This window comes from Micromonospora sp. NPDC050695 (genome assembly GCF_040654415.1).
In the GTDB taxonomy this organism is placed as follows: Bacteria; Actinomycetota; Actinomycetes; order Mycobacteriales; family Micromonosporaceae; genus Micromonospora.
On sequence record NZ_JBFAHZ010000005.1, the window covers coordinates 170423 to 216755 of the forward strand.

Below are 46333 nucleotides of genomic sequence, written 5' to 3' on the forward strand. Positions count from 1 at the left end.
CACCGGTTCGACGACCGGCTCCCGGATCTGTCGGCCGGGGCGGTGGCCGGCGATCTCGCGATGCTCTCCGACGCGGCGAACGCGCTGTCCGAACTGGACCCGGACTCGCTCGACGTCGACGACCAGGTGGACCACGCGCTGCTCACCTCGTTCGTCGACCGGGAGCTGTTCGAGCTGACCGAGATCCGCTCGCACGAGTGGAACCCGCTGCGGCACAATCCCGGCCCGCTGCTGCACCCGCTGCTGGCCCGCCCGTACGCCCCGGCCGAGGTGCGACTGACCCAACTGGCCGGCCGGCTCGCCGCCGTACCGGACGCCCTCGCCACCGCCCGCGCGACCCTGCGGGACATGCCGCGCATCCACGCCGAGACGGCGGTCGGGCAGTTCACCGGCACGGCCGCACTGATCCGCGACCAACTGCCGGGGCTGATCGCCCAGGCGCCGGGCAGCCTCGACCGGGTGGAGCCGGCGGCCACCGCCGCGATCGCCGCACTGGAGGAGTTCGTCGCCTGGCTGCGTGCCGGCCTCGCCGCCGACGCCGGCCCCGGCCGCGACCCACGGCTGGGCCGCCGCCGGTGGGAGGCACGCCTCTGGCACACCCTGGACACCGAGCTGGGCGCCGCCGAGATCCAGCGCCGCGCGTGGGCCAACCTGGACCGGGTCACCGCGGAGATCCGCGAGGCGGCCGTCGAGCTGGTCGGTGGCCGGGCCGACGACGAGGCGGTACGCCGGGCACTCGACGTGCTCGCCGCCGAGCACCCCGACGACGCGACCATCGTCGAGCTGGCCGGCATCACCCTGGACGAGGCGACCGACTTCGTCCGCGCCCACGACCTCGTCACCCTGGTCGACGACCGGTGCGTCATCCAGGAGATGCCGGAGTTCGCCCGTGGCGTCGCCGTCGCGTACTGCGACTCGCCCGGCCCGCTGGAGACCGCGAACGTCCCCACCTTCTACTGCATCGCGCCCACCCCGTCGGACTGGCCCGCGCAGCGGGTCGAGTCGTTCTACCGCGAGTACAACGACCACATGATCCGCAACCTGACCGTGCACGAGGCGATGCCGGGGCACTTCCTCCAGCTCGCCCACGCCCGCCGCTACGTCGGTGGCACCCGCGTGCGGGCGCTGGCCGAGTCCGGCCCGTTCGTCGAGGGCTGGGCGGTGTACGCCGAGGAGCTGATGGCCGGGCTCGGCTTCGGCGGTCTGCCGGTGCGGTTGCAGCAGCTCAAGATGCAGCTGCGGATGACCATCAACGCGCTGCTCGACCAGTTGGTGCACGCCGAGGATCTGCCCGAGGCCGAGGCGATGGCGTTGATGACCGGGCGGGGCTTCCAGGAGGAGGGCGAGGCGGCCGGCAAGTGGCGCCGGGCGCTGCTCACCTCCACGCAGCTGTCCACCTACTTCGTCGGGTACAGCGAGGTGGCCGAGATCGCCGCCGCCCGCCCCGACGGGGTGCCGGTGCGTGACTGGCACGACGCGATGCTCGCCCACGACTGCCCACCCCCGCGCCACCTGCGCACCCTGCTGGGTATCTGAGCAACCGCCGCTCACCAGCCAACGCCCGCGCCGAAACGCGCCGCGGACGCAGCGAGACGGCGCGGGCGCAGCGGGCCGCGCGGGTTACGGGCGACCGGGGCGGCGGTCCACCACGTTCGCGCCCGCCGGCGGGTCGAACGCGTCCTGCTGCACCGTCTCGGAGTAGCGGCTCAGTGCCAGTTCCATCGGCTTGCCGTCGACCGGCCCGGTGAAGCTGCCCAGCACGCCCTCCGTGGTGATGCAGGCGGTGAAGTCGCCGTCCGCGCGTTGCACCTCGACGCAGGTGGCGTGGCGGCCGGCGACGGTGGTGTCGGTCTGCTTGATGGCGGCCTGCGGGTCGAGCGCCGCGGCGGTCAGCAGCCCCACCACCACCGGTGGAGTGGCCAGGCCCTGCCGGTTGGCCTCGGTGAAGAGCGCCACGGTGGGCTTGCCGGCGGGTGTGGGCGGTGCGACGAGTGTGCACTCCGTGCGACTGCCGGTGGCGGTGCACCGGGTGACCGCCTCCGGGGTGACGGTCAGCCGCCCACCCGGGTAGGTGTACGACGAGCGGGCCGGATCCTGGGCCTGCACGATCGCGGCGGTCTGGCCACCGGGGAGTTGGTAGTCGGCCGAGTAGGTCAGCTCCAACGCCCGGTCGAGGCGGGCGGCGAGGTCGTTGACGAGGTCGGAGCGTTCCATGGCCACTCCGGCGTCCTCGAATGTCTGACAGCCGGTGACCGTGAGCGACGCGATGACCGACACGGCGAGCATGCGGAGGGTGGTCGAGGCGGCGGGCATGGCGACCAGCCTGGTGGATCTGGTCCGCGCAGCGCAAACTCGTTGCCGGTTGACGCCCGGAAATCCGGGAATGTCCGTCAGCCCGGGACGACTCGGGTGCGCGGGCGACGCCGTGTCCGTTCCCGTGGCCCGATACGCTGCGTTCAACACCTGCCTCAGCCGCACCGTCGCGGCCCACCCACGGACCGGATCACAACAACGAGGAGCGACTCAGTGGCAACCATCGAGGGAATCGTCGCCCGGGAGATTCTCGACTCGCGGGGCAACCCCACGGTCGAGGTCGAGGTCGGCCTGGACGACGGCACGGTGGCTCGCGCCGCGGTGCCCTCCGGCGCCTCCACCGGCGCTTTCGAGGCGATCGAGCTGCGCGACGGTGACGACGACCGCTACCAGGGCAAGGGCGTGGAGAAGGCGGTCTCCAACGTCGAAGACAAGATCGTCGACCAGATCATCGGGTACGAGGCCAGCGAGCAGCGCCTGATCGACCAGAAGATGCTCGACATCGACGGCACCGACAGCAAGTCGGAGCTGGGCGCGAACGCCATCCTCGGGGTGTCCCTCGCGGTGGCGAAGGCGGCCGCCGGCAGCGCCGAGCTGAGCCTCTTCCGCTACCTGGGCGGCCCGAACGCGCACCTGCTGCCGGTGCCGATGATGAACATCCTCAACGGTGGCGCGCACGCCGACTCCAACGTCGACATCCAGGAATTCATGATCGCGCCGATCGGCGCGCCCACGTTCCGTGAGGCGCTGCGCTCCGGCGCGGAGGTCTACCACGCGCTGAAGTCGGTGCTGAAGAAGAAGGGCCTGTCGACGGGTCTCGGCGACGAGGGTGGCTTCGCGCCGAACCTGCCGACCAACGCCGCCGCCCTGGACCTGATCGCCGAGGCGGTCGAGAAGGCCGGCTACCGGCTCGGCACCGACATCGTGTTCGCGCTCGACGTGGCGGCGACCGAGTTCTTCGACAACGGCACCTACACGTTCGAGGGTGCCGCGAAGTCCGCCGAGGAGATGAGCACCTACTACACCAAGCTCGCCGACGCGTACCCGATCGTGTCGATCGAGGACCCGCTGGCCGAGGACGACTGGAGTGGCTGGCAGACGCTGACCGCGTCGATCGGCGACCGGGTGCAGATCGTCGGTGACGACCTGTTCGTCACCAACCCGCAGCGCATCGCCCGTGGCATCGCGGAGAAGGCGGCGAACGCCGTCCTCGTCAAGGTCAACCAGATCGGTTCGCTGACCGAGACCCTGGACGCGGTGGACCTGGCCCACCGGGCCGGCTTCACGTGCATGATGAGCCACCGCTCCGGCGAGACCGAGGACACCACCATCGCCGACCTGGCGGTGGCCACCGGCTGCGGCCAGATCAAGACCGGCGCGCCGGCCCGCTCGGACCGGGTCGCCAAGTACAACCAGCTGCTCCGGATCGAGGAGGAGCTGGCGGACGCGGCGCGCTACGCCGGCGCCGGTGCGTTCCCGCGCTACCGTTCCGCCTGAGACGCTGCCGGGAAGCCCCGCTGCGGGGCTTCCCGACACCCTCTGTAACGCACGAAGCCTCGGGGGAGGGGTGTGACGATGCAGCAGCGCCGCACACCGGGTGGTCAGCGTCCCGCCCGCCGGCCGGGTCAGTCCGGCCGGCCGGGCGGCGGCCGGGCCACCCGTGGGTCGGTCCGGGAGGCCGGGGTACGCGCCGAGCCGCGGGGTGCCGCCGGTCGGGCGCCGGGCGCGGCCCGGGGCGCCGACGGCGTGCGCTCCGCGAACCGGCCGGCCGCCGCTCGGCGTACCGCCGCCGGCGGTGCGGTCAAACGGCTCGTCGCACCCCATCCCCGTCGCTTCACCGGCCGGGCCACCGTGCTGTTCGCGGTGCTGATCGCGCTCGCCCTGGCCTACACCTACCCGGTGCGGGTCTACCTGGACCAGCAGGCCGACATCGAACGGATGGAGGCCGCGCAGGCAGTGCAGGAGGAGGAGATCGCCAAGCTCGCCGCCGAGGCCGCGAAGTGGCAGGACAAGGCGTTCATCGAGACCAAGGCCCGGGAACGGTTCTTCATGGGTCGGCCGGGCGAGAAGATGATGGTGGTCCTACACGATCCGGAGGGCGCCGCCCGGGACGCCGGGAAGTCGGCCGGCCCGGCCGCCCCGGCGGGTCCAGTGACCTGGTACGACACGCTGTGGTCCAGCGTGCAGGCGGCGGACAGCCAGCAGCCGGGCAAGTGACCAACCGACCAGCACCAGGAGAGATGGGCACCGTGACAGTCGTACCACCGTCGGAGCCGGCGGCGGATTCCGTACCTCTGCCGCAGCGGGAACCGGCCACGGAGGCCGACCTGGCCGCGGTGGCCGCGCAGCTCGGCCGCCCGCCCCGGGGCACCCGGGCGGTGGCGCACCGCTGCCCGTGCGGCCTGCCGGACGTGGTGGAGACGACGCCGCGCCTCGCCGACGGCACCCCGTTCCCGACGCTGTACTACCTGACCTGCCCCCGGGCCACGGCGGCGTGCAGCCGCCTGGAGTCGGCGGGGTTGATGAAGGAGATGGCCGACCGGCTGACGACGGACCCCGAGCTGGCCGCGCACTACCGGGCGGCCCACGAGGACTACCTGGCGCGTCGGGAGGCGATTGGCGAGGTGCCGGAGATCGCCGGCATCTCGGCCGGCGGGATGCCGGGCCGGGTGAAGTGCCTGCACGTGCACCTGGGCCATGCGCTGGGCGCGGGGCCCGGCGTGAACCCGTTCGGCGACGAGACGCTGGAGCTGGTCGAGCCGTGGTGGACGGCCGGGCCGTGCGTGGACGTGCCCCCCACCGAATGAGAGCTCAGACCGAGGGGCAGATCCTGGTGCGGCCGGCCCGCACCGGTGATGTGCGGGGCATCCGACGGCTGGTCGACACGTACACCGACGACCGGCGGCTGCTGAGCAAGGCCACCGTGACCCTGTACGAGGACGTGCAGGAGTTCCGGGTGGCGGTCCGCGCCGAGGACGGCGTGGTGGTGGGCTGCGGCGCGCTGCACGTGATGTGGGAGGACCTGGCCGAGATCCGGACGGTGGCGGTGGATCCGTCCTGCCGGGGCCAGCGGATCGGTCACCGGCTGGTGGGTGAGCTGATCGACGCGGCCCGCGAGGTGGGCGTGGCGCGGATCTTCGTGCTCACCTTCGAGACGCGGTTCTTCCACTCGTTCGGCTTCCGCGAGATCGACGGCGCTCCGGTGCCACAGCCGGTGTACGAGCAGTTGCTGCGCTCGTACGACGAGGGTGTCGCCGAGTTTTTGAACCTGGAGCGGGTCAAACCGAACACGCTGGGCAACACCCGGATGCTGCTGCGCCTGTGAGCTGAGTCCTCGCCGGGCTGTCGTAGGGTTGCGGGGTGACGACGCGTGTGGCGGCCATCGACTGCGGGACCAACTCGATCCGACTGCTGGTCGCCGACCTGCCGGAGGCGTCGGCCGGGTCGCAGGCGCCGCTGATCGACCTGACCCGGCGGATGGAGATCGTCCGGCTGGGGCAGGGCGTGGACCGGACGGGCCGGCTGGCGCCGGAGGCGATCGAACGGACCCGGGTGGCGTTGGCGTCGTACGCCGCCGACATCGAGAAACTGGGCGCCCAGCGGGTTCGGATGTGCGCCACCTCGGCCTCCCGCGACGCGGCGAACGCCGCCGACTTCACCGAGATGGTGCAGGCCACCCTCGGGGTCGCCCCCGAGGTGGTCACCGGTGACGAGGAGGCCCGGCTGTCGTTCACCGGCGCGGTGCGCGGGTTGCCGGCCGACGCGCGGGAGCCGTTCCTGGTCGTCGACATCGGTGGCGGCTCGACCGAGTTCGTGGTCGGTGACCGGGCCGGCGGGGTGCGGGCGGCGATCTCGGTGGACATCGGCTGCGTCCGGATGACCGAGCGGCACCTGGTCGGCGATCCGCCCAGCCGGGGGCAGGTCGCCGCCGCGCAGGCCGACATCGCGGCGGCGGTGGACCGGGCGCTCGCGGTGGTGCCCGGCCGCGAGGCGGCCACGCTGGTCGGCCTCGCCGGCTCGGTCACGACCGTGGTCGCCATCGCGCAGGACCTTCAGGAGTACGACCCGGAGCGCATCCACCATGCCCGGGTGTCGTACGAGGCGGTGGCCGAGGTGACCGGGGACCTGCTGGGTCGGACCAGCGCGCAGCGGTTGGCGATTCCGGTGATGCACCCGGGCCGGGCCGACGTGATCGGTGCGGGCGCGCTGGTGCTCCGCGTGATCATGGAGCGGGCCGGCATGCCGGCCGTGGTCGCCTCGGAGCACGACATTCTCGACGGCATCGCCTGGAGCCTCCAGCCCGCCTCACGCTGACCGCGTGATCGACTCGCCTTCAGTGAAGGTGGGGTGTCCGGGCGGCGTTGATGGCCCGTTTTCCAGGAACCCGAGTGGATCATGGCGGCGCGTGGGTGTGTCGCGGCGGATTCGTTGACGGTACTTCGCAATACGCAGTAGTGTGCAATGCGTGGACACCACACAGTTGCTGAAGGGCGTGCTCGATCTCGCCGTCCTCGCCGTGCTCCGGGAGGAGGACGGCTACGGCTACGACATCCTGCGCCGGCTGCGTGAGGCCGGCCTGGAGGAGGTCGGCGACGCCTCGGTCTACGGCACGCTGCGCCGCCTCTTCGCCGCCGGCCTGCTCACCACCTACGTCGTGCCGAGCGAATCCGGGCCGCACCGTAAGTACTACGCACTCAACGCCGCCGGGCGCGACCAGTTGACCCGCTCCGGCAAGCTCTGGCGTTCGTTCGCCACCACCATGGACAGTCTGCTCGACGATCGGGGGATGGCGGTATGACCGTCACGGAGCAGGAGATCACCGACTACGTGGCGCGGGTCCGGGCCGTCCTGGCCGACCTGCCGCCCGCCCAGCGTGACGAGCTGACCGAGGATCTCGCCGACCACCTCGCCGAGTTCGCCGCCGAGACCGACGGCACGCTCGTGCAGCGGTTGGGTGAGCCCGAGACGTACGCCGCCGAGTTGCGCGCCGCGGCCGGCGCGACCGGGCCGGGTGGACGCAACCTGGACCAGCGGGTCGCGTCCGCGGTGGTCCGGGTCCGTGGCCGGCTGCGCGTGCTCGACTCCCGGCTCGGCCCGGTTCTGGGGTACGAGACGGCGAGTGATTTCCTGCGGTTGCTGCGCCCCGCCTGGTGGGTGGTGCGCGGCTACCTGGCGGCGATGCTGGTCACCGTGATCACCACGGGCGGCGAATTCGGCCTGCTGCCCCGATTCGGTGGCGAGTTGCTGGCCGGCGTGATGATGTTGGTCGGGTTCGTGCTCGCCTCGATCTGGCTCGGTCGCCGTTCCGGGCGGTTGACCCGCTGGCCACGGTGGGCGCTGCACGCCGGCAGCCTGGTGCTGGTCGTCTTCGCGCTCGCCGCACTGGTCGACGCGGAGGGCCGGCGCGACGACGGCTACTACGACCAGACCTCGGTCGACAGTCAGTACAGCCAGGTCCGTGACGTCTTCGTCTACGACAGCGAGGGCAAGCTGGTGGAGAACGCCCGGCTGTTCGACCAGAACGGCAACCCGATCCGTCTGGGCTACCACCCGGACTGCCCGATCTCGCTTGACGTCTATGGCCAGCCGTTGCAGCCGGCGTACCCGTACTGCGTCGAGCAGGCGCCGTTCGGATTCCGCGCCCCGAACGGGCGCGTCCCGACACCGACCGCCGTCCCGACACCGACCGGGCCGACCGCGACGCCCGAGCCGACCGTCACACCGTCCGGCACTCCGAGCGCCGAGCCCACTCCGACCCCGACGAGCTGAGTGTTGATGTGAACTGGATCATGCGACGGAGGCTGCGGCCTTCACCTCGTCGATGGCGCGGGCGACCGCGATGGCGTCGCGGCCCCGCGACCGCACCAGGTCCACTTTCCGCTGCGCGTCGTCGGAGATCCGGACGGCGGCCGTCGACATCGCCATCTGCGACGTCAGCTTGCCCAGCACCGGGATGACCGCGCCGATCACGGCGATCGGGACGGTGGTGGCGGCCAGGCCGTGCACGAGAACCGCGGCGACCGACACGGCCAGCAGCAGCCAGCCCAGCACGATCGGGGTGCGCGACTGCGACGCGGACCGGCGGTGCGCCCGCGTGATCAGGGCGATCGGCAGGCCCCACAGGATGGCCGTCTGCCCGGCATTGAAGATCTTTGCGCGTGCGGTCACTGAGTCAGCCCCTCGTGGCGTCCGGTGTCGTCGATCGCCACTGTCGCCACACGACTAGCCTGACGGCATGGTTACCGTGACCGTGATCGAGGTGCGATCATCCGGGGGCAGACATCAGGTGATCGGAGAACGCCTCTTGATCAGCGAGTGGATGAGCGTCGCCGAGGCGGCCGAGATCCTGGAGGTCTCCGACCGGACCGTTCAGCGCTCGCTCAAGGACGAAGCCCAACGCGCCGAATAGTGGGGCGAGGAAGGCGACGGCTGGCGATACAAGCCCCTGTCCCGCCGAGGCATCTACCAGCTGCGCCGCGACCGGGTGTTCAAGCTGGCCGGGAGAGCGCCCGACGCCTGACCCCCGAACGCGAACCGGCCCCGCTCTCGCAGGAGAGCGGGGCCGGTTGCTGTCACATCGTGGGCTGGCCGCTACCGGGGCAGCGAGCGCGACTACCCTCCGCCTGATGGGGAGGACAGGGCTGGCCAGGCCGGGGGCCTACACGAGCGCCGCAGACGGAGCACTGGGACTGAGGTGCCATGATCGGACTCCTTCAAGAGGGATTTGGTAGTCCGGGTACGGGTCGGTCTCGGGCTCGCGCACCTGGCCCGACGCCGCCAGGCCACGCAGATAGATCACCGAGCCGTCGCGGGCGGTGATCCGGAGCGCCGCGGCGATCGGCCCGTGCGTTCCCTCCTGGCGGCAGAGGTCCCACGAGGCGAAGACCTCGGGGCGGGCGGCGTCGAGGAGTTGGTGCGCCAAGACGAGGATTCGAGCTGCCCGCCACCGCATCGTTATCGGCTCGGTGGGCAGCGGCACCGGCGTGGCGTCACGCGGTGCGGGGAAGGCGGTCAGGAGGGCCCGTGTGTCCGATGACCGGTGCAGTACCGAGACTCCGGGGGGTGACTGTCCGCCGACCTCGGAGTCCCGGCCGTACCGCGCGATCGCGGCGATGTCCGGGTGGTCGGAGGCCTGCAGCAGGGCCTCCATCACGTCCAGGGCCTGGGATACCTGCACGGTGCTCTCCGATCTGGTTGGCGGGATCTGGGCAGCTCACGGGCCGGGTCAGTGTAGCGGCGCAGCTCGGCGGGCCCCGGCTCCTGGCCGTGATGGCGCTTATCGGGTCCACGCCACGAACCGCTCGTGCAGCTCGGCCGGCGGCGTCTTCGGCATCTCCACCAGGGCGGCGGTCAGCAGCGACGCGAGGTACATGGACAGGCTGATTCGGTTTTCCCCGTACGCCTCGATCAGGCGCTCACGTGCCGGCTGGCATGGCCAGGGGGTGTTCGGGTCGCAGGCCTTGCAGGTCCACGCCGGCCGGCTCGGCATGTGCTGCCCCTCCAGGCGCTGCTCCAACGCCCTGACCGAACGGGCCGCCAGCTCGGCCCGAGCGGCCCGGACCGACGTCGGCACCTCGCCCATCACCGGTTGCCGCCGGCGGAGCGACGCAGCTGCCCCGGGGTCATCAGCGGGGACAGTGTCGTGATGAGCGTAGGCCCGTCCCACGTCGGCCGGTCGGGGGCGGGGTGGGCACCGGCGCGCTGCGGGTAGCAGGTGGCCGGGCCAGTCTGGTCGAGCTGTACGGGCCGGCGGCGCCGGCGGAACGGGAGCCTCATCGCGGTGCCCTCTCGCCTCAGGGACTGAGGCGGCCGGCTCCTCTGCGCGGCCGCCCCCGCCCTTCCTGGGTGGGGCGCGGCGGCGGGCTCCGCACGGGGGTCGGTGTCCGCCGCCGCTACCCGGGGCGCGGTGCTCGCGGACGGGGGGGACCGTCGCTCATGCCGTGCCCGGCTGGTGGTTGCGACCGCAGCCGAGATGGGGTGCTGAGGTGTCCGCGCGGCCGCATCCTGTGCGTCGGCATAATTCGCTCCGGCATCCATCACACTGACATCCTGCGCTCAAGGTCACAAGGGCAACACGGGCGGCAATATAGAAGAGGGCCGACACCAACCGGTGTCGGCCCTCTGGTTGAGCTGGGGTCAGGTCAGATGTGGTCGAACGCCCCCGAACGCGCTCCAGACAGGAAGGCGGACCACGACCTCCTCGGAACCACCTGGATCGGTGCGTCGGGGCCGGCCTCGCTCTCGACCAGGGCCACGTCACCGGAGCCGTCGGCCGAGGCGGAGACGTACAAGCAGCCCTCGTTCGGCCCCGAATCCGGGCTCTTCATCCACTGCGTAAACCGAGGGTCGGATGTGTTCGTGAACTGCGGGTCGGACATGGGTTCTCCTCAGATCGTGGTGGCCAGCGAGCTGGCCACCTCGCGGATAAGCGCCGCACTGTCCTCGTCAGACAGTGCGGCACGACGTAGCCGCAGATGCAGCTGCGCATACCCCGCCACCTCGGCCGGGTCGGTAACAAGAGCAACGCGCACGGCGTTGTCCACAGCCACGATCGGCGGGTCCTCTGGATCGGGGTAGGTCACATAAACGAACGGCGCCCGGGGCGCGTATCCATCATCGAGACAGGCGTCAACCGGCACAACGCGAATGCTGACGCCCTTACCGATCAGCGAGAGCAGATGATCGAGCTGCTCCCGCATCACCGGTGCCGGGACCGGATGACGGCGGATGGCCTGCTCCTCCAGGACCAGGCTGTACTCCGTCGCCCCCTCGGTGGCGACTCGCCGCTGCCGCTCCAGGCGGCCAGCCACGATCGGTGCCGGGTCGGCAGCCGGGTCGTCACCTGTCACGGCCAGGATGCGGTGACGGGCGTATGTCGCCGTCTGCACCACGCCGGGGAGGAGCAGGCCGGCGTAGTCGCGAACCTGGGAAGCGCCCGCTTCGATCAGTGCGGAGAGGCGCTGCCCGTCGCCCATCCGCGAGTACGGTGCCGCGTCCCACCAGCGGGCGGCTGAGGCGTCCTCGGTGTAGCTCTCGATGGCGGCCCATTCCTGGCTGCCGCGTGGCACCTCCAGCGCATCGAGGAGCCGGCGGACGGTCAGGAGGTTTGCCCTGCGCAGATCGTTGACCGGGTTCTCGATGCGCGAGATGACGGAGGCGGAGACACCGCTCTTGCGGCCGAGTTCAGCGTGGTTGTAGCCGTGGCTGGTACGTAGGTCATGCAGGGCGGTGGCGAGCCGTCTCATCTTGGCCAGCGGGTTGGGGGTCAACCTGGGCTCTCCTTGCCGAGTCGAATTATGCCGGTCGGCATCGAGGGTACTCATCGTGCGTGCTCCGGTGTAGAGACCGGCGTCGGTGCGTCCCGATACTCTGGAGGTGCCCCTCGACGCGGGTCGGGCGCGGCGGCACGACCGGAGGGCTCGGCAGCGTCAGCCGGGCCCTCCGGCACGTACCGGGGGCCCCAGACCCGGGGTGCCCAGTTGGTACGCCGTACGTGGGAAATAGCTGAACGGACGAGGCGAGCGGGACGGCACCGGAAATCAATGATCGTTACGGTGTCGTCTGCTCATCAACCCCTCGGAAGGATCCACCGTGTCAGACCAGGTCGCACCGCCCTCCGCGCCCGAGGCAGCGCCGTCCCAGCCGGCCGACGAGACGCCCAAGTCGGTCGACGAGACGGCCAAGGCGGCGGTCGACACGCCGCAGCCGGCGGAGCCGGAGGCGAAGAAGTCCGGTGCCAAGAAGGCGCTCGGCATCATCGGCGCGATCGTCGTGTTCCTCGTCATCGCCGGCCTGAAGTTCGGTATCGGCTCGGCGATCGGCAACTACCTGAACAAGGACGAGACGGCCGACGCCAAGGCCGGTGACTGCATCGCGGAGCTTCCCGAGATCACCGGCACCGAGGAGGAGAAGGTCGACGGGGCGAAGGTCGTCTCCTGCACCTCCACCGACGCGGCGTACAACGTGGTCGGTCGGGTGGACGGGCAGAGCGAGGCACAGGCCAAGGCCGGCACCGCGTGCGACCAGTTCCTCAAGCAGGGCGATGATGGCTACGTCTTCTACAACATCGAGCCGGGCAAGACGGGCTACGTGCTCTGCCTGACGAAGAAGGCCTGACCGGCCTTCGCGGTACCGACGGCGGCGGGGGAGACGATCCCCGCCGCCGTCGGCGTACCCGGAGTCACCGGCGGGCGAACAGGAGGTGAATGCCACTGTTTCCGCGTCTTCCCGACGGCCGCGCGGCGTGGCAGGCTACCGGCACGTAGGACCACTGGGCGACCAGCCAACGATGACTGACCGCTAGGAGGACGGCCGATGGGCGAAATGGTGCGCTACCGCAGCAACGGGGGCACGAGCGAGGGGTATCTCGCGATACCCGCCAGCGGCACGGCCAGCCCCGCCGTCATCGTCATCCAGGAGTGGTGGGGCCTGGTCCCGCACATCCGGTCGGTGGCGGACCGGTTCGCCGAGGCCGGCTTCGTCGCCCTCGCACCCGACTTCTACCACGGTGAGGCCACCAGCGCGCCGGACGAGGCGCAGCGCCTGCTGCTGGCCATGCGGATGGACGAGGCGGCGAAGGACATCGCGGGCGCGGCCGACTACCTCGCCGAGCGGCCCGAGGTCACCGGCAAGGTCGGTGCCGTCGGCTTCTGCGCCGGCGGCAGCCTGGCCCTCTGGTCGGCCACCAGCTCCGAGCGGATCGTCGCCACCGCCGGCTTCTACCCGGTGCTGCCGTGGGAGTCGATGCGCCCCGACTGGGCCGACTACGCCGGCAAGGCCGCCGTCATCCACTGCTCCGAAGAGGACGGCACGTCGACCGACGAGCGTGTGCAGACCGCCCGCCGGGCCATCGAGGAGGCCGGCGGCACCTGCCAGCTCTACGACTACCCCGGCACCTCGCACGCGTTCTTCAACGACGACCGTCCCGAAGCGTTCGACCAGCGGTCCGCCGCCAGCGCCTTCGCCCGGACACTGGAACTCTTCCGGGCCAAGCTTGGCTGAGCCGCGTACCCCCGAGCAGGTGGTCGCCCGCGCAGCGCGGGCGACCGACCTGGCCGACCTCGACGCGGCCGTGAGCGACTGTTTCGCCTGCCCCCGGCTCGTTCAGTGGCGGGAGGAGGTGGCGCGCACCCGCCGGGCCGCCTTTCGCGACCAGGAGTACTGGGGTCGACCGGTGCCGGGCTTCGGCACCGCCGACGCGCGGATCGGCATCCTCGGGCTGGCGCCCGCCGCGCATGGCGGAAACCGCACCGGCCGGATCTTCACCGGTGACCGCTCCGGCGACGTGCTCTTCGCCGCCCTGCACCGCGCCGGGCTCGCCAACCAGCCGACCAGCGTCGCCAGCGACGACGGCCTGACCCTGCGGGACACCCGGATCTTCGCGGCCGTCCGGTGCGCGCCGCCGGACAACAAACCCACGCCCGGCGAACGGGACACCTGCGCTCCCTGGCTGCACCGCGAGGTCACCCTGATCCGGCCCACCCTGCGCGTCGTGGTGGTGCTGGGCGCGTTCGCGTGGGCCGCGTGGTGGCCGGTGCTGACCCGGGTGTACGGGCAGCGCCCGCCCAGCCCGCGACCGGCGTTCGGCCATGGGGCACACTGGTCCGCAACGGACGCACCGGAGTTGCTCGGCTGCTACCACGTCAGCCAGCAGAACACCTTCACCGGGCGGCTGACACCTGAGATGTTGGACGACGTCTTCGGCCGGGCCAAGCAGCTGGCCGGAGTGGACTGAGACACGCGTGGGGCGGTGGCGATGACAGACGGTACGCGCCCGCCCACGCCGTACCCGGCCGCCGAGGCGGGGGTGCTGCGCCCGGCGGTCGGCCTGCTTCGGCGATGGTGGCCGGTGGGCACGATCGCCGTCCTGCTCGTCGGCGCGGCGTTGGCGTCCGCGCACTCGTCGATCGGGGCCAGCCGGATCCCGCCGGCCGCGGACAACGTTCCGTGGGTGCCCGAGTATCCGACCGCCGAGCCGCCGCCGTCGATCCCGGTGGAGCCGCGCGAGGCCGGAGAGGCCACCCAGGCGCACATCCCGCAGTGGATCGCGACGGTGGCGATGGTGCTGCTCGGCGTGGCCATCCTCGCCGCTCTCAGCTACCTCGGCTGGATCCTGCTGCGTGGCCTGCGGCGTCGCCGGGCGACCCGCGCGCTGCCCGCGCAGCGGTCCCGGCGGACGGCCGAGGGCACCGCCCGCGACGTGGTCGCCGCCCTCGACGCCGGTCTGGTGGAGCTGGACGACGCCGCCACCGATCCCCGGGTGGCGGTGATCGCCTGCTGGGTACGCCTGGAGGAGGCCGCGGCCACGGCGGGCGTGCCCCGGCGTACCGGCGACACCCCCACCGACCTGGTCAGCCGGCTGCTGCGCGGTGACGCCGAGGCGGGGGTGCCGGCGATCGTCAGCACCGACGTGCTGGCCGAGTTCGCGTACGTCTACCGGGAGGCCCGGTACGCCACCCGCCCGGTCGACGAACGCACCCGCGACCAGGCCCGCGCCGCGCTGCGCCGGCTCCGCCAGGAACTGTCGACGGCGGTGGCCGGATGAGCAGCACCAGCATCGACGACCTGCTCGCCTTCGAGGAGGAGGCGGCACCGGCCGGCCCGCAGGAGCGCGGCTCCCGGGCCCGCCCGGTCCTGCGTTCACTCGCGGCGGCCGCCGCGGTGGTCGCCGTGCTGCTCGTCGGCCTCCGCGCGGTCGGGCTCCAGGTCTCGCTGCCCGTGCTGATCGCCGGGGTGCTCGCCGTGCTGGCGGTCCGCCGGGTCACCACCCTGCTCGCGCCGCCACCCCCGCCCCCGCCCGCGGGCCGGACGGCGACGGGCGAGGAGGACGGCAGCTACCGCTGGGGCTCCCGGGACGCGCTGCGCGCGGCGATCAACGGCTGGGAGCGGCCGCTGGACTGGTCGTCGGGCCACCGTGAGCGGTTCACCGAGCGGATCCTGCCGCGCCTCGGCGAGCTGGCCGACGAACGGCTGCGCCAGCGTCACGGCCTCACCCGCGAATCCGATCCGACCCGCGCCCGAGCGTTCCTCGGCGACCAGCTCTGGAGCTTCCTCGCCACCCCCTCCCGCCGCCCCCCGTCGCCCCGCGACGTCGCGGCGATCGTCGCCGAACTGGAGAAGATCTGATGAACGACGTGGACCGGAGCATTCCCCCCGCCGAGGTCGGCCACCTGGCGCGGGCGGTCCTGGACGCGGTCGGCACCGTCGTGGTCGGCAAGCGGGACGCGTTGGAGCTGGTCCTCGCCGGCATTCTGGCGGGCGGGCACGTACTCCTGGAGGACCTGCCAGGGCTGGGCAAGACGCTCACCGCACGCTCCTTCGCCCAGGCGCTCGGGCTGGACTTCCGCCGCCTCCAGTTCACCCCCGACCTGCTGCCCGCCGACGTCACCGGCTCGTTCCTGTACGACCAGCGCAACGGTGACTTCACCTTCCGGGCCGGCCCGGTGTTCACCAACCTGCTCCTCGCCGACGAGATCAACCGGACGCCGCCGAAGACGCAGTCCGCGCTGCTGGAGGCCATGCAGGAGAAGCAGGTCTCGGTGGAGGGCGTCACCTACAAGCTGGACGAGCCGTTCCACGTGCTGGCGACCGCCAACCCCATCGAGTACGAGGGCACCTACCCGCTGCCCGAGGCGCAGCTGGACCGCTTCCTGCTCCGGGTCTCCTTCGGTTATCCGGAGCACGAGGAGGAGTGGGAGGTGCTGCGCCGCCGGATGGGCCGCCGCCGCGAGGAGGCGGACATCAAGCCGGTGGTCGACGCGGCCACCCTGCGGGCGATGCAGGCCGCCCTGGAGGACGTGGTCGTGGAGGATTCCATCGGCCGCTACATCGTGTCCCTCACGGCGGCCACCCGGGAACACCCGTCGGTGCTGGTCGGCGCGTCACCCCGTGGCTCGTTGGCGCTGCTGCTGCTGGCCCGCGTGCGCGCGGTGTTCGGCGGCCGGGACTACGTCGTGCCGGAGGACGTCAAGGAGGTGGCGGCACCCGCGCTCGCCCACCGGATCACGCTGCGTCCGGAGATGTGGCTGCGCCGCGTCGACCCGGCGTTCGTGGTCGGCGAGGTGCTGGATGCCACGCCCGCGCCGGCCAGCGGTGCGTTGCCGAGCTACGCCGCCGGCGGGCCCCGGCGCTGATGACCGGATCGACCGTGCCGCACGCTGCCGAGCCGGAGCCGGCCGCCGGCTGGGCACCCACCCGGGCGCTCGGTCGGGCTGTGCTGCTCGCCGGCCTGCTGCTGGTGGCGGGGGTCCTGCTGGGCCGGGCCGACCTGATCGTGCTGGCCGCGCCGTTCGCGCTGGGCACCGCGTACGCGCTGCGCCGCCGGCCCACCGCGCTGCCGCAGGTCTGGATCAGCTCCGGTGACGAGGGGCCGCTGGTCGAGGGCGGCGACGTCACGGCGGCGGTGAGCGTCGGTAACCCGGACACGGTCGACTACGACCTGGTGGTGGTGCGGTCCCGGGTGTCGCCGTGGCTGCGCATCGATCGGGCCGGCTTCGCCAGTGCGGAAGCCTCCGACGACGCGCCGGCGGCCGATGCCGCGGCACCCTCCGGCGGCGGCACCGGCCGGTCCGTGGCCGATCGGCCGTTCGTGACCTCGGTGCCCACCGGCGCAGCCGTGGATCTGGAACTCGCCGGCCGGGCCCTGCGCTGGGGTCGGCATCCCGTCGGCCCGGCCGGAGCCCGGGTCGCCACGGCGGGCGGCCTGCTGGTCTCCCGCGCGGTGATCACCGAGCCGGTCGGGGTGCGGGTCTACCCGCGTACCGAGCCGTTCGAGGCGGTGGAGGCGATGCCCCGAGCCGCCGGCCTGGTCGGGGCGCACCACTCCCGCCGGCCCGGCGAGGGTGGCGAGCTGGCCGGCGTACGGATCTTCGCTCCCGGTGACCGGCTGCGCCGCATCGACTGGCGGGTGTCGCTGCGCGCCCGGCAGCTGCACGTGGCGGCCACCCTCTCCGACCGGGACGCCGAGGTGGTGGTGCTGCTCGACGTGCTCGCCGAGGCCGGCCGTTCGGGTGGCGTGGGTGGTGCTGCCTCGGTGCTGGACACCACCGTGCGGGCCACCGCGGCGATCGCCGAGCACTACCTGCACCGCGGCGACCGGGTGTCGCTGCTGGAGTACGGGCCGGGGGCGCGACGGTTGCGCCCGGCCGCCGGCCGCCGGCAGTACCTGACGGTGTTGGAGTGGCTGCTCGACGTCCGCGCCGACTCCTCTCCGCACGAGCCGTACGACCAGGTTTTCGGCCCGCAGCTGCTCTCCTCGGACGCGCTGGTGGTGGTGCTCACGCCGCTGCTGGACGAGCGGTCGGCGCAGATGTTGGCCCGGCTGGCTCGTGCCGGGCGGTTCGTGGTGGCGGTCGACACGCTGCCGACCGACCTGACCCCGCCGCGGGATCGGGGCTGGGCGGAGGTGGCGTACCGGCTGTGGCGGTTGGACCGGGAGACCATGATCGGGCAGTTGCGGGAGCACGGGGTGCCGGTGGTGCGCTGGGCCGGCGCCGGCAGCCTGGACCAGGTGTTGCGGGATGTGGCCCGGCTCGCCACGGCCCCGAGGGTGGGTGGCCGGTGAACGCCGTCGTCGAGCGGGTCCGGGCCGCGCGGGCCGCCGTCGGGCGGATCAGCCTCGCACCGCTGCTGGTCCGGGGCGGGATCTTCGTCACAGTGCTGGCCGGGTTCGCGCTGGCGTTCCCCGCCGAGGTGCTGACCGGTCGACCACTGCTCTTCCTGACGGTGGTGGCGCTGCTGCCCACGGTGGGACCACGCCGGATCTGGCCGACCTTCGCGGCTGTCGTCATGGTCGGTGGTTGGGTGCTCGCCACCGACGGATACGGCCGGCCGGTGGCGCTGTGGCGGCTGCTCGCCCTCGCCACGCTGCTCTACCTGGGGCACACCCTGTGCGCGCTGGCCGCGTTGCTGCCGTACGACGCCGTGGTGGACCCGGAGCTGATCACCCGGTGGCTGCTGCGGGCGGGTGCGGTGGTGCTGGGTTCCGCGGTGCTCGCGGTGCTGCTGTTGCAGGTCGCGGGCCTGGGTGGCGAGACCGGCCACCAGTGGGTCACCGTGCTCGGACTGCTGGTGGCGGTGGGTACGGCCGCGTTGCTGGGCTGGCTGCTGCGACGCAGGTAGCCCGCTGGGACAGCAGGGTTACGCAGGTCACAGAGGTTGTGCTCCGTCACAGATGGGGGGCGCGGGCGGGATTACCTGAGCAGGCCGGGGAAAGATAGATGACGTGAATCCGAAGCGGATCCTTGTGGTGGGTGCCGGGCACGTCGGCCTGTACGCCGCCCTGCGCCTGTCGAAGAAGCTCAGCTCCCGTGAGGCTGAGGTCATCGTGGTGGACCCCCAGCCGCACATGACCTACCAGCCGTTCCTGCCCGAGGCAGCGGCGGGCAACATCTCCCCGCGGCATTCCGTGGTGCCGCTGCGTCGGGAGTTGCGCCGGTGCAAGGTGGTGGCCGGCACGGTCACCCGCATCGAGCACGACCGCAAGGTGGCCACCGTGCAGCCGATCATCGGTCCGGCCCGGGAGATCGCGTACGACCACGTGATCGTGGCACCTGGTTCGGTGTCCCGGACGCTGCCGATCCCCGGCCTGCACGAGCAGGGCATCGGGTTCAAGACCATCGGCGAGGCGATCTACCTCCGCAACCACGTCCTGGACCGGCTGGACGTCGCCGCCGTCACCCCGGACGAGGACGTTCGCCGCTCGGCGCTGACCTTCACCTTCGTCGGCGGTGGTTACGCCGGCATCGAGGCGCTCGCCGAGATGGAGGACATGGCCCGCGACGCACTGCGCTACTACCCGGAGTTGAAGCCGGAGGACATGCGCTGGGTGCTCGTCGAGGCCACCCAGCGGGTGCTGCCCGAGGTGGACCGGGACATGGGCGCCTACACGGTGCAGCAGCTGCTCAAGCGGAACATGGACATCCGTCTGGACACCCGGCTGGAGTCCTGCGTCGACGGCGTGATCAAGCTGTCCGACGGTGACAGCTTCCGCTCCGACACGATCGTCTGGACGGCCGGCGTGAAGCCGTCGCCGATGCTGGACGCCACGGACTTCCCGCGCGACGAGCGGCGGCGGGTCACCTGCATCCCCACCCTCCAGGTGGTCGACGGCGACCAGGTCATCGAGGGCGCGTGGAGCGCCGGTGACTGTGCCGCGGTGCCCGACCTGACCAAAGAGCCGGGCAACTTCTGCTCGCCGAGCGCCCAGCACGCGGTGCGCCAGGCCGCGCGGATGGCCGACAACATCGCGAACGTGATCCGGGGCCGCGAGCCGGTCAACTACAAGCACAAGCACGCCGGCAGCGTGGCGAGCCTCGGCCTGCACAAGGGCGTCGCCCAGGTTTACGGGATCAAGATGACCGGCTGGCCGGCGTGGTTCATGCACCGGACGTACCACATGAGCCGGATCCCGTCGTTCAACCGTAAGGTCCGGGTGGTGGTCGACTGGTCGCTGGCGTTCTTCCTCAAGCGTGAGGTGGTCTCCCTGGGCCAGCTGCACGACCCGCGCGAGGAGTTCATCGAGGCGTCCCAGCCGGTCGGTGCCCCCCGCGCCTGACCGCCGCTCCACCCCGCCGATCTTGCACTTTCGGTCGCCGTAACGCCCCTGTCGCGGGGGCTTGCCGGTGCGGAATGGGCAAGATCGGCGGCGTTTTCGGGGTCAGACCCGCCAGATCCAGGCGTCGGTGATCCGGGTGGACGGCCCGTAGAGCTGCTCCAGGGTGGCCTTCAGGCTCTCCACGTGCGGGGCGTCGTCGGCCAGCGCCACACACGTCGCGCCCCAGAAGTCGGCGTCCCTGGCGGCCTGCCGGCGCTGCTCGTCGCCGATGGCCGGCTGGTCACCGCGCCGGGCGACGTCCGCCAGCAGAGCCGAGGTGGGCTGCTTGAAGGTGCCCATCGCGGCGGTGCCGCCCCGCCCGTACGGGCCGATGAAGAACCCCTCGGGCAGCCCGAAGTCGGCGTCGGCGGCGGCCGCCCAGCGCATCGGCCACGGCTCCTTGGGTGTGGGCAGCGGCACCGGAACCAGCACACCGCCGGGTCGTACGCACTGCCGCCAGTGCCCACCGGTGATGAACTCCGGCACGGCGGGCCGCTCGGCGGTCGGCAACGGCGTCGGGAAGATCGGCAGCAGCGCCGCGATCACGGCCAGCGGCACGAACCGTCGCGCCCGCCCGGTGCCGCGCAGCGCCCGGTCGACGGCCAGCACCAGCAGTGTCGCGACGATCGGCAGGAGCGCCAGGCCGAACCGCATGGGCAGCGCGCCGTCCACCACGGGCAGCCCGGCGAGCAGGGCGTACGGGCCGGGCAGGGCGGTGCGGGTGCCGCCGAGCACCACCTCCGGGCCGAGCGAGAGGGCACCCATGACCAGTCCCGCGACCACGCAGGCCAGCACCAGTCGCCGTCGTCCGGCCCAGACCGCGCAGGCCACGGCGGCCAGGAGCAGCGGCCAACCGAGGAAGGTGTTGTATTCCGCCGGCCCGGTGGTGAGGTGCGCGGATTCGGCGCGACCGAGCACCGACAGCGGGGAGATCGTCCACCAACTGCTCAGGTCGGCGGAGAAGTAGGCGGGGCTGAACATGCCGTCGGCGACGCCCTGCGGCCCGTCGAACTGGAACCACAGCGGGTACCCGAGCACGAGCAGCGCCAGGCCGGCGGCGACCGCCAGGCCGGCGGCGAAGGTGGGCAGCGCGCGCCGCGCCAGCTCCCGGTCCGTCACCGCGTAGCTGACCGCCATCACGAGCAGTGTGAGGGTGGCGAGGAAGAGCACCTCCTCGCCGACGAAGACCTGCACGGTGACCGCGGCGGCCAGTCCGGCGGCGGAGCTGAGGATCCGTCGCCGGTCCGGTCCGGCGAGCGTCCTCGTCCCGGGGTCGGACGCCCGCAGCAGCCGGACCACCAGCCAGACGATCACCGGCACCAGCCACTGGGCGGTCATGTGCAGATGGCTGTTGGTCTGCGACACCATTGCGGGGCCGAAACCGCACAGCCCGCCGCCGAGCGCGGCGGCGAGCCGGCGGGCGCGCAGCGTCCGGTGGAACAGCAGATACCAGGCGACCGCGGTGCCGGCCAGGTTGGCGGCGGCGAGCAGCGCGAAGGTGACCGGCGCGCCGAGCAGCAGGGTGACCGGCGCGCAGACGACGCCGAGCGCGATGACCGTGGTGTTGGCCATCAGGTTGACCCCGTCCGGGGCGTTGAGCCGGTCGGTGAGCAGGCTGAAGTCACCGAGCAGCGCTCGCGCGTCGACGGCCAGGAACCACTCGTAGAGGGCCTGGTCCTCCGGGTTGAGCGCGAGGGTGCGGCCGGTCGGGTCGGGCCACAGCCCGTGGGTGAGCCAGCCGGCCAGCGTGACACAGGCCACCGCGATCAGCAGGTCGACCTGGTGCCGACGGGCCACGGCCAGCAACCGGGCGGCCCGGGGCCGGCGGTCGACCTGATCGGCGAGGCGGAATGCCTGCTCAGGGGCGGCGTCGGGGGCCGTGGGGGCTGCGCTGGTCACGGCATCGACCCTAATGTGGCCAGCCCGCCGGGGTACGCCGGGTCGCCACGGACCGGCTACGGTGACATTGCACCGTGCGTGTCGGCGCGTCGGTGCCACCCGCCCGGGTGGTGGAAAGGCAGACACGGCCGCCTTAAAAGCGGCTGCCGCAAGGCGTGCGGGTTCGACCCCCGCCCCGGGCACCTGTCGGCTCGCCCGCCGCATTCCATTCGCGATCACCAGGGCTTGGCTGCGCCGTTTACTCTTGGAGGGCACGTTCACGTGCAAACGACCCCCTGAGGGAGGCCAGACAGTGAAGACCTCGAACCCGGTGCTCGCCCGGCTCGGCCAGGCGGCCGAGCGGGAGCGCTCCGCCGGGTACGCACCGACCGGGCCGTACGGACAGCCCGGCATTCCCCAGCAGTACCCGTCCCAGGCCGGCTACCCGGCCGCGCCGCCCACCGTGGCGCCGATGACCGTCGACGACGTGGTCGTCAAGACGGTCGCCCTGCTCGGCATCCTCGGCATCACCGCCGCGGCCGCCTGGGTGCTCGTACCCGACGCGCTGGTCGGTGCCGCCTGGATCGGCGCGGCAGTCGTCGGCCTGGTCCTCGGCCTGATCATCTCGTTCTCCCGGATGGCCAACCCCGCGCTCGTCATCGCGTACGCGGTCGTCGAGGGCGTCTTCGTCGGCATGGTCAGCAAGGCGTTCGAGTCGGCGTACGACGGCATCGTGCTCCAGGCCGCCGTGGCCAGCTTCGGCATCTTCTTCCTGATGGCGATGCTCTACCGGGCGAAGGTCATCCGGGCCACCCCGGCATTCGTCAAGGGCATGATCGCGGCGATGGTCGGCCTGTTCGCCGTCATGCTGATCAACCTGGTGCTGGCGCTGTTCGGCGTCAACACGGGCCTGCGTGACGGCAGCCCGCTGGCCATCGGCTTCAGCCTGGTCTGCATCGTGGTCGCCTCGCTGAGCTTCGTGCTCAGCTTCAAGGAGATCGAGGACGGCGTCCGGATGGGCCTCCCGCAGCGCTACTCCTGGGTGGCCGCGTTCGGCATCCTGGTCAGCCTGGTCTGGCTCTACATCGAGATCCTGCGCCTGCTGAGCTACTTCCAGGGCGACGACTGACCTCGTCCGCTCTGCCGAACGGCGCCCGTCCCCGCTCTCGTGGGGGCGGGCGCGGTCGTCCGCGCCGTTTCGCCGCCACCGCCGGGCCGCCCGGGGGAGAGTGACCGCAGGGGTACGCGGGCGGAGGAGGCGGCGGTGCGCAGCAACAACCCGGTGCTCAACCGGCTGGACGAGACCGGGCGCCTGGAGTCCCGGGTGCTCGGCACCCGTGACGTCGAGCCGATGACCGTCGACGACGTGGTGGTCCGTACCGTCGGGCTGCTGCTCGTCACCGGTGCGGCTGCGGCGGTGTCCTGGGCGGTGATCCCCGACGCGGTGTGGCTGGGCGCCGCACTGGCCGGCAGCGCCCTCGCCTCGATCGCGCTGGTGCTGGTCATCTCCCTGCGCGGGATCACCAACCCGGTGCCCATCGTCGGCTACGCCCTGCTCCAGGGGCTGCTGCTGGGGGTGGCCAGCCGTGCCTTCGAGCAGGTGTATCCGGGCATCGTGGTGCAGGCGGTGGCCGGCACGTTCGGTGTCTTCCTCGGCATGGCGGCCCTCTACCGTGCCCGGGTGATCCGGGCGACGCCCCGACTGGCCCGCCTGGTGATCGGAACCCTGCTCGGCATCGCCGTGCTCAGCGTGGTCAACCTGGTGTCGTACCTGATCTCCGGGCGGCCGGGGCTGGAGGTCTACAGCGCCAGCGGGGAGGTCGGCTGGCTGCCGTACGCCTTCTCGGTGGTGGCGATCATCGCCGGGGCGTTCAGCTTCATCCTCGACTTCGACCTCGTCGAACGTTCGGTGCGCGACGGCCGACCCCGCCGGTACGCGTGGCTGAGCGCGTTCGGCCTGCTCACCGGGCTGGTGTTTCTGTACTGGCAGCTGCTGCGGCTGCTCAGCTACCTGCGTCGCTGACCGGCCCGGCCGGCCGTAGACTCGCGACGATGAGCGCAGCGGAATTGGATCAGGCCGTGCAGCTGCTGGTCCGCCAGGTCGGGCACTGGGAGCAGCCGCGCTGGGCGGCGGCCGCGGCCACCGGCAATGTGCCCCGCGCCGACCTGGTCCACCGGTTGGTGCAGGAGATCGCAAATCTGGCCGCCGACGCCGAGGGCGAACCTCGTCGGACGGTACCCCGGCTGGACAACGACGTGGCGCTGCCCGACCAGTTGCGGGTGGTGACGGCGGATCTGTTTGCCGCCGGCACGGACGCCGAGGTGCTGGCGCGGGCCGCCGCCGAGGTGACGGCGACCCGCAGCGCGCTCTGACGCCCACTTCCGCGAGCGTCAGTTCAGTTCAGCCGCTCCAGCACCATCGCCATGCCCTGGCCGCCGCCGACGCACATGGTCTCCAGACCGATGGTCTTGTCGTGCCACTCCAGGGCGTTGAGCAGGGTGCCGGTGATGCGGGCACCGGTCATGCCGAACGGGTGGCCGACCGCGATCGCGCCCCCCATCACGTTCAGCTTCTCCTCCGGGATGCCCAGCTCGCGGTAGGAGGGGATGACCTGCGCGGCGAACGCCTCGTTGATCTCGACGAGGTCAACGTCGTCGATGGTCATGCCGGCCCGGCGCAGCGCCTGCCGGGACGCCTCGACCGGTCCGAGGCCCATGATCTCCGGCGACAACGCGGTCACGCCGGTGGAGACGATCCGGGCCAGCGGGGTCAACCCCAGCTCCTCGGCCCGCTGGGCGCTCATCACGACCACGGCGGCGGCACCGTCGTTGAGCGGGCAGCAGTTGCCGGCGGTGATCCGGCCGTCCGGGCGGAACACCGGCTTCAGGCCGGCGACCGCGTCGAGGGTGACACCGGCGCGGGGGCCGTCGTCGGTGCTGACCACGGTGCCGTCCGGCGTCGTGACCGGGGTGATCTCCCGCGCCCAGAAGCCGTCGGCGATGGCCTTCTCGGCGAGGTTCTGGCTGCGGACGCCGAACTCGTCCATGTCGGCGCGGGTGACGTCGTACACCTGGGCCAGGTTCTCCGCGGTCTGCCCCATGGTCAGGTAGATGTCCGGCAGGTCACCGGCGTCACGCGGGTCGGTCCACACCTCGGCGCCGCCCTGCGCGCGGCGCTTCGAGCGTTCGCCGGCCGCCGCGAAGCGCGGGTTCTCCCAGCCGCCGCCGACCAGCGCCTGCGCCTCCGGCGGCAGACCGTCGGAACTGCCCCGGGCGTACCGGGAGACCATCTCGACGCCGGCGGAGACGAACACGTCGCCCTCCCCGGCCCGGATCGCGTGCATGGCCATCCGGGTGGTCTGCAACGAGGAGGCGCAGTAGCGGGTCAGCGTGGCACCCGGCACGGTGTCGAGCCCGAGCAGGGTGGACACCACCCGGGCCATGTTGAAGCCCTGTTCGCCGCCGGGCAGGCCGCACCCGAGGTAGAGGTCGTCGACGGTGGTCGGATCGAGCTGGGGGATCTTGTCCAACGCGGCCTGGACGATGGTCGCGGCGAGGTCGTCGGAGCGGACGTCGCGCAGGGACCCCTTGTGCGCCCGGCCGATGGGGGAGCGGGCGGTGGCGACGATGACGGCGTCGCGGGACGACTCAATCGGCATGGACCAACGTTAACCCGCCGGTAACATGGCGCGGAAGAAGCGGGGGCGGCGGGAAATGTCACCCCGATCTAACGCCGCGAGGTCATCGCCGCCGCGGCCGCGACGGCCGGCAGCAGGGCGTGCGCCCACACCCGGTAACCGTCGGCGGAGGGGTGGAAACCGTCGTGGCAGAGCGTCCCCGCGTCGGCCCGGAACACCGGCCCGGTCTCGGTGGCCAGGTCGACCACGGTGCCACCGGCGTCCAGCACGGCAGTGGTCTGCGCGCGTGCCATCCGCCGGCCGGCCCAGCCGACCACCTGACGCAGCGGGGGAGCGATGGCGCGCACCGCGCCGAGATCGGGGCACGTGCCCACCACCACCTCGACCCGCGCCTCGCGCAGCCGGTGCACCGCCGCCCCCAGATACGCGGCCGCGTCGGCCGGCCGGCGCAGCCCGGTGGCGTCGTTCGCGCCGATCAGGATCAACGCCACGTCGGGCCGCTCACCGAGCAGGGCCCGGGCCACCTGGGTGGCCAGATCCGTCGAACGGGACCCGGAGACACCGACGCTGGACAGGTGCACCCGCCGGCCGGCCGGGCCCTCGGCGAGCAGATGGGCCAACTGGCCGCCGATGGTGTCCTCCAGGCGGTCGACGCCCACGCCGAGCGCCGACGAGTCGCCGAGCAGCACCAGCCGCAGCGGCGCAGCACCGGCCCGGCCGATCGTGGCGCGCAGCGCCAGCCCCAGCTCCGGCTGGGCGTACCGCCGGTGCCGGGCTACGAACGCCTCACCGGCCAGGACGGCGGCGCCGCCCACCGTGCCGGCGAGCAGCGAGAGTGCCGCCGCCCGGCCTAGTCGGCCGGGAAGGCCGGCGGTCACGTCCCGCCCGCTGCGCTCGTTCATGCCAGTCCCTCCACTGTCGAGGTGTCCGGGGCGGACCCGCGCTGCGGCACCGCGCCGACACCGAAGAACGCCCGGCGACGCAGCTGCGCCCACCGGCCGGCCGGACCTCGGTCGCGGCCCCGGACCTGGGTGCCGCTGACCTCGGTGCCGGCGTGCCGGGCCGCCTCCTGCGCGGCCTCCGGCAGCGACCGTACGCCCTCGCCCCGCGCCTGTGTAGCCCGTCGTTCCTGCCCCGCGCCGAGCGCCGAGAGCATCGTCGGCAGGAGGGCGGCGGCAGCCATCGCGTACCCCTCGGCGGAGGGATGGAACCGGTCCCAGGCGAACATCCGGGCCGGCTCGGCGGCGAACCGCGGGCCGAGCAGGTCACCGAGGGACACCGTCCAGCCGCCCGCCTCGACCACCGCCACCGTCTGGGCGGCGGCGAGCTGTCGGCTCCAGCGGTGCGCCAACCAGCGCAGCGGCGGCTGGATCGGGCGGATCGCGCCCAGGTCGGGGCAGGTGCCGACGACCACCTCGCAACCGGCGTCGCGGAGCGAGTGGACCGCCTCGACCAGGTAACGCACGGCCAGCCCGCGCGGCGTGCGATTGGTGATGTCGTTGCCGCCGATGAGGATCACCGCGATGTCCGGGCGGTGCTCCAACGCCGCATCCACCTGGTGTCGCAGCGCCGCCGAGATGGCGCCGACCACCGCGAAGCGGTGCAGGCGCACCGGGCGGTGCAGTCGGCGCGACAGACCGGTGGCGAGCAGCGCGCCGGGCGTCTCCCGGCGGCGGTGCACCCCGTAGCCGGCCGCCGACGAGTCACCGAGCACGACCATGGTGAGCGCGGGGCCGGGGAACTTCGCGCCGTACACCCCGTCGCAGCGCGGCGGCGGCGCCTCGGCCATCGGGATGGTGCGTCGGGCCTGCCGCGCCTGGCCGAGCAGCACCCCGCCGGTCGCCACCGCGGTGGCGACCGTCCCGATCGCCGCCAGGCGGACGACCCGCCGGGCGTGTCGCCAGCGCGGACCAACGGGTACGACAGAACCAGCCACCCCCATACCGCGACATTATCGCGCCGGCCCGACACGCCGCTGTCGTCGTGACGGCACCCGGGTGCCTGGAAACCGACGCGACGGGGTACCAGTACGGGGGAGGCCGGCCGACTTGCGCCGACCCGCCACGCTGATCCGGCGGAGAGGAGCGCGACGATGGGGAAGACACTGAAGCGCAGCGCGGCGTTCACGGCACTGGCCCGGGCACTGGCGGCCGGGGCGCGCGGCGGCCCGTCGCTGGGCACCCGGTTGGCGGCGTTGCCCCGGATGATCCGGGCCACCACCAGGGGCGAGTACGACGGCGGCCTCCGCCTGGCCCTGATGACGGCCGCGACGGCGTACATCGTCTCGCCGATCGATCTGCTCCCGGAGATCCCGCTGGCGATCTTCGGGCTGGCCGACGACGCCGTCATGATCACCTGGCTGGCCGGTAGCGTGCTCGCCGAGACCGACCGCTTCCTGGAGTGGGAGGCGCGGCGCAGCTCGGTCATCCCCGGGGGCCTGGTGCCCTGACGGCACGTACGCTGGGCGGCGAGGAAACGTCTGCCCGGCCGCCGTCGCCGGCGCCGCAACGAAGGGCACACCGTGCAGTACTACGACAACGTCGTCGACATGATCGGCAACACCCCGCTAGTACGTCTGCGTAACGTCACCGAGGGCATCCAGGCCACCGTGCTCGCCAAGGTCGAGTACCTGAATCCGGGTGGCTCGGTGAAGGACCGGATCGCCCTGCGCATGGTGGAGGACGCCGAAGCGGCGGGCCTGCTCCAGCCGGGCGGCACGATCGTCGAGCCGACCAGCGGCAACACCGGTGTCGGGCTGGCCCTGGTGGCCCAGCTCAAGGGCTACAAGTGTGTCTTCGTCTGCCCCGACAAGGTCAGCCAGGACAAGCAGGACGTGCTCCGGGCGTACGGCGCCGAGGTGGTGGTCTGCCCGACCGCGGTCGCTCCGGAGGACCCGCGCTCGTACTACAACGTCTCCGACCGGCTCACCCGGGAGATCCCCGGCGCCTGGAAGCCTGACCAGTACAGCAACCCGGCCAACCCGCGGTCGCACTACGAGACCACCGGTCCGGAGCTGTGGAAGCAGACCGAGGGCGGTCTGACCCACTTCGTCACGGGCGTCGGCACCGGCGGCACGATCTCCGGCATCGGCCGGTACCTCAAGGAGGCGTCCAAGGGTCGGGTGCGGGTCATCGGGGCCGACCCGGAGGGTTCGGTCTACTCCGGCGGCACCGGCCGGCCGTACCTGGTGGAGGGCGTCGGCGAGGACTTCTGGCCGGAGACGTACGACCGGGGTGTGGCCGACGAGATCGTCGAGGTGTCCGACAAGGCGTCCTTCGAGATGACCCGGCGGCTGGCCCGCGAGGAGGGGCTGCTGGTCGGCGGCTCCTGCGGGATGGCGGTGGTCGCCGCCCTGGAGGTGGCGCGCAAGGCCGGCCCGGACGACGTGGTGGTGGTGCTGCTGCCCGACGGCGGGCGGGGTTACCTGTCGAAGATCTTCAACGACTCGTGGATGGCCCGGTACGGCTTCCTCGACAACTCCGGCACCGAGCCGACGGTGGCCGACGCGCTGGCCAGCAAGCCGGGCGGGCTGCCCGAGCTGGTGCACGTGCACCCGACCGAGACGGTCCGCGACGCGATCGACTACATGCGCGAGTACGGCGTCTCCCAACTGCCGGTGCTCAAGGCGGAGCCGCCGGTGGTGACCGGTGAGGTCGCCGGCTCGATCGCCGAGCGGGACCTGCTCGACGCGCTGTTCACCGGTCAGGCCCACCTGCACGACACCATCGAGCGGCACATGGGCGACCCGCTGCCGATGATCGGTGGTGGCCAGCCGGTCAGCGAGGCTGTCGGCCTGCTGGAAAAGTCCGACGCCGCCCTGGTCCTGGTCGACGGCAAGCCCAAGGGCGTCCTGACCCGTCAAGACCTCCTGGCCCACCTAGGTGCCCACTAACAGCCCCCCGCCCCCGCCCCCACTCCCACTCCCACCCCCACCCCCACCCCCAACCCCGCCCCCAACCCCCCGCCCCGTCGATCATGGAGTTGTGGTGCCGGATGAGACCGGCATGAGCGGATTAATCGCCCACCACAACTCCATGATCGACGGAATGGGAGGGTGGGGGCGGGAGGCAGAAGAGCTACAGGGGGCGGGTGTAGCGGAGCTGGGGGGTTGGGACGGGGCCGATGTACTCGTCGCGTTGCGCGCCCGTCGGGGTCCAGCCGCCGCGCTCGTAGAAGGCGCGGGCGTGGGCGTTGTCCCGCAGCACCCACAGCACCGCGCGGCGCCAACCCTGGGCGCGCATCGCATCCAGGGCGTCCACCATCAGCGCGCGGCCGGTGCCCCGGCCCTGCTCGCGCGGGTCCAGGTGGAGCGCGTTGAGCAGCCCGGTCGCCGGGCCACCCTCGTCGTCCGGGCCCAGGTAGCTGAACCCGACCAGGGCCCCGGCGCGCTCCGCCACGGTCATCCGGTGGACGTCCCGTTCCCAGCGCCACCGCTCGGTCCAGAACCACCCCATCGCCTCTTCCGTCGGCTCGGCCAGCGCCTCGGGCGGCAGGAACGAGGAGTACGCGGCGACCCGGGAACGTTGGTGCAACGCACCCACCCCCATCAGGTCGTCACCGGTCGCGGGGCGGAGCGTGACGGTCACTCGGCCGAGGCTACCCGGCGGGGCGGAACCTGCACCGTGGTCAGATCCTCGGCGATGATCAGGTCACCGTCGAAGTGGGCGCGCGCCTCGTCGTGGAACCGGCGCGGGTCGGGGTACCGCTGGGAGAAATGGGTGAGCACCAGCCGTCGTACCCCGGACTCGGTCGCCACCCGGGCGGCCTGCGCCGCGGTCAGGTGGCCGACCTCGGCGGCCAACGCGGCCTCCGACTCCAGGAACGTCGACTCGATGACCAGCAGGTCGGCGTGCTCGGCGAGGGCGTACACCCCGTCGCAGAGGCCGGTGTCCATCACGAAGGCGAACCGCTGCCCCGGCCGGGGCACGCTCACCTCGGCCCGGGTGACGCGGCGTCCGTCGAGGTCGAGGTGCCCCACGCGGATCAGCTCGCCGACGGCCGGCCCGGCAATGCCGTACGCGGCCAGCCTCTCCGGCAGCATCCGGTGCCCGTCCGGCTCGACGAGCCGGTACCCGTACGTCTCGATGGGGTGCCGTAGCCGGCGTGCCTCCAGGAGGCCGCAGCCCAGCGCGATGCGCTGCCCGTCGGTCTCGATCGGGGTCACCGCCAGCTCGGCGGTCTCGTAGAACGAGGTGGCGTGCCGCAGCCGGGCGAAGTACTCGGCGCCACCGGCCGGGAAGTGCACGGCAACCGGATGCGCCACCCGGTCCAGGGAGAGTCGCTGGATGGTGCCGGGCAGGCCCAGGCAGTGGTCGCCGTGGAAGTGGGTGACGCAGATCCGGGTCAGGTCGGTGGCCGTGACCGTGGTGTGCAGGAACTGGCGCTGGGTGCCCTCACCCGGGTCGAAGAGGATCACCTCGTCGTCCCAGCGCAGCACGTACCCGTTGTGGTTGCGCTGCCGGGTCGGCGCCTGGCTGGCCGTCCCCAGCACCACCAGTTCGCGCATCGACATCGCCGGTCCTCCGGATATGAAGCGACCCCCGGGGCGCTCCGCGCTGTCGCGCGGGCCGGCTGGACTGGGCCGGCACCCCGGGGGTCGGGTGGCTGTCTGGAATTCGCCGCACCGCTGCCACACGGTCCCGACGATGGTGCTGGTGCCCGCCTGTCGGCGGACCGATCACTGTCGAGGACAGCGGCTAGCGGACAGCCACCTCACGAGTCCGATTGCTATACAAGTCTGGACCACCTCCTTTCGCGTGTACGGCCACGTTATCGAGTCCTCGCGGGGCTCGGCAACGGATTTCGATCACAGGGCCGAACGGGAATGCCCGGCCACCTGTCGGTGGCGGCCCTCGAGGTCGTGCGGCAGCCGGGCGTTGCGTCGCGCTGGAGGTCGGCTGTAGCGCCAGCTGCGACGATCACCCCGCCCATGCCAGCTCGTGGGTCGGCGCCGTGCTCCCGGCATCGAGGCATGGCGTCAGCGCGTGGGGAATTCCGCCAGCACTCATCCGGTGTCACCGTCGCGCGCGTCGCCCGATAGCGGGTACGGCGGTCGGCAGGAGTTCGACGCGAACATGTCGCGTCTGTCCAGCCCTGGGTTCCGGCAAACGCCGACACCCCCCGCCTCCGGGGACCAGTCATCGACACAGGCTCCCCGCGTGGGTGGAACCGACCCCGGTGCGGCCCCCAAGGCGGTAACCCGGAGGAGCGCCTGACCGGAAACGGTGGCGGGATGATTCTCGCCAGGATGGCACAACCGGAAAGCTGGCAGTCGAGCCTGCCGCAGGCTCCCGACGAGGTGTGAAGCGCGGGGGATCGTGGTTGGCGTCCCGGGGTCGGGCGTGTACGTCGCTGAGACGTAGCAGGCTCCGCCCCCCCCGGCCCGCCGCCGGCTAGCCGCCGACGCGCGCCACGCCGACCGGGCAGCTCAGGCCGTTCGGACCGTGGTTGCAGTACCCGTTCGGGTTCTTCGTGGGTGCCAGGTACTGCTGGTGGTAGTCCTCGGCGAAGTAGTAGCTGCCGAGCGGGGCGATCTCGGTGGTGATCTCACCCTTGCCGGCCCGCGTCACGATCGGCTGGAACGCGTCCCGGGACGACTCCGCAATGGTCCGCTGCTCGTCGGTGGTCGTGTAGATCGCCGAGCGGTACTGGGTGCCCACGTCGTTGCCCTGGCGCATGCCCTGGGTGGGGTCGTGGTTCTCCCAGAAGACCTTCAGCAGGTCCTCATAGTTGATCTTGCTGGGGTCGTACACCACCTGGACGACCTCGGCGTGCCCGGTGCGGCCGGAACACGTCTCCTCGTACGTCGGGTTCTTGGTGATGCCACCGGCGTAGCCGGCGGAGGTGGTGTAGACGCCGGGCAGCGTCCAGAACAGCCGCTCGGCGCCCCAGAAACAGCCCATGCCGAAGACGGCGACCTGCAGGCCCTCCGGGAACGGGCCCTTGAGCGGGGTGCCCAGGACCTCGTGCCGGTCGGCGACCGGCATGGCGATCGGGCGGCCGGGCAGAGCCTGGTCGGGCGCGACCATCTCGGCGTTCATACGGCGCAGGAACACGGTGGGACTCCTCTCATACCTCTCCCAGCGTGTAACACCGGTGGGCCTTCCTTCCTTACCCGCGCCAGTGTGACTCAGGCCCCTGCCGGGAGGGCGGCGGCCACCCGGTCGGCGTGGGCGCGGGCCTCGGCGTCGTCGGCATAACGGGTACGCGGCCAGAAGAAGCCGCGCAGCCCGTCGCCCCTGGTCCGCGGTACCACGTGGGTGTGCAGGTGCGGCACCGATTGGGACACCGTGTTGTTCATCGCGACGAACGTCCCGCCGGCCCCCAGACCGGTCTGGACCGCCACGGCCATCCGCCGAACCAGCGCGAAGTAGCCCGGCAGCAGGTCGGCCGGCAGTTCGGCCAGGGTGACCAGGTGGACCCGGGGGACCACCAGCACGTGCCCCTTGAACACCGGCCGGGTGTCCAGGAAAGCCACCCCGTCCGGCTCGTCGGCGACCCGGAACGCCGGCACCGTACCCGCCACGATTTCGCAGAACACGCACCCGCTCATCGGTCCAGGCTATGCCGCCTGCCCGGCTCCGCCCCGGCCCGCCGAGCGGGGCACTAGCCTCACCAGAATGAGTCACGGCTTCGAGACGCTCGCTATCCACGCCGGTCAGGACCCTGAGGCCCGCACCGGCGCGGTGATTCCACCGATCTATCAGACCAGCACGTACGCCCAGGACGCCGTCGGCGCGCCCCGGCTCGGCTACGAGTACAGCCGCTCCGGCAACCCGACCCGCGACGCCCTGCAGGAGTGCCTGGCGGCGCTGGAGGGTGGCCCGGTCGGGCTCGCCTTCGCCAGCGGCCTGGCGGCCGAGGACGCCCTGCTGCGGGCCGTCTGCCAGCCGGGCGACCACGTGATCATCCCGGACGACGCGTACGGCGGCACCTACCGGCTCTTCGCCCGGGTCGCCCGGCGCTGGGGCCTGGAGTTCACCCCGGCCAAGGTCTCCGACCCGGCCGCGATCCGGGCCGCCGTGCAGCCCGGCCGTACGAAGATCGTCTGGGTGGAGACGCCGACCAACCCGTTGCTCGGCATCGCCGACATCGCCGCCCTGGCCGGTGTCGCGCACGACGCGGGCGCGCTGCTGGTGGTCGACAACACCTTCGCCTCGCCGTACCTCCAGCAGCCGATCGCGTACGGCGCGGACGTGGTCGTGCACTCCACCACCAAGTACATCGGCGGGCACTCCGACGTGGTCGGCGGCGCACTCGTCGTCGCCGACGCCGCGCTCGGCGAGGAGCTGCGCTACCACCAGAACGCGATGGGCGCGATCAACGGCCCGTTCGACGCCTGGCTCACCCTGCGCGGCATCAAGACCCTCGGGGTACGGATGGACCGGCACTGCGACAACGCCGAGCGGCTCGCCGGCTACCTCGACGGGCACGCCAAGGTGGCCGAGGTGATCTACCCGGGGCTGCCCTCGCACCCCGGTCACGAGGTGGCCGCCAAGCAGATGCGCCGCTTCGGCGGCATGATCTCGTTCCGGGCGTCCGGCGGCGAGGACCACGCCGTGGAGATCTGCAACCGCACGAAGCTCTTCGTGCTCGCCGAATCGCTCGGCGGAGTGGAATCCCTGATCGAGCACCCCGGCCGGATGACACACGCAAGTGCTGCCGGCTCGCCGCTTGAAGTTCCCGGCGATCTCGTGCGACTGTCTGTCGGCATCGAGACGGTCGACGACCTGCTCGCCGATCTGGAGCAGGCACTGGGTTGACCGCTGGGGAGGATGGCCGTGCAGGACATCATGGCGACCTGGGTCGGGGCGACCGCCAAGCAGATCGCCCGGGGGGTGCGCCGGGGCGACGTCTCGGCCACTCAGGTCGTCGCCGACCACCTCGAGTACATCGCTGCCGCCGACCGCGAACTGGCCGCGTTCCGCGCCGTTCGCGGCGGCGAGGCGATCACCGAGGCGGAGAAGGTCGACGAGCAGGAGGACCTGGCCAACCTGCCCCTCGCCGGGGTGCCGGTGGCGGTGAAGGAGAACACTCCGGTCGCCGGCCTGCCCACCTGGAACGGGTCGGCCGCAGTCCGTACCGACGTCGCGGAGGCCGACCACGAGGTGGTCCGCCGGCTACGCGGCGCCGGCGCGGTGATCCTGGGCGTGACCCGGATGCCCGAGCTGGGCCTGTGGGCACTCACCGACGACGACAGCGCGGTGACCCGCAATCCGTGGGACAGCTCGCGTACCCCTGGCGGTTCCTCCGGCGGCGCGGCCGCCGCGGTGGCCGCCGGGCTGGTGCCGATCGCGCACGGCAACGACGGTCTCGGTTCGATCCGGATCCCCGCCGCCTGCTGCGGGCTGGTCGGGCTGAAGCCGGGTCGGGGCGTGGTCCCCTGCCAGCTCGGCGCGGACGACTGGTTCGGTCTCACCGAGCACGGCATGCTGACCAGCACGGTCGCCGACGCCGCGGTCGGCTTCTCGGTGCTCGCCGGGCGGCGGCAGGAGAAGCTGGTCCCCCCGCAGCGACTGCGCGTGGGTGTCTCGCTGCGGTCGCCGGTGCGTGGCGTCGCACCGGACGGGCCCAACCGCGACGCGGTCGCCGCTGCCGGCCGGCTGCTCGCCGCCGCCGGGCACGACACCGTACCGGCCGATCCGGTCTACCCCACCGCGCTCGGCCTGCAGGGCATCGCCACCTGGTTCGCCGCCGCCGCTGCCGATGTGCGGGCCTCCGGTCTGGACCGGCGCGGCCTGCAACGGCGCAGCCGTCGACACGTCGCGTTGGGCGAGTGGGCGCAGCGTCGCGGGTACGTCCGGGAGGCCGACCGGGCCGCCTGGCGGCAGCGGTCCACCGACTTCTTCACCGACCACTCGGTCGACCTGCTGCTCACCCCGGCGCTGGCCACCGCTCCGCCGGAGGCCGCGCGGTGGTCAGACCGGCCGTGGCGGGCGAACATGACGGCCAGCATCCGCTACGCCCCGTACGCGGCGCCGTGGAACATCGCCGGCCTGCCGGCGATCGTCGTGCCGGTGGGTCGCCGCCCGGACGGCCTGCCGGTGGCCGTGCAGTTGGTCGGCCCGCCCGGCTCGGAGCTGCTGCTGCTCGGCGTGGCGGGTCAGTTCGAGATGGCCGCTCCGTGGGCGCGTCACGCCCCCGGCTATCCCCGGGTCGGAACGGGGTCGCCGGCCGCTGCATGATCGTCTACGGTGTGCGCGCATCGTCGCGCTGACCGGGGGACACCAATGCGCTGCCAGAGCTGCGGGGACGCCACGTCCCCCGAAAACAATGACTGCCCGCGCTGCCACACGCCGCTCGGCCAGCCCGCCGTCACTCCCGGCCTACCGACCTACCGGGTCCGCGGGATAGGGCTCGCGGCGTCCCTCGCGGTCGGCGTGACCGCCGTGTTCTACCTGGTGGTGGCGCTCTCGCCGCTGGTCGGGATGGTCCTGGCCCGGCAGGCCCGGGCCGACGACGACCGGGACCTGCTGCTCGGCGCGTTGATCGTCCAAGGGGTGCTCGCCATCCCGATGGCGGTGGCGTACGTCACGGCCGGCGTCCTGGTCATCATCTGGACCTGGCGGGCGCGCAAGAACACCGACGCGTTCCCGGGCGCGCTGCCGACGCTGGGGGCCGGCTGGGCGATCGCCGGCTGGCTGGTGCCGTTCGCGAACCTCGCGGTGCCGGCCCGGGTGGTGGCCAACGTGGCGCGGGACAGCCTGTGGCGGCGGTTCACCCCGGCCCTGGTGGCCGTCTGGTGGAGCGCCTGGCTGGTGTTCAGCGTCGGTGAACGGATGGTCGATCTCCTCGACCGTCGGGCCTACGAGAGGCTGCCGGAGATCCCGTTCACCGACGGTGGCTATCAGGCGTACGTCGACTACTACCGCGACTCCATGCTGCGCAACGCCGTGCCCGCGGTGGCCTGTGTGATCGCCGCGGTGACGTTGATCATGCTGATCCAGCGGATCTCCGCCGCGCAGGAGGCCCGCATCGCCCGCGCCCTGCCGGCGTGGCCGACCGCCCCGGTCTGGCCGCCGGCCCAGGTCTCGCCGGTGGCTCAGGTCTCGACGGCTGTTCACGTGTCGGCGGTGGCCCAGCCGGGCCCGGTGGTCCAGGTCTCGCCAGCGGCTCAGCCGGGCCCGGTGTCGCCGCCGGGGCCGCCGGAGGCGGGTGGCACGATCGGGGCATGACGGAACTGGTCGGCCTCGACGACGTGCGGGCTGCGCGGAAACTGCTCGACGGCGTCATCCGGACCACCCCGCTGGAGCCCTCCCGGCCGTTGAGCGCGGCGCTGGGCGGGCCGACCTGGCTCAAGTGCGAGAACGTCCAGCGCGCCGGCTCGTACAAGGTGCGCGGCGCGTACGTGCGGATCTCCCGGTTGTCGGCCCAGGAGCGGGAACGCGGCGTCGTCGCGGCGAGCGCCGGTAACCACGCCCAGGGCGTGGCTCTCGCGGCCGGCCTGGTCGGCACGCACGCGACGGTCTTCATGCCGGTCAACGCGCCGCTGCCGAAGGTCGCCGCCACCAAGAGGTACGGCGCGCAGGTCGAGTTGGCCGGCAACACCGTCGACGAGGCGCTGGTCGCCGCTCAGACGTACGCCGAGCGCACCGGAGCGGTGCTGATCCACCCGTTCGACCACCCGGACGTGATCGCCGGGCAGGGCACGGTGGCGCTGGAGATCCTCGAACAGTGCCCGGACGTGCGGACCATCATCACCGGGGTGGGTGGCGGCGGACTGATCTCAGGCATGGCGGTGGCGGCCAAGGCGCTGCGGCCGGACATCCGGATCATCGGGGTGCAGGCGGCCGGTGCGGCGGCCTTCCCGCCCTCCCTGGCGGCCGGGGAGCCGGTCCGGCTGCCCGCCTTCGCCACCATCGCGGACGGCATCGCGGTCGGCCGTCCCGGGGTGATCACCTTCAACCACGTCCGCAAGCTGGTCGACGAGGTCGTCACGGTCTCCGAGGAGGACATCTCCCGGGCGCTGCTGATGTTGTTGGAGCGGGGCAAGCAGGTGGTCGAGCCGGCCGGCGCGGTCGGCGTGGCCGCGCTGCTGGCCGGTGTGGTGCAGGTGGAGACACCGGTGGTCGCCGTGCTGTCCGGCGGCAACATCGACCCGCTGCTGATGATGCGTGTGATCGAGCACGGTCTGGCGGCGGCGGGACGCTACCTGCGGGTGACGGTGCGCTGCTCGGACCGACCGGGACAGTTGGCCTCGCTGCTCAGCCAGATCGCCGAGCACCGGGCGAACGTGGTCGACGTGGAGCACCAGCGGGCCAACCCGCACCTGAGCCTCGGCGAGGTGGAGGTGGCGCTGTCGGTGGAGACCCGGGGTGTGGAGCACTCGGACACGCTCATCAGCGCACTGCGGGCCAGCGGCTACCAGGTGGTGTTCGCCGCCGAGGCGTGACACCAACGGGTGCCACGCCTCGGATGCGCGTCTGATCGTGCGGTGGAGCCGGCGACGACTAGCCGGAGAACGGCTCGAAGCTGACCACGGTCACCTTGATGTCGGCGCCGCTGGGCGCCGTGTAGGTGCAGGTCTGCCCGGCCCGGCCGCCCAGGATCGCCTTGCCGAGCGCGGACTCGGGGCTGTAGACGGTCAGGTCGGTGGTGGCCGCGATCTCTCGGGAGCCCAGCAGGAACGTCTCGGTGTCGTCGGTGTCGTCGTCGAAGTAGATCGTCACGACCATGCCGGGCGACACCGCGTCCGCCGTCGGCGCCTCGCCGACCTTGGCGGTACGCAGCAGCTCCTGGAGGTAGCGGATGCGACCCTCGGCCTTGCCCTGCTCCTCGCGGGCGGCGTGGTAGCCGCCGTTCTCCCGCAGGTCGCCCTCCTCGCGCCGGGCGTTGATCTCGGCTGCGATCGCCGGGCGGTTGGCGATGTGCTCGTCGAGCTCGGCCTGGAGGCGGTCGTACGCGTCCTGGGACAGCCAGGTGGCGGGCGCCTCGTTGCCAGTGGACACAGGCGGTCTCCTCAGTTGTGCGTGGCTGGCTGACAGGTGAATTACCAAGTTACCAGTGCAGTACGACACAGCGTGTCGGCCATCACCACCGGTGTCCGTACCGAGCGCCGGAGGTAGTCGGCCCCAGACACCCGCTGAGGGAGATGTTTTCTCAGCTCAGGCGGGGGGTCGGCAGCGCAGTACCTCGCCGATGAACGGCCGCGCGGTGGTGGCGAGGCGGTGCCGGGTGGTGACGTGCCGATCGCCGGCGGCCGCGGTCACCGTGATCTCCTCGCGGGCCACCTCGACCCCGGCGCGGTCCCGGGCGCGCAGCACGCACACCGCCGATCCGCCCGGCGGCACGGTCACCCGGAAGTCGACCAGCACCTGGCTGTCCGTGATGTCGGTGGACGTGATCACCTGGGCGTCGTACGCCGGATCGCCGTACTGCCGGTAGAGCCGGAACGAGATCAGCGTCAGCGCGGTCACCAGCACCAGAAGCACCAGGCCGGCCAGCAGCGTACGACGGGTCTTTCCGCCGGGTGCCCGGCGGCGGCCGTAGCGTCCGGCGGGAAAAACCGGCGCGCCCGGTGAAATTGTGGCGTGCGTCTCGGTCACCGGCGGGTATCTCCTGGCGTTGTTGTCGGCGGCATCGGCAAGAATGACAGAGTCCATCTTCCCAGCCCGGCGCAGCCGCAGGAATGGCAGGTCGGGCCCCGCGCGGTGCTACCGGTGGCGGGGTGCGGAGGATCCCCGGCAGGTCACGCCGGTTGAGTCCGGTCGGATCCACCGTCCGGCACAGACGAGGAGCGCCGAAGTTGGCAGAGCAACTGCGTCTCATGGCCGTCCACGCGCACCCGGACGACGAGTCGAGCAAGGGTGCGGCGACCACGGCAAAGTACGTCGCCGAGGGGGTGGACGTCCTGGTGGTGACGTGCACCGGCGGTGAGCGCGGCAGCGTGCTCAACCCCAAGCTCGACCGGCCCGACGTGTGGGCCAACATCGCCGACATCCGGCGCGCCGAGATGGACGCCGCGCGGGCGATCCTCGGCGTCGAGCAGGCCTGGCTCGGCTTCGTCGACTCCGGGCTGCCCGAGGGCGACCCGCTGCCGCCACTGCCGGAGGGCTGCTTCGCCCTCCAGGACGTCGAGGTGGCCGCCGGTCCGCTGGTGCGGCTGATGCGCGAGTTCCGTCCGCACGTGGTGACCACGTACGACGAGGAGGGTGGCTACCCGCACCCCGACCACATCATGTGTCACAAGGTGAGCGTGGCCGCGTTCGAGGCCGCCGGCGACCCGGAGCGGTACCCGGAGCTGGGTGCCCCGTGGCAGCCGTTGAAGCTCTACTACGACATCGGCTTCTCCAAGGCCAAGATCATGGCTTTGCACGAGGGCATGCTCGCCGCCGGCAAGGAGTCGCCGTACGAGGAGTGGCTCACGCGCTGGGAGGACCGCCCGGACAAGGGCCCCCGGATCACCACGCGGGTCGAGTGCGCCGAGTACTTCCCGGTCCGCGACGACGCGTTGCGTGCCCACGCCACCCAGGTCGACCCGGACGGGTTCTGGTTCCACGTCCCGATGGAGCTGCAACAGCGTGCCTGGCCGACCGAGGACTACGAGCTGGCCCGATCGATGGTGGACAGCCCGATGCCCGAGTCCGACCTTTTCGCCGGTGTGCGGGAGACGGTGCACGCGCGCTGATTCCCGGCGGCGCTACCCTGATAACCAACCGCACATCGGAGGAACGCCATGCTGACCGCTGCCCAGGTGCTCGCGGAGAACAACTTCGGGGACACCCGCACGGGCGGGCTGGCCGGCCCGATGGGCCTCTTCCTCATCCTGCTGCTGGCCACCGCGACCATCCTGCTGATCCGCAACATGAACGCCCGGCTGCGTCGGTTGCCTGACCGGTTCCCCCCGCAGGGGCGGCCGGCCGACCCGACCAGGGTCGATTCGGCAGTCGCTGATCCGACAGACGGGACCGCGGGCGGCGATTCATCCACGCCCGCTCCCAACGGGCACCAGCAGCAGCGGAACGGGTAGTCCCCGCATGATTCACGCCGAACCGGGTGGTCGCCCCCTGTTGCGACCACCCGGTTTGGCTTAGCCTTCCGCCGGGGGGACCAAAAGTCCCCGAGCCATGCGCGGGAGGGGGCGCCGATGACAGTCACAGCACCGGCCGCCCGTCGTACCGTCGCCCGGTCGGCTGACGGGGAAGGTCGATGACCTCCGGCCCGGCCGGCGACCCGTTCGACCGGCTCGGGGTGCGGGGTACGCCGGCACGGCTGCTCGTCCTCACCGCCGCGCTGACGCTGACCGCCCTCGCCGCCGCCACCGTGGGGTTGACCCTCCCGGCCAGCCTGCCGCCCGACGACCCGCTCGGCGGTCCGGCCCGCTTCGGCATCGTCGTCGCCGTCATCGCCATCGCCCAGCTCGCCCGGCTGCGGTTCCGTTCGCCCGCCGGCATGGTCAGCATCACCTGGGGCGAGGCGGCGTTGATCGTCTGCCTCTACCTCGCGCCCGCCGGCTGGCTGCCATCGGCCACCCTGCTCGGCGCAGGGCTGTCCTGGACGGTGCTGTCGCTGCACAACGACCGTCGTCCCGCGCTGGAGATCGTCCGGATCGCGGCGTCGCTGGCCGCCGCCACGGCGCTGGCGGTGTCCGTGGCCACCGCGCTGGGGCAGCCGCTGCTCGCCGCGCCCACCCCGATGCTGGCGCTGGCCGTGATCGCCGGGTCGGTGACCTACCTGCTGGTGACCGCCTGGCTCGGTGGCGTGACGGTGGGTCTGCGGCACGGTCTGCCGATCGGTCCGCCCCTGCTGGCGGCGCTGCGCGGCAAACTGCTGATGTTCGTCGGCAACCTGGCGGTCGGCCTGGTGGTGGTCGCGCTGTTGGAGCTGGACCCGCGCTGGTTGTTGCTCCTTCCGCCGCTGCTCTGGCTGCTTCAGCAGACCTACCGTTACCGTCTGCGCGCCGACCAGGAACGCCGGACGTGGCGGGCCTTCGCCGAGGCCACCGCGGCCCTCAACCAGCTCGACGAGCGGGGCGCGGCCAGCGCGGCGGTGACCGGCGCGCTGGCGCTGTTCAACGCAGAGCTGGTGGATGTCGACGTGGCGCGGGCCGACGGCCGCTGGCGCCGCTACCGGGGTGATGCGGGCGGCCAACTGGTCGACCGGGAGGTGGGCCCACCGGACCTGTCGGAGCCGGACGAGCACGAGCTGGTCCGCGCCCTCTCCGTCGGCGCCGCGCCGGTCGGTCGGCTGCGGGTCCGGTTCCCCCGCTCCGCCCCGCCCAGCAACCGGGAACGCGACGCCGTGGCCGCGTTCGGTGACGCGCTCGCCGCGGCGCTGCACGACGCCGCGACCCACCGTGAGCTTCGGCTCGTCACCGCGCGGTCGTCGTACGAGGCGGTGCACGACCCGCTCACCGGGCTGGCCAACCGGGCGGCCATGCTCGGCAAGGGCGACCAGTCGTTGCGTCAGCTCGCGCACGACCATCCGGTGGCGCTGCTGCTGCTGGACATCAACCAGTTCAAGGAAGTGAACGACACCCTCGGGCACGCCGCCGGCGATCAGCTGCTGCGGCTGACCGCGAACCGGCTCAGCGCGATGGCCCGCCCCGGCGACCTGCTCGGCCGGCTCGGTGGCGACGAGTTCGCGTTGCTGCTCACCTCCGCCCCGGTGCTCGGCGACCGGGCCGCCCCGCTGGCGCACGCGCTGCGGCAGGCCCGGGAGATCGCCGAACGGCTGGCGGCCCCGACCGAGGTGGCCGGGGTGCGGATGTCGATCGAGGTGTCCGTCGGCGTGGTGGTGGCCGACGCCGGCACCGCCGACCTGACCGAGCTGCTGCGCCGGGCCGACATCGCGATGTACCAGGCCAAGGAGGGCGGCGGCAACGTCGCCGCGTACGACGGCAGCCGGGACGCGGCCAGCACCGACCAGCTCGCCCTCCTCGCCGAGCTGCGCGAGGCGCTGAAGGTCGACGACCAGCTGGTGTTGGCGTTGCAGCCGGCGGTCGACCTGGCCACCGGCGCGCCCACCGGGGTGGAGGCGCTGATTCGCTGGCGGCACCCCCGGCGCGGCTGGCTGAGCCCGGCCGACTTCATCCGCCCGGTGGAGAACAGCGAGCAGCTCGGCACCTTCACCCGGTACGTGCTGGACAAGGCGCTCGGTGTGGCCGCCGAATGGGCACGGGAGGGGCTGGACGTCCCGATCTCGGTCAACCTGTCGGCACGTAGCCTGCTCGACCCCCGGCTGCCGGCGGAGATCGCCGACGCGTTGCGCCGCCACCAGGTGCCGCCGCGCCGACTCGTCCTGGAGATCACCGAGACGGTGGTGATGAGCGAGCTGGAGATCATCGACGAGGTGTTGGCCACCCTCCGGTCGATGGGTGTGCAGCTCGCCGTGGACGACTTCGGCACCGGCTTCTCGTCGCTGACCTTCCTCACCCGGATCGCGGTGGACGAGTTGAAGGTCGACCGCTCGTTCGTGATCCGGATGGCCGACTCGCCGGAGGCGGCGGCGATCGTACGGACCACCGTGGGCCTCGCTCACGAGCTGGGGTTGCGGGTGGTCGCCGAGGGGGTGGAGACCGCCGAGCAGCGGATGGCGCTGGCCGAGCTGGGCTGCACCTCCGCGCAGGGTTACCACTTCTTCAAGCCGATGCCGGCGGACAAGATCGGCGCGGTGCTGGGGTCGCTGCGCGACTCGGCCGAGTCGAACGTCTTCCGGCTGCGCGCCGACGGCGCGTCCTGACCGCCCCCGCTGATCGGTTTCGGACGGCGGCGGCCCGCCTGGTGAGGCCCTAGAGTCGATCGAGCAGCGCGGATGTATCGGTCTGCGTTGTCCTCCTCTCGAAGGGACACCATGCGACTCTCCGGGAAACGACCTCTGCTCGCCGTGGGGCTCGCGCTGGCCGTCGCGGCGTTCGGCACGCTGGCCGTCGCCGCACCCGCACAGGCCAAGGCGCCGCAGTCCGCCTCGCTGACGGTCACCGGCGATCCGGACGACCCGATCACCGAGGGCGGCAGCTTGTCGTTCGCCACGGCCTCCGGGGACGGCTTCAACGTCTGGGGCACGCCGAACCACCTCACCGTCCAGGTCTTCGACCCACCCGCCGGCCCCTGGACGATCGAGCTGAGCGCGCCGGTCGGCCAGCCGCTGACCGTGGGCACCTACACCGGCGCCACCGAATACCTCTACGAGAGCCCGCTGCCCGGCATCGCCCTGACCGGCGACGACCGGATCTGTCCGTTCGGGCAGACCGGATCGTTCACCGTCACCGACATCTCCTGGGGTCCACACGACTACCTGGAGCGGTTCGACGCCACGTTCGAGCAGCGCTGCAACTACTCGACGGGCTCGGCCCGGGGCGAGGTGCACGTCGCCTTCCCGCCCGCGCCGCCGGTGCTCGCCGTCGACGTGGAGGTGGCCACGTCGGGCACGATCGACCCGGGGACCGACGAGGTGACGGTGCACGGCACGGTGACCTGCACGGCGCCGGCCACCGTGTACGTGGAGGGTGGCCTGACCCAGACGTGGCACGGCAGGCGCGCCGAGGGTCTGGTCCGGGCGGAGGTGGCCTGCACGCCGGGCACCCCGATCGCCTGGACGTCGAGTTCGCCCTCGTTCAGCGAGACCCCGTTCCGTAAGGGCGACGTCGAGGTGACCGCCAACGCCACCTCCTACGACACCACGTACGACGTCTTCGTGGCTGACACGGACACCGCCCGGGTCAAGGTGCGGCGCGGCTGATCCGCGACCGGCCCGGGCCCACGCGGCCCGGGCCGGGTGACCGCCGGGCGGGACCCGGCGGCGCTGGTTATGGTCGTCGGGTGAACCGACTCGTCGACGCCACCAGTCCGTACCTGCTCCAGCACGCCGACAACCCGGTCGACTGGTGGCCCTGGTGCGACGAGGCGTTCGCCGAGGCGAAACGGCGCGATGTCCCGGTGATCATTTCGGTGGGCTACGCCGCCTGCCACTGGTGTCACGTGATGGCACACGAGTCGTTCGAGAACGAGCAGGTCGCCGCCCTCATGAACGACGGCTTCGTGTCGATCAAGGTGGACCGCGAGGAGCGCCCGGACGTGGACGCGGTCTACATGACCGCCACGCAGGCGATGACCGGCCAGGGCGGCTGGCCGATGACGGTCTTCGCCGCCCCCGACGGCACCCCGTTCTTCTGCGGCACCTACTTCCCCCGCGCCAACTTCGTCCGGCTGCTCCAGTCGGTCACCACCGCCTGGACCGACCAGCGCGAGGAGGTGCTGCGCCAGGGCGCCGCCGTGGTCGAGGCGATCGGCGGCGCGCAGGCCGTGGGCGGCCCCACCGCGCCGCTGGACGCCACGCTGCTCGACGCCGCGGCGGCCGGGCTGGCCGGCGAGTACGACGCGACGAACGGCGGCTTCGGGGGCGCACCGAAGTTCCCGCCGCACATGAACCTGCTCTTCCTGCTGCGCCACCACCAGCGCACGGCCGACCCGCGCAGCCTGGAGATCGTCCGACACACCGCCGAGGCGATGGCCCGGGGCGGCATCTACGACCAGCTCGCCGGCGGCTTCGCCCGGTACTCGGTGGACGCGCACTGGACGGTGCCGCACTTCGAGAAGATGCTCTACGACAACGCGCTGCTGCTGCGCGTCTACACGCAGCTGTGGCGGCTCACCGGCGACCCGCTGGCCCGCCGGATCGCCCGGGACACCGCCCGGTTCCTGGCCGACGAGCTGCACCGGCCGGGCGAGGGCTTCGCGTCGGCGCTGGACGCCGACACCGAGGGCGTCGAGGGTCTCACCTACGCCTGGACGCCCGCCCAGCTCGTCGAGGCGCTGGGCGAGGACGACGGCCGCTTCGCCGCCGACCTGTTCACCGTGACCGAGGCGGGCACCTTCGAACACGGCATGAGCGTGCTGCGGCTCGCCCGGGACGTCGACGACGTCGCACCCGAGATTCGGGCCCGCTGGCAGCAGGTGGTGGGGCAGCTGCTCGCGGCCCGCGACACCCGCCCCCAGCCGGCTCGCGACGACAAGGTGGTGGCCGCCTGGAACGGCCTGGCGATCACCGCCATCGCCGAGTTCCTCCAGGTCGCCGGGCTGTACGCGTCGCGGCAGGACGAGGACGCCAACCTGATGGAGGGCGTCACCATCGTCGCCGACGGCGCGATGCGTGACGCGGCCGAGCACCTGGCGACCGCGCACCTGGTGGACGGCCGGCTGCGCCGCGTCTCCCGGGACGGCAAGGTCGGCGAGCCGGCCGGCGTACTGGACGACTACGGCTGCGTGGCCGAGGCATTCTGCGCGCTGCACCAGCTCACCGGCGAGGGCCGCTGGCTCACCCTGGCCGGTCAGCTGCTGGACGCCGCGCTGGCCCACTTCGCCGCCTCCGGCGGCGCGTACTACGACACGGCCGATGACGCGGAGCGGCTGATCACCCGGCCGGCCGACCCGACCGACAACGCCACCCCGTCCGGTCGGTCGGCGTTGGTGGCCGGTCTGGTCGCGTACGCGGCCCTGACCGGGGAGACCCGCTACCGGGAGGCGGCCGAGGCGGCGCTGGCCACGGTGGCACCGATCGTCGCGCGGCACGCCCGGTTCACCGGGTATGCCGCCATGTCCGGCGAGGCGCTGCTCTCCGGGCCGTACGAGATCGCCGTGGTGACCGACGACCCGGCCGGCGACCCTCTGGTGGCCGCGGCCCGGCGGCACGCCCCGCCCGGCGCGGTGGTGGTCGCCGGCCTGCCGGACCAGCCCGGCGTGCCGCTGCTCGCCGACCGGCCACTGGTCGACGGGCGGTCCGCCGCGTACGTCTGCCGGGGCTTCGTCTGCCAGCGACCGGTCACCTCGGTCGAGGACCTGGTCGCCGAGCTGCGTGCGGCCCGCTGACGGTCGGCTAGTCCTGCATTCCGCACGTGGGTGATCGTGGGCGGGTTTCGGCGCGGCGGGTTGGTGGTGAGGGTGGCTGATGGCAGCGTGCCGGGCTGTGAGACAGC

Annotated in this window: 49 protein-coding genes and 1 tRNA gene (1 of these 50 only partly in view); 33 read left to right on the plus strand and 17 right to left on the minus strand. The window is 72.4% G+C overall.

Features of this window, described 5'->3' with window-relative positions; all coding sequences use genetic code 11:
- Positions 1 to 1536, plus strand: partial view of a DUF885 domain-containing protein gene (locus tag AB0H52_RS05805; RefSeq protein WP_151491728.1) — the 3' portion only. The gene continues 84 nt to the left of window position 1, outside the view; the window shows 1536 of its 1620 coding nt (coding positions 85–1620); the start codon falls outside the window, past its left edge; it ends in the stop codon at positions 1534 to 1536.
- An 84-nt stretch (positions 1537 to 1620) separates the two neighbouring features.
- Here the strand turns inward: AB0H52_RS05805 and AB0H52_RS05810 are convergent, their stop codons facing one another.
- Positions 1621 to 2313 (minus strand): hypothetical protein, encoded by a 693-nt coding sequence (locus AB0H52_RS05810; protein ID WP_357945478.1) that lies wholly within the window; start codon positions 2311 to 2313, stop codon positions 1621 to 1623.
- 213 nt (positions 2314 to 2526) lie between these two features.
- On the opposite strand from AB0H52_RS05810, the gene eno reads away from it, so the two are divergent.
- The 7 genes from eno to AB0H52_RS05845 all read left to right on the plus strand — a co-directional run bounded on the left by eno (position 2527) and on the right by AB0H52_RS05845 (position 8082).
- Entirely contained in the window at positions 2527 to 3810 is a 1284-nt protein-coding gene (gene eno, locus AB0H52_RS05815) for a phosphopyruvate hydratase (RefSeq protein ID WP_151491726.1), read from the plus strand.
- Between the two features lie 78 nt (positions 3811 to 3888).
- Positions 3889 to 4530, plus strand: a complete 642-nt coding sequence (locus AB0H52_RS05820) for a septum formation initiator family protein (protein WP_151491725.1) — start codon at positions 3889 to 3891, stop codon at positions 4528 to 4530.
- 32 nt (positions 4531 to 4562) lie between these two features.
- A complete protein-coding gene (locus AB0H52_RS05825) occupies positions 4563 to 5120 on the plus strand; it encodes a DUF501 domain-containing protein (protein ID WP_151491724.1) in 558 nt (185 codons plus the stop codon).
- Positions 5117 to 5638, plus strand: a complete 522-nt coding sequence (locus tag AB0H52_RS05830; RefSeq protein ID WP_151491723.1) for an amino-acid N-acetyltransferase — start codon at positions 5117 to 5119, stop codon at positions 5636 to 5638. Before AB0H52_RS05825 ends, AB0H52_RS05830 begins: the two co-directional genes overlap by 4 nt.
- Before the next feature lie 47 nt (positions 5639 to 5685).
- Positions 5686 to 6627: a Ppx/GppA phosphatase family protein gene (locus tag AB0H52_RS05835; RefSeq protein ID WP_357945551.1), complete on the plus strand. Its 942-nt coding sequence runs from the start codon at positions 5686 to 5688 to the stop codon at positions 6625 to 6627.
- 151 nt (positions 6628 to 6778) lie between these two features.
- Positions 6779 to 7111, plus strand: coding sequence for a PadR family transcriptional regulator (locus tag AB0H52_RS05840; RefSeq protein ID WP_357945484.1), 333 nt, complete (start codon positions 6779 to 6781; stop codon positions 7109 to 7111).
- Positions 7108 to 8082, plus strand: coding sequence for a hypothetical protein (locus AB0H52_RS05845; RefSeq protein WP_357945487.1), 975 nt, complete (start codon positions 7108 to 7110; stop codon positions 8080 to 8082). The genes AB0H52_RS05840 and AB0H52_RS05845 overlap by 4 nt, the downstream gene beginning before the upstream one ends.
- 18 nt (positions 8083 to 8100) lie before the next feature.
- Here AB0H52_RS05845 and AB0H52_RS05850 read toward each other — a convergent pair whose 3' ends face one another.
- Positions 8101 to 8481 carry a hypothetical protein gene (locus AB0H52_RS05850; protein WP_357945490.1) on the minus strand — a complete coding sequence of 127 codons (381 nt, stop codon included), beginning with the start codon at positions 8479 to 8481 and terminating at the stop codon, positions 8101 to 8103.
- Between the two features lie 67 nt (positions 8482 to 8548).
- On the opposite strand from AB0H52_RS05850, the gene AB0H52_RS05855 reads away from it, so the two are divergent.
- Positions 8549 to 8722 carry a DeoR family transcriptional regulator gene (locus AB0H52_RS05855; protein WP_357945493.1) on the plus strand — a complete coding sequence of 58 codons (174 nt, stop codon included), beginning with the start codon at positions 8549 to 8551 and terminating at the stop codon, positions 8720 to 8722.
- A 249-nt stretch (positions 8723 to 8971) separates the two neighbouring features.
- Here the strand turns inward: AB0H52_RS05855 and AB0H52_RS05860 are convergent, their stop codons facing one another.
- From AB0H52_RS05860 to AB0H52_RS05880, 5 genes are all read right to left on the minus strand, one after another.
- Positions 8972 to 9490: a hypothetical protein gene (locus tag AB0H52_RS05860; protein ID WP_357945496.1), complete on the minus strand. Its 519-nt coding sequence runs from the start codon at positions 9488 to 9490 to the stop codon at positions 8972 to 8974.
- Positions 9491 to 9589: 99 nt separating this feature from the next.
- Positions 9590 to 9895, minus strand: coding sequence for a hypothetical protein (locus AB0H52_RS05865; protein WP_357945498.1), 306 nt, complete (start codon positions 9893 to 9895; stop codon positions 9590 to 9592).
- Positions 9895 to 10089 (minus strand): hypothetical protein, encoded by a 195-nt coding sequence (locus tag AB0H52_RS05870; RefSeq protein ID WP_357945501.1) that lies wholly within the window; start codon positions 10087 to 10089, stop codon positions 9895 to 9897. Before AB0H52_RS05870 ends, AB0H52_RS05865 begins: the two co-directional genes overlap by 1 nt.
- 365 nt (positions 10090 to 10454) lie before the next feature.
- Positions 10455 to 10691: a DUF397 domain-containing protein gene (locus AB0H52_RS05875; protein WP_357945504.1), complete on the minus strand. Its 237-nt coding sequence runs from the start codon at positions 10689 to 10691 to the stop codon at positions 10455 to 10457.
- A gap of 9 nt (positions 10692 to 10700) precedes the next feature.
- Positions 10701 to 11582 (minus strand): helix-turn-helix transcriptional regulator, encoded by an 882-nt coding sequence (locus tag AB0H52_RS05880; protein WP_357945507.1) that lies wholly within the window; start codon positions 11580 to 11582, stop codon positions 10701 to 10703.
- 322 nt (positions 11583 to 11904) lie between these two features.
- Between AB0H52_RS05880 and AB0H52_RS05885 the strand changes: the two genes are divergently transcribed.
- From AB0H52_RS05885 to AB0H52_RS05925, 9 genes are all read left to right on the plus strand, one after another.
- Complete coding sequence (locus AB0H52_RS05885; protein WP_225854684.1) at positions 11905 to 12429, plus strand: hypothetical protein; 525 nt, start codon at positions 11905 to 11907, stop codon at positions 12427 to 12429.
- Between the two features lie 198 nt (positions 12430 to 12627).
- Positions 12628 to 13314, plus strand: coding sequence for a dienelactone hydrolase family protein (locus tag AB0H52_RS05890; RefSeq protein WP_357945510.1), 687 nt, complete (start codon positions 12628 to 12630; stop codon positions 13312 to 13314).
- A 19-nt stretch (positions 13315 to 13333) separates the two neighbouring features.
- On the plus strand, positions 13334 to 14047 hold the full coding sequence (locus tag AB0H52_RS05895) for a uracil-DNA glycosylase (RefSeq protein WP_357945554.1): 714 nt from the start codon (positions 13334 to 13336) through the stop codon (positions 14045 to 14047).
- Positions 14048 to 14068: 21 nt separating this feature from the next.
- Complete coding sequence (locus AB0H52_RS05900; protein WP_151491718.1) at positions 14069 to 14857, plus strand: DUF4129 domain-containing protein; 789 nt, start codon at positions 14069 to 14071, stop codon at positions 14855 to 14857.
- Entirely contained in the window at positions 14854 to 15438 is a 585-nt protein-coding gene (locus tag AB0H52_RS05905) for a hypothetical protein (protein WP_357945513.1), read from the plus strand. The genes AB0H52_RS05900 and AB0H52_RS05905 overlap by 4 nt, the downstream gene beginning before the upstream one ends.
- Positions 15438 to 16445: a MoxR family ATPase gene (locus AB0H52_RS05910; protein WP_151492183.1), complete on the plus strand. Its 1008-nt coding sequence runs from the start codon at positions 15438 to 15440 to the stop codon at positions 16443 to 16445. Before AB0H52_RS05905 ends, AB0H52_RS05910 begins: the two co-directional genes overlap by 1 nt.
- Entirely contained in the window at positions 16445 to 17875 is a 1431-nt protein-coding gene (locus AB0H52_RS05915) for a DUF58 domain-containing protein (RefSeq protein ID WP_151492184.1), read from the plus strand. The genes AB0H52_RS05910 and AB0H52_RS05915 overlap by 1 nt, the downstream gene beginning before the upstream one ends.
- The gene (locus AB0H52_RS05920; protein ID WP_357945516.1) at positions 17872 to 18432 is read left to right on the plus strand and encodes a hypothetical protein; all 561 of its coding nucleotides are present in this window, start codon (positions 17872 to 17874) and stop codon (positions 18430 to 18432) included. Before AB0H52_RS05915 ends, AB0H52_RS05920 begins: the two co-directional genes overlap by 4 nt.
- Positions 18433 to 18535: 103 nt before the next feature.
- Positions 18536 to 19867 (plus strand): NAD(P)/FAD-dependent oxidoreductase, encoded by a 1332-nt coding sequence (locus tag AB0H52_RS05925; protein ID WP_151492186.1) that lies wholly within the window; start codon positions 18536 to 18538, stop codon positions 19865 to 19867.
- Between the two features lie 102 nt (positions 19868 to 19969).
- On the opposite strand, the gene AB0H52_RS05930 is transcribed toward AB0H52_RS05925, so the two are convergent.
- A complete protein-coding gene (locus AB0H52_RS05930; protein WP_192580439.1) occupies positions 19970 to 21805 on the minus strand; it encodes a hypothetical protein in 1836 nt (611 codons plus the stop codon).
- A 101-nt stretch (positions 21806 to 21906) separates the two neighbouring features.
- Between AB0H52_RS05930 and AB0H52_RS05935 the strand changes: the two genes are divergently transcribed.
- From AB0H52_RS05935 to AB0H52_RS05950, 4 genes are all read left to right on the plus strand, one after another.
- Positions 21907 to 21987 (plus strand) — tRNA-Leu (locus AB0H52_RS05935).
- A 110-nt stretch (positions 21988 to 22097) separates the two neighbouring features.
- Entirely contained in the window at positions 22098 to 22913 is an 816-nt protein-coding gene (locus AB0H52_RS05940; RefSeq protein WP_151492187.1) for a Bax inhibitor-1/YccA family protein, read from the plus strand.
- A 135-nt stretch (positions 22914 to 23048) separates the two neighbouring features.
- Positions 23049 to 23807, plus strand: a complete 759-nt coding sequence (locus AB0H52_RS05945) for a Bax inhibitor-1/YccA family protein (RefSeq protein WP_151492188.1) — start codon at positions 23049 to 23051, stop codon at positions 23805 to 23807.
- A 29-nt stretch (positions 23808 to 23836) separates the two neighbouring features.
- On the plus strand, positions 23837 to 24157 hold the full coding sequence (locus AB0H52_RS05950) for a hypothetical protein (RefSeq protein ID WP_151492189.1): 321 nt from the start codon (positions 23837 to 23839) through the stop codon (positions 24155 to 24157).
- Positions 24158 to 24180: 23 nt separating this feature from the next.
- On the opposite strand, the gene AB0H52_RS05955 is transcribed toward AB0H52_RS05950, so the two are convergent.
- The 3 genes from AB0H52_RS05955 to AB0H52_RS05965 form a co-directional block, all read right to left on the minus strand.
- Positions 24181 to 25443, minus strand: coding sequence for an acetyl-CoA C-acetyltransferase (locus AB0H52_RS05955; RefSeq protein WP_151492190.1), 1263 nt, complete (start codon positions 25441 to 25443; stop codon positions 24181 to 24183).
- Positions 25444 to 25511: 68 nt separating this feature from the next.
- The gene (locus tag AB0H52_RS05960) at positions 25512 to 26324 is read right to left on the minus strand and encodes an SGNH/GDSL hydrolase family protein (protein ID WP_151492191.1); all 813 of its coding nucleotides are present in this window, start codon (positions 26322 to 26324) and stop codon (positions 25512 to 25514) included.
- Entirely contained in the window at positions 26321 to 27364 is a 1044-nt protein-coding gene (locus AB0H52_RS05965; protein WP_151492192.1) for an SGNH/GDSL hydrolase family protein, read from the minus strand. The genes AB0H52_RS05960 and AB0H52_RS05965 overlap by 4 nt, the downstream gene beginning before the upstream one ends.
- 150 nt (positions 27365 to 27514) lie before the next feature.
- On the opposite strand from AB0H52_RS05965, the gene AB0H52_RS05970 reads away from it, so the two are divergent.
- Both AB0H52_RS05970 and AB0H52_RS05975 read left to right on the plus strand, forming a co-directional pair.
- Positions 27515 to 27871, plus strand: coding sequence for a YkvA family protein (locus AB0H52_RS05970; RefSeq protein WP_139584153.1), 357 nt, complete (start codon positions 27515 to 27517; stop codon positions 27869 to 27871).
- Between the two features lie 72 nt (positions 27872 to 27943).
- Entirely contained in the window at positions 27944 to 29314 is a 1371-nt protein-coding gene (locus AB0H52_RS05975) for a cystathionine beta-synthase (protein ID WP_151492193.1), read from the plus strand.
- Positions 29315 to 29498: 184 nt separating this feature from the next.
- Here the strand turns inward: AB0H52_RS05975 and AB0H52_RS05980 are convergent, their stop codons facing one another.
- The 4 genes from AB0H52_RS05980 to AB0H52_RS05995 form a co-directional block, all read right to left on the minus strand.
- Positions 29499 to 30008, minus strand: a complete 510-nt coding sequence (locus AB0H52_RS05980) for a GNAT family N-acetyltransferase (RefSeq protein ID WP_357945523.1) — start codon at positions 30006 to 30008, stop codon at positions 29499 to 29501.
- On the minus strand, positions 30005 to 30934 hold the full coding sequence (locus AB0H52_RS05985) for a ribonuclease Z (protein WP_278124200.1): 930 nt from the start codon (positions 30932 to 30934) through the stop codon (positions 30005 to 30007). The genes AB0H52_RS05980 and AB0H52_RS05985 overlap by 4 nt, the downstream gene beginning before the upstream one ends.
- A gap of 880 nt (positions 30935 to 31814) precedes the next feature.
- Positions 31815 to 32477, minus strand: a complete 663-nt coding sequence (msrA, locus tag AB0H52_RS05990; protein ID WP_151490832.1) for a peptide-methionine (S)-S-oxide reductase MsrA — start codon at positions 32475 to 32477, stop codon at positions 31815 to 31817.
- A gap of 74 nt (positions 32478 to 32551) precedes the next feature.
- Complete coding sequence (locus tag AB0H52_RS05995; RefSeq protein WP_151490833.1) at positions 32552 to 32974, minus strand: HIT family protein; 423 nt, start codon at positions 32972 to 32974, stop codon at positions 32552 to 32554.
- Positions 32975 to 33041: 67 nt separating this feature from the next.
- Here AB0H52_RS05995 and AB0H52_RS06000 point away from each other — a divergent pair, with 67 nt between their 5' ends.
- The 4 genes from AB0H52_RS06000 to ilvA all read left to right on the plus strand — a co-directional run bounded on the left by AB0H52_RS06000 (position 33042) and on the right by ilvA (position 37813).
- Positions 33042 to 34184, plus strand: coding sequence for a cystathionine gamma-synthase (locus tag AB0H52_RS06000; RefSeq protein ID WP_151490834.1), 1143 nt, complete (start codon positions 33042 to 33044; stop codon positions 34182 to 34184).
- Between the two features lie 12 nt (positions 34185 to 34196).
- The gene (locus AB0H52_RS06005; protein ID WP_151490835.1) at positions 34197 to 35606 is read left to right on the plus strand and encodes an amidase family protein; all 1410 of its coding nucleotides are present in this window, start codon (positions 34197 to 34199) and stop codon (positions 35604 to 35606) included.
- A 195-nt stretch (positions 35607 to 35801) separates the two neighbouring features.
- The gene (locus tag AB0H52_RS06010; protein WP_357945528.1) at positions 35802 to 36596 is read left to right on the plus strand and encodes a DUF4328 domain-containing protein; all 795 of its coding nucleotides are present in this window, start codon (positions 35802 to 35804) and stop codon (positions 36594 to 36596) included.
- The gene (gene ilvA / locus AB0H52_RS06015; RefSeq protein WP_151490836.1) at positions 36593 to 37813 is read left to right on the plus strand and encodes a threonine ammonia-lyase; all 1221 of its coding nucleotides are present in this window, start codon (positions 36593 to 36595) and stop codon (positions 37811 to 37813) included. The genes AB0H52_RS06010 and ilvA overlap by 4 nt, the downstream gene beginning before the upstream one ends.
- A 58-nt stretch (positions 37814 to 37871) precedes the next feature.
- Here the strand turns inward: ilvA and greA are convergent, their stop codons facing one another.
- Positions 37872 to 38369, minus strand: coding sequence for a transcription elongation factor GreA (gene greA, locus AB0H52_RS06020; RefSeq protein WP_151490837.1), 498 nt, complete (start codon positions 38367 to 38369; stop codon positions 37872 to 37874).
- A 156-nt stretch (positions 38370 to 38525) separates the two neighbouring features.
- Complete coding sequence (locus tag AB0H52_RS06025; RefSeq protein WP_151490847.1) at positions 38526 to 38966, minus strand: DUF4307 domain-containing protein; 441 nt, start codon at positions 38964 to 38966, stop codon at positions 38526 to 38528.
- Positions 38967 to 39166: 200 nt separating this feature from the next.
- On the opposite strand from AB0H52_RS06025, the gene mca reads away from it, so the two are divergent.
- The 5 genes from mca (at position 39167) to AB0H52_RS06050 (ending at position 46226) form a co-directional block, all read left to right on the plus strand.
- On the plus strand, positions 39167 to 40048 hold the full coding sequence (gene mca / locus AB0H52_RS06030) for a mycothiol conjugate amidase Mca (protein WP_151490838.1): 882 nt from the start codon (positions 39167 to 39169) through the stop codon (positions 40046 to 40048).
- 48 nt (positions 40049 to 40096) lie between these two features.
- Positions 40097 to 40390: a hypothetical protein gene (locus AB0H52_RS06035; RefSeq protein WP_151490839.1), complete on the plus strand. Its 294-nt coding sequence runs from the start codon at positions 40097 to 40099 to the stop codon at positions 40388 to 40390.
- Between the two features lie 179 nt (positions 40391 to 40569).
- On the plus strand, positions 40570 to 43101 hold the full coding sequence (locus AB0H52_RS06040) for a bifunctional diguanylate cyclase/phosphodiesterase (RefSeq protein WP_151490840.1): 2532 nt from the start codon (positions 40570 to 40572) through the stop codon (positions 43099 to 43101).
- Positions 43102 to 43212: 111 nt separating this feature from the next.
- Positions 43213 to 44100, plus strand: a complete 888-nt coding sequence (locus AB0H52_RS06045; protein ID WP_151490841.1) for a hypothetical protein — start codon at positions 43213 to 43215, stop codon at positions 44098 to 44100.
- A gap of 80 nt (positions 44101 to 44180) precedes the next feature.
- Complete coding sequence (locus AB0H52_RS06050; RefSeq protein WP_357945534.1) at positions 44181 to 46226, plus strand: thioredoxin domain-containing protein; 2046 nt, start codon at positions 44181 to 44183, stop codon at positions 46224 to 46226.
- Positions 46227 to 46333 lie beyond the last annotated feature (107 nt).

What these genes read in the sequence shown, in the direction of transcription:
- AB0H52_RS05810 (WP_357945478.1), bottom strand. Translation starts at nt 2,313, where the DNA reads ATGCCCGCCGCCTCGACCACCCTCCGCATGCTCGCCGTGTCGGTCATC.
- AB0H52_RS05820 (WP_151491725.1), top strand. Translation starts at nt 3,889, where the DNA reads ATGCAGCAGCGCCGCACACCGGGTGGTCAGCGTCCCGCCCGCCGGCCG.
- AB0H52_RS05830 (WP_151491723.1), top strand. Translation starts at nt 5,117, where the DNA reads ATGAGAGCTCAGACCGAGGGGCAGATCCTGGTGCGGCCGGCCCGCACC.
- AB0H52_RS05845 (WP_357945487.1), top strand. Translation starts at nt 7,108, where the DNA reads ATGACCGTCACGGAGCAGGAGATCACCGACTACGTGGCGCGGGTCCGG.
- AB0H52_RS05855 (WP_357945493.1), top strand. Translation starts at nt 8,549, where the DNA reads ATGGTTACCGTGACCGTGATCGAGGTGCGATCATCCGGGGGCAGACAT.
- AB0H52_RS05865 (WP_357945498.1), bottom strand. Translation starts at nt 9,895, where the DNA reads ATGGGCGAGGTGCCGACGTCGGTCCGGGCCGCTCGGGCCGAGCTGGCG.
- AB0H52_RS05870 (WP_357945501.1), bottom strand. Translation starts at nt 10,089, where the DNA reads ATGAGGCTCCCGTTCCGCCGGCGCCGCCGGCCCGTACAGCTCGACCAG.
- AB0H52_RS05875 (WP_357945504.1), bottom strand. Translation starts at nt 10,691, where the DNA reads ATGTCCGACCCGCAGTTCACGAACACATCCGACCCTCGGTTTACGCAG.
- AB0H52_RS05890 (WP_357945510.1), top strand. Translation starts at nt 12,628, where the DNA reads ATGGGCGAAATGGTGCGCTACCGCAGCAACGGGGGCACGAGCGAGGGG.
- AB0H52_RS05900 (WP_151491718.1), top strand. Translation starts at nt 14,069, where the DNA reads ATGACAGACGGTACGCGCCCGCCCACGCCGTACCCGGCCGCCGAGGCG.
- AB0H52_RS05905 (WP_357945513.1), top strand. Translation starts at nt 14,854, where the DNA reads ATGAGCAGCACCAGCATCGACGACCTGCTCGCCTTCGAGGAGGAGGCG.
- AB0H52_RS05910 (WP_151492183.1), top strand. Translation starts at nt 15,438, where the DNA reads ATGAACGACGTGGACCGGAGCATTCCCCCCGCCGAGGTCGGCCACCTG.
- AB0H52_RS05915 (WP_151492184.1), top strand. Translation starts at nt 16,445, where the DNA reads ATGACCGGATCGACCGTGCCGCACGCTGCCGAGCCGGAGCCGGCCGCC.
- AB0H52_RS05950 (WP_151492189.1), top strand. Translation starts at nt 23,837, where the DNA reads ATGAGCGCAGCGGAATTGGATCAGGCCGTGCAGCTGCTGGTCCGCCAG.
- AB0H52_RS05955 (WP_151492190.1), bottom strand. Translation starts at nt 25,443, where the DNA reads ATGCCGATTGAGTCGTCCCGCGACGCCGTCATCGTCGCCACCGCCCGC.
- AB0H52_RS05960 (WP_151492191.1), bottom strand. Translation starts at nt 26,324, where the DNA reads ATGAACGAGCGCAGCGGGCGGGACGTGACCGCCGGCCTTCCCGGCCGA.
- AB0H52_RS05965 (WP_151492192.1), bottom strand. Translation starts at nt 27,364, where the DNA reads ATGGGGGTGGCTGGTTCTGTCGTACCCGTTGGTCCGCGCTGGCGACAC.
- AB0H52_RS05970 (WP_139584153.1), top strand. Translation starts at nt 27,515, where the DNA reads ATGGGGAAGACACTGAAGCGCAGCGCGGCGTTCACGGCACTGGCCCGG.
- AB0H52_RS05985 (WP_278124200.1), bottom strand. Translation starts at nt 30,934, where the DNA reads ATGTCGATGCGCGAACTGGTGGTGCTGGGGACGGCCAGCCAGGCGCCG.
- AB0H52_RS05995 (WP_151490833.1), bottom strand. Translation starts at nt 32,974, where the DNA reads ATGAGCGGGTGCGTGTTCTGCGAAATCGTGGCGGGTACGGTGCCGGCG.
- AB0H52_RS06000 (WP_151490834.1), top strand. Translation starts at nt 33,042, where the DNA reads ATGAGTCACGGCTTCGAGACGCTCGCTATCCACGCCGGTCAGGACCCT.
- AB0H52_RS06005 (WP_151490835.1), top strand. Translation starts at nt 34,197, where the DNA reads ATGGCCGTGCAGGACATCATGGCGACCTGGGTCGGGGCGACCGCCAAG.
- ilvA (WP_151490836.1), top strand. Translation starts at nt 36,593, where the DNA reads ATGACGGAACTGGTCGGCCTCGACGACGTGCGGGCTGCGCGGAAACTG.
- AB0H52_RS06035 (WP_151490839.1), top strand. Translation starts at nt 40,097, where the DNA reads ATGCTGACCGCTGCCCAGGTGCTCGCGGAGAACAACTTCGGGGACACC.
- AB0H52_RS06040 (WP_151490840.1), top strand. Translation starts at nt 40,570, where the DNA reads ATGACCTCCGGCCCGGCCGGCGACCCGTTCGACCGGCTCGGGGTGCGG.
- AB0H52_RS06045 (WP_151490841.1), top strand. Translation starts at nt 43,213, where the DNA reads ATGCGACTCTCCGGGAAACGACCTCTGCTCGCCGTGGGGCTCGCGCTG.